The sequence below is a fragment of the Micromonospora sp. WMMD987 genome (assembly GCF_029581435.1).
Lineage (GTDB): Bacteria > Actinomycetota > Actinomycetes > Mycobacteriales > Micromonosporaceae > Micromonospora > Micromonospora rifamycinica.
Window position 1 is genome coordinate 4,200,648 of record NZ_CP120861.1, and the last position, 56,922, is coordinate 4,257,569.

Sequence of the window (56,922 nt, forward strand, 5' to 3'; positions counted from 1 at the left end):
TTCGGCCAGCGGGTCGGCGACGTGGCCGGTGCGGTGGCCGTAGGTCATCGCCCCGACGGTGCCGACGGCGATCGCCGGGGTACGGCTCTGCACCACCTCACCGACCTGCATGTAGCCGAGCCGGGTGACCGGGTACGGGGTGCTGGCCCCACCGGGCCGGAACAGGCCCAGGGTGGTGTCGAAGGTGACGTTGAGGAAGGGGTTGGTGCCCTTGACGAAGCTCAGCTCGGTGCCGGCGGAGACCCCGCTGTAGCGGGTCCGTACCCGGATCGCGCCGTCGCCCGGCTCACCGGCCTCCTGCTCGGCCAGCTCGACCTGCCCGGGGCCGCTGACCACCACCACCGTGTCACGCATCGAGGGCCACCCCCGCCGGCCCGTGCCCGCCGCCGGCCCGGACGTCAGCGGTCGCCGGGGCGAGCGCGGCCGGGCCGGTGGGCAGGGTGACGCTGCGGCCGGTCCGGGCGCTCTGCGCGACCGCGACCGCCAGCCGTTGGGTGCGCAGCGCCTCCGCGTACGGCACCCGGATGTCGTCGCCGGCCCCGGTGACCGCGTCGACGAAGGCCCGGTCCACGGCGACCCGGGCGCCGTCCGGGTCGGCCGGGAGGTGGCGTTCCCCGTCGGCGTCGCGCACGGTCAGGCCGTCCTCGGCCAGCGACAGGGCCAGCCCGTCGGCGAGGATCTCCAGACCGGCCCGGTGCTTCCAGCCGAGCACGCAGGCGGCGGCGAGGGTGCCCACCGCCCCGTTGGCGAAGCGCAGGGTGGCGGCGGTCACCGAGTCGATGTCGGCGCCGTCGACCGGGGGTGGGCTGCCGTCGCCGTACGCGGTGACCTCGACGGCTTCCCCGACCAGGGCGCGGATCAGGTCCAGCACGTGGGCGGCCTGCTCGACGACCGGGCCGCCGGAGCGGTCCCGCACCGCCCACCAGGCCACCGGGGGCACCTTGTCCAACCAGGCCCCGTTGACCATCCGTACCGGACGGTCGGCGAGCAGTTCCCGGGCCTGCTCGACCACGTGCAGGTACCGCCAGTGGTGCCCGACGGCGGTGCGCAGGCCCTGCTGCTCGACCAGGGCGGCCACCCGCTCGGCGGTGTCCAGATCGACCGCCACCGGCTTCTCCACGAACATCGGCACGCCGGCCGCGATCACCGCCTCCTCCACCGGCCCGTGCGCGAACGGAGGGACGCAGACGTACACCGCGTCCGGACCGGCGGCCAGCAGTTCGTCGACGTCGGCGAAGACCCGGGCGGAGTGCGCGTCGGCCAGTGCCGTCGCCGCCTCCCGGGCGACGTCGGTGACGCCGATCAGGTCGACGTCCGTGAAACCTCCCAGTACGCGGGCGTGGCGTTGCGCCACCCCGCCGGCCCCGACCAGCCCCACCCGGCACGTACGCATTCCCTCGGCCCTCTCGACGCGGTCACGACCCACGCCGTCAGCACTCCCCCCGACGGGGAGCGGCAAAACCCGGGGCGGGTCCGCAACACAGCGTTCACCTGCCGGGAACCGGGCGGTGGAGCGATGTGATCAAGCTGTTAGGGATTATCCGGTTAACGGCAATGCGGGGATGGGAAAACCACATACGGGTTTTCCGCCATGGATCTGGGGGTTTGCCAGTGCGGGACACAGAACCGGCCGTCTCACCTGTCGTGGAGGCATGGGCCACATATCGGACGACGTCGGCGCAGGACTGGCCCACGCGACGGCTGATGAGGGCGAAGGGGGAGAACCGGGTCAGCGTCGTGCTGCCCGCCCGCAACGAGGAGGCCACCGTCGGGGCGATCGTCTCGACGATCCGGGAACACCTGATGGACCGGGTGCCGCTGGTCGACGAACTGATCGTGGTGGACTCCCGGTCCACCGACCGGACGGCCCAGGTGGCCCGCGCGGCCGGCGCGGAGGTCGTCGGCCAGGACGAGATGACCCGGGGCCTGCCCCGGCTGACCGGCAAGGGTGACGCGCTCTGGGCCGGTCTCGCCGCCGCCGACGGTGACATCGTCGCGTTCGTCGACGCCGACCTGCGCGAGTTCCGGCCGCACTTCGTGACCGGTCTGATCGGCCCGTTGCTGGTCGACCCGTCCGTCGAGTTCGTGAAGGGCTTCTACCACCGGCCGCTGGTCGGGACGGCCGGCGTGGAGGCCGACGGGGGCGGCCGGGTGACCGAACTGATGGCCCGCCCGCTGCTGAACCTGTTCTGGCCGGAACTGGCCGGCTTCGTGCAGCCCCTGGCCGGCGAGTACGCCGGACGGCGCGCGGTGCTGGAGCGGGTGCCCTTCGTCACCGGTTACGGCGTCGAGACGGCCATGCTGATCGACCTGCTGGAGCTGGTCGGCCTGGACGCGCTCGCCCAGGTCGACCTGGGGGAGCGCAAACACCGGCACCAGGACACCGCGGCCCTGGGCCGGATGTCCGCCCAGATCATGCACACCGCCTGGGCGCGGTTGCAGCAGCGGGGCTGGGCCGCCCCGGGCACCAGCCCGGCGGGCACCCTGACCCAGTTCCGCCGGGGCGGCTCCGAGGCGCTGCCCAGCCTCGACCGGGAGATCGTCGTCAACGACGTCTCGGTGCAGGAACGTCCACCCCTCGCCGACCTGCGGCCCCGGGTGCCGCGCCGGCGGGTGGCCGCCGCGTGACCAGGTGGGCAAGGCCCGCCACGCGGATCCCCCGGCCGCGCCCGACCCGGCGTCGCCCTCAGATCGGGCGGTCACCGGCCCGAGACTCCGCCCGCTCCGAGAGGAAACCCCGACCATGAGCCTCACCGTGCTGATGAACGCCGGCCCGTGGCTGTCCGTCCCCCCTCCCGGGTACGGCGGCATCGAGAACGTCATCGCCACCCTGGTGCCGGAGCTGCGGCGGCTCGGGGTGAAGGTGGTGCTCGCCTCGGTGGGGTCGAGCACCCTGCCGGTGGACGAGAAGTTCTCGGTCTACGACGACGGGCAGTTCGCCGCCCTGCAACGGCCGTACAACCAGGTGTGCGGGGTGTCCCAGGCGCACCTGGCCGGGGTGGTCCGGCAGGTGCACGGCCGGGACGACGTCGACCTGGTGCACGACCACGTGGAGGCGGTGGGGCTGGCCACCCTCGCGGCAATGGGACCGGCCGCCCCGCCGGTGCTGCACACCCTGCACTGGGACCTGGCCAAACACCCCGAGTTGTACGGCAACCTCGACGCCGGGGCACGGGTCCGGGTCAACGGGGTCTCCGCCGCCCAACTGGCCCGCGCACCCCGCGCGCTGCGGGAGCACTCGGTCGGGCACGTGTACCTGTCGACCCCGTTGGCCGTGCACGCCGACCGGGCGCCCCGGCCGCCCAAGGGCGACTACGCGGTCATTCTCGGCCGGATCAACCCGGGCAAGGGCCAGGACGTCGGCGCCCGGCTGGCCCACCGGATCGGAGTGCCGTTGGTGCTCGCCGGTCCGGTCGGGCCGTACCACCGGCCGGCGGACCTGGCGGCGGCGGGCGACGAGGCCCGGCAGAACCCCGACGTGCGCTTCTTCCACGAGCAGGTCGCCCCGCACGTCGACGGTGACCTGGTGCGCTGGGTCGGCACGGTGGCCGGCCGGGAGCGCGACGATCTGCTGGCCGGGGCGCGGGCGTCGTTGTTCCCGCTGCGCTGGGAGGAGCCCGGCGGGACCGCCGTGGTGGAGTCGCTGGCGTTGGGCACGCCGGTGGTGGCGACCCGCCGCGGCTGCCTGCCGGAGCTGATCACGCACGGACGCACCGGCCTGCTCACCGACGACGAGGAGGAGCTGGGCGAGCTGCTGCTGGCGGCCCACCGGATCGACCCGGACGAGTGCCGGCGGGAGGCCGCCAGCCGGTTCAGCCCGGCGGTGATGGCCGAGAGCTACGTCACCCTCTACGAGACGGTCCGGGCGTCGGCCGCGCTGCCCCGGCTCCGGGCCGCCTGAGCCGCGGGTACCCGTCTGCGGGACGGAACCGGCCCCGGTTTCGTCCCGCCGGGCGGCGGGTACCTGGCGGTCTGCCGAGCACCACGAACGGAATCGAGGGCCGATGGTCAGCCGGATCACCTGCGAGGTCAACGACGAGTCACCGGTGACCGTCGTACGCCTGGCCGGCGCGCTCGACCTCGGGACCATGCGCGCCGTGCACACCGTGCTGGACCGCTGCCTGACCACCCTGCCGGACGCGCTGGTGGTCGACCTGGGCCGGGTGACCGTCGCCGACCGGCTGGCGCTGTCGGTGTTCGCCGCCGCCGCCCGGCAGGCCGCCGACTGGCCCGCCGTGCCGGTGGTGCTCTGCGCTCCCCCGCCGGACGCCGCGGCCTGGCTGGCCACCTCCACCACCTGTCGGGTGGTGCCGGTGCGGCAGGACTGCGCGGAGGCGACCCGGCTGGCCGGAGCAGTCGCCGCGCCCCGGCTGCGGGCCCGGCTGGAGCCGGTGGCGGGGGCCTGCCGACGCGCCCGGGAGCTGGTCGGGGACGCCTGTTCGCGGTGGAACGTGCCGCACCTGGTCGAGCCGGCGTCGCTGGTGCTCAGCGAGCTGGTCGGCAACGTGGTGCGTCACGCCCACACCCCGATGCGGATCACGTTGACCCTGCACCAGCCGTACCTGCGGGTGGCGGTCGCCGACGGCAGCCGGACGGCGGCCCGCGAGGCCAGCCCGAGCCTGTCCGCCGAGGGTGGCCGGGGGTTGCTGCTGATCCGGGAGATGGCGCAGCGCTGGGGCAGCTCGCCGCTGGCCGACGGCAAGGTGGTCTGGGCACTGCTGCCGGCGAATTGACCGAAATTCCCTCTCTCGCCTGGTTACATGGGCAGTGGGGCGGGTAGTCGCGCCCGTCCGTTCTGTCGTCACGACGGGGTGAGGGAACCATGCCCAGACGGGTAACCACGGAACCGGCCCGGGACCGGGGGCCGGCGATCCTCGCCCCGGCCCGGTTCGGCGGCTTCCCCGGCCCGGTCCGCCCGGCGCTGCCCGGCAACAAGCTGCTGCGGTTGCTCGGCACCACCGATGCCAAACAGATCGGGCTGCTCTACCTGGTCACGTCGTTCGTGTTCTTCCTGATCGGTGGGGTGCTGGCGCTGCTCATCCGGGCCGAACTGGCCCGGCCCGGGCTGCAGTTCCTCTCCCCCGAGCAGTACAACCAGGCCTTCACCATGCACGGCACGATCATGCTGCTGCTCTTCGCCACCCCGCTGGTGTTCGCCTTCGGCAACTACGTCGTCCCGTTGCAGATCGGCGCCCCGGACGTGGCGTTCCCCCGGCTCAACGCGTTCGCCTACTGGCTCTACCTGTTCGGCGGCACCATGGTCGTCGGCGGCTACCTCACCCCCGGCGGCGCGGCGGACTTCGGCTGGACGGCGTACAACCCGCTCAGCGACACCACGCACTCCCCGGGCGTCGGGGCGAACCTGTGGGTGGTCGGCCTGGTCGTCTCCGGGCTGGGCACCATCCTCGGCGCGGTCAACCTGATCACCACCACGCTGACCCTGCGCGCCCCCGGCATGACCATGTTCCGGATGCCGATCTTCACGTGGAACATGCTGCTCACCGCCGTCCTGGTGATCCTGGTCTTCCCGCTGCTGGCCGCGGCGCTGCTCGCCCTCGGCGCGGACCGGCTGCTCAACGCCCACGTCTACGACCCGGCGACCGGCGGGCCGATGCTGTGGCAGCACCTGTTCTGGTTCTTCGGCCATCCCGAGGTCTACATCGTGGCGCTGCCGTTCTTCGGCATCATCACCGAGATCATCCCGGTCTTCAGCCGCAAGCCGATCTTCGGCTACACCGGCCTGGTGCTGGCCACGGTCGCGATCACCGTGCTGTCGATGACCGTCTGGGCGCACCACATGTTCGCCACCGGCCAGGTGCTGCTGCCGTTCTTCAGCTTCCTCAGCTACCTGATCGCGGTGCCCACCGGGGTGAAGTTCTTCAACTGGATCGGCACCATGTGGAAGGGCCAGCTCACCTTCGAGACCCCGATGCTGTTCGCCGTCGGGTTCCTGGTGACCTTCCTGCTCGGCGGCCTGACCGGGGTGCTGCTGGCCAGCCCGCCGGTGGACTTCCACGTGACCGACTCGTACTTCGTGGTGGCGCACTTCCACTACGTGCTGTTCGGCACGATCGTCTTCGCCGCCTTCGGCGGGGTCTACTTCTGGTTCCCCAAGATGACCGGCCGACTGCTCGACGAACGGCTCGGCAAGCTGCACTTCTGGACCATGTTCGTCGGCTTCCACGCCACCTTCCTGGTCCAGCACTGGCTGGGCGACGAGGGCATGCCCCGGCGGTACGCCGACTACCTGCCCGGCGACGGCTTCACCACACTCAACATGATCTCCACCGTCGGGTCGTTCGTGCTCGGCGCGTCCACCCTGTTCTTCCTCTACAACGTCTGGAAGTCCTGGCGGTACGGCGCGCTGGTGACGGTGGACGACCCGTGGGGCTTCGGCAACTCGCTGGAATGGGCCACCTCCTGCCCGCCGCCGCTGCGCAACTTCGACCGGATGCCCCGGATCCGCTCCGAACGCCCCGCCTTCGACGCGAAGTACGGCCCGCTCGTCGCCGACCTCGGCCGGGACCTGCCGCAACGCACCACCCGGCCACCGCAGGAACTGCACGACGAGCTGCACCACGAACGGCACGTCCCCGAGTCACCGGCGGCCGAGGGCGCGCACGGGGCCCGGGAGGCGGTCGCCTACCAGCCCGCCCCGCAGTCCGGTGCCCGCCCGGTGGAGGTGCCCGAGCCGGAGGAGGTCCGCCGGCCCGGCTTCGCGCACTCCGACGCGCCCGACAGCGCACCGCCCGGCGGCACGGACGACACCCCCGAGCGGTGGCGTCACCCGCACGGCACCGACGACGACCCCGGGCGGCGCTGACCGCGCCGCCCACGGCCGCCGGGGGCGGCTCCCCCGGGTGGGGATCCGCCCCCGGCGGCCGTGCACCGGGTTCAGGCGTCCACGGAGGCGGGCAGGCCGGCCGCGGCCAGCGAGCGCCCCACCGCCGGCTGGACCCGGGTCAACCGCACCGGCACCCCGGTACGGATCGCCGCGTCCCGGCCCGCCACCAGGGCGGCGATGCCACCGGCGTCGACCCCGCCCGCGCCGTCCAGGTCCACCACCAGTTCGCGGGGCTGCCCGGCGACCGCCTCCAGCATCGTCCGGCGCAACTGGTCCGCGCCGTCCCGGTCGATCTCGCCCCCGACCTCCACCACGGTCCGCTCGGCGGTGCGCCTGACCACGATCCGGTTCCGGGCGGTCTCCGTCTCCGCGGTGCCGTTCTGCCACGGCGGCGGGGTGTCGGCGAGCATCGCCTGACGCAACCAGGTCAGCGCCCGGGACAGCAGCCGGGAGACGTGCATCTGGGAGATGCCGAACCGGGCGGCGATCTCCGCCTGGGTCTGGTTGCCGTAGAAGCGCATCGCCAGGATCCGCCGCTCCCGCCAGGGCAACCGGTGCAGCAGCCCGCTGATCGTCACCCGGTCGTCCACCGACTCCAGGTCACTGTCCGACTCCCCCACCAGGTCACCGAACTCGGCGGAACTCTCCCCGCCGACCGGCGCGTTGAGCGAGGCCGGACTGTACCCGGCCGCCGACTCCAGCGCGGCCAGGATCTCCTCCTCCGGCGTCTCCAGCCGGGCCGCCAGCTCGGCCACGCTCGGTGCCCGGGACAGCTCACTGGTCAACGCCGAGGTCGCCTGGCCGACCTCCAGGATCAGGTCACGCAGCCGGCGGGGCACGTGCACCCCCCAGGTCCGGTCCCGGAAGTGCCGCTTGATCTCCCCGACGATGGTGATCGCCGCGTACGCGGTGAACGAGCCCCGTTCGGGGTCGTACCGGTCGACGGCGTTGACCAGGCCGAGCCGGGCCACCTGTTCCAGGTCCTCCAGCGGCTCGCCCCGCCCCCGGTAGCGGCGGGCCAGCCGGCCGGCGAACGGCAGGGCGAACCGGACCAGGTCCTCGCGCGCCTCCCCCCGGCGCTCCGGTGGCAGGCCGGCGATCCGCGCCGCGTACGCCAGCGCGGCGGCATCCAGGTCCTCCAGACCGCGATCGGTCGGCGGTGGTGTGGTCGTGGTGGTCTGTCCGAACATCCGCGCCTCCCTCAGGAAGGTCCCCCGCCCGGATCGAGCCGGTCGTGCGCGTGGTGGGACCACGCACCGGGTCGGAAGTAGGTCACCTGCCGCGCCGGGATCACCGGACGCGTGGGAACGGCGACCGACCGTCACGCGACGTGGTCGAACCGTCGCGGCGGGCGGTCCTCCCGCTCCCCAGGTACTCAACCACGCAGCCCCGGGTTCGCGAGGATGTTTCGGTGCGCCGGGTCCGGCCGGGCGGCGCGGACACCCCGGGTGTCCCCTTTCCGGGCTACCCACCCCCCGTCGCCGGGCGGCACCGGCGCTCCCACCGGAGCCGGCCGGCGCCCCGGCCCGCCGGCCGTCAGGACACCGCCAGCCCCAGCGGGGCACCCGCCTCGCGCAGCCCCGCGAGCGCCTCGCCGACGCTCAGCGGCGGTGGCGTCGGTAGGTCGTACGGCTGACCGCGCAGCACCTCGGTGGCCCGCCGGGTGGCCACCGGCCCGACCGGGTAGCCCCGGGCGGCGGTGCGGTCCAGCGCCCGGCGACGACGCCCGAACGCCGCCACCGCCAGCCACTGCGGCAGCCCGGCCAACGCCGGGGACCGCATCCCCGGCGACTCGGGCAGCACGTCCACCGAGTTGAACGGTTCGCTGCCGGCCAGCCACCACTCCACGTCGTCCACGCTGCGCCGGGTCGCGTTCTCACACCAGTACGGCACCAGCCCCGCCCGCACCACCTGCCACGGGTCGAGCAACCGACCGCACTCGACCACCAACCGGTCACCGGTCTTGCCGGCCCGGCGCAGCCACCGCCGGTACAGGTCGGCGGTGGCCGCGCTGAGCGCCCCCGGGTGCGGCACCCCGACCTGCCGCAGCTCGTGCCCCCGGGCGCGGGTCCACTGGCCCAGGGCACGGGCGAAACCCGGCTCCACCCCGTGCTCGGCGGGGCCCCGGGCGGCGGAGACCGGCGGCGGCTCCCACCCGGCTCCCGCCCCACCGGCGGCCCGGAGCACCTGGCGCAGGGTCGGGGAGTCCGGATGGAAGTCCACCGGTTCCAGACCGCTGGCCGGGGAGCCGAGCTGGAAGCTGTGACCCGGCCCGGAGTCCGACACCGGCCAGCCGCGCCCGTCGCCGACCAGCAGCACCGCCGAGCGGCGCGTCAGCCGGTCGGCCAGGAACCGGGCGTACGCCACCGGCAGCGACCGCCACCGGGCCACCAGGCTGAGCGTGGTCCCGGCCAACGCTCCCCGGCTGGCCGGGCAGTGCACCTGACGGACGTGCAGATCGGAGTTGCCGGCGAGGACCCGGGCGGCGAACGCGGCGCCCTGGTCCAGGGCGGCCCCGGGCCGGTCCACCGCGCCGTGCGTCCACCGGGCGGTCATCTCGAACCCGGCGGGCAGCCAGGGCACCCCGAGCGCCACGGCCAGGTGGACGGCGGCGGCGTGCGGCGAGCCCAGCACCACCGCCGGATAGCGCTGCCGGGGGTACTGGCCGACGATCCACCGGGCCACCCGCTCCCCGTCCACCTCGGCGGCCTGCGCGGCGGTGAGCGCCACCGGGCCGGCGACCCGTCGGACCGGCTCCGCCGCGACGGTCGAACGGGACGGCGGGCCGGGGTGCCCCAGGTCGGTGCAGTCCAGTCCGCGCAGCGCCCGGGCGGCGGCGGCCACCAGCACCCGCGCGGTGCTGCCCGCGGCGACCACCCGGTCGCCGGGCAGCCCGGTGTCCGGTGCCGTCGTCGCCCACGGCACCGGTTCCGCCCTGCCCCGATCGCTCACCACGCGGGCCGGCTTCCCGTCCCGCTGGGGTCTAAACAGGGCATCCCGCGCCGAGGGGCGCAATCCTCGGCCTCCGGCCGGTAGGCCCCGGCGGCTCCGTCACGGCGGTCACCGCCCAGCCGGCCCCGGGTCGGGCCGGAGCCGCGGCCGGGTACCGGTCGGGGTGCACGGTCAGACGAGATCCTCCGCCTCGACGACCGACCGTTCGGCCGACATCATCCGGTCCCGGATCCGCCGGGCGGCGTCGCCGTCGGCGACGAGGTCCCGCAGGTCGGCCAGGGCCGGCTCCGGTACCCGCCGGGGCACCGTCGGGTCCACCACCGCCTCCAGCACGCACGGCCGGTCGGCGGCGAGCGCCTCGTCCCAGGCGGCCCCGACCAGTTCCGGCCGGTCCACCCGGACACCGTGCAGGCCGAGCAGCCGGGCCCAGCCGGCGTACGGCACGTCGGCCCGCCGGACGGCCACCGTCCCGGAGCGTGACCGGTCCGCCGCTGCCGGGGGCAACCACGGGCCGCCGCCCGGGACGTGGTGGTCACGGTCGTTGAGCACCAGCACCACCAGCCGGGGATCGGCCCACTCCGGCCACCGTTGCGCCACGGTGATCAGCTCGGCGAGCCCGGTGAGCTGCATCGCGTCGTCGCCCAGCAGGGCGACCACCGGCACGTCCGGGCGGTCCAGCTTCGCCGCGAACGCGTACGGCAGGGCACAACCCGGCGAGCCGAGGGAACCGCAGAGCTGGGCGTCGACCCCGGGAGGCAGCGTCAGGTGGCGCGCGTACCAGGGAAGCACCGCGCCGACGTCGACCGCGACCGCCCCGGTGCGGGGCAGCCGGGCGGACAGCTCGTGCAGCACCAGTTGCGGGTTGACCGGCTCGGCCGGTTCGGCGGCGCGGGCCGCGGCAGCGGCACGCCACCGGTCCACCGAGCCTTCGACGGTGGCCCGCCACTGCCGGTTCGGCCGGTCGGCGACCTGGCCCACCAGGGCACGTACCGTCTCGGCGGCGTCGCCGACCAGCGGCACGTCCACCGGGTAGCGGGTGCCGATCCGTCGCCCGTCGATGTCGATCTGGATGGTGCGGGTCTGGCCCGGCGGCGGGAAGTAGTCGGTCCACGGGTCGTTGGTGCCCACCAGCAGCAGGGTGTCGGCACCGCCCATCAGCTCCGCGGCGGCCGGGGTGCCGACCTCGCCGAGCACCCCGGTGTGGTACGGCAGCCGCTCGTCGAGCACCGGCTTGCCCAGCAGCGAGGTGGCCACCCCGGCACCCAGCCGGTCGGCCAGCGCGGTGATCGGTCCCGCCGCGCCCCGGGCACCCTGCCCGACCAGGATCGCCACCCGTCGCCCGACGGTGAGCAACGCCGCGGCGGCGTCCAGGTCGGCCCGGTGGGGCAGCACCCGGGCCAGCGGTTCACCCGGCGTCGCGGTGAGCACCCCCGCCGCGTGCGGTTGCAGGTCGGCCACGACGGCGACCTGCACCGCGCGGGGCAGCACCACACAGGTCGGGCTGCGGGTCGCCACGGCGGTGCGGAACGCCTGGTCGAGCAGCGCCGGCACCTGGGCCGGGGTACGGCCGTAGCGGACGAACTGGTGGCACACGTCGGCGAAGAGCCGGCTCAGCCCGATCTCCTCGTGCACCTCGCCCAGCGGTCCGCAGACGTCCTCGCCGATGATCGCCACCACCGGCCGGCTGTCCAGTTTCGCGTCGTACAGGCCGTTGAGCAGGTGTACCGCGCTCGGCCCCTGGGCGGCCAGGCAGACCCCCACGCCGCCGGTGAACCTGGCGTGCCCGGTCGCCATGAAGGCGGCGGTCTCCTCGTGCCGGGCGGGGACGAACTCCGGGTCGCCCCCGGCGGCGCCCAACGCCTCGACCACCGGGGCGATCGCGTCACCCGGGCAGCCGAAGGCGCGGGGCACCCGCCAGGCCCGTAACCGGTCCACCACCAGCTGGGCGACCGTACGGTCAGCCATGGTCCCGTCCCGGGGTGGCCGGGTCGGCGTACCGCAGCACGGCGCCGATGCCGTCGGCCAGCTCGGGGGCCTCGTCCGGCCCGAGGACGGTCAGGTCGGCGTCCGTGCCGACCAGCGCCCGGACCAGTGCCGCGTCGGCGCGTACCCGCTGCGGGTCGGTCACCGCGGCGAGCCCGCCGGGCGCGGTGGCCAGGTCGGTCGGTCGCGGGCCGATCCACAGCTGCCCGATGGCCGACGGGTCGTCGACGAGCAGCATGGTGTCGACCTGGTGGCGTTGCAGGGCGACCACCACCGCGTCCAGCCCCGCGCCGACGTCCTGCTGGGTGCCGAACCGGTCCAGGGCGGCGGTGACGTGCCGGTCGGCGGCCTCCGCGATGGTCTGCACGGTGACGTCGTCCATCGCGGTCGGGTCGGCCCCGCCGGCCCGGGAGCCGGCGTCGGTGCGGACCACCACGTCCTGCCAGCGCGACGGCAGCTGTGCGGCGATCATCCCGGTGGCCCGGATGTCCCCGGCGACCACCACCACGTCCGCGCCGACCCGGTCGGCCAGCTCGGCGGTGGCCGCGGCGGCGTCCCCGGCGTTGTGGTGCCAGGCCTCCATCGCGGCCCGCTGGTAGCGCGACTGGGACCAGCCGCCGGGTTGCCCCCGGCGCAGCGGGTAGGTCTGCGTGCCGGTGACGTGGGACCGCCGGGGCACCCCGCCGGCGCTGACCGCGACGGCGTCCGCGCCGGTCCGGTCGGCCAGCACCCGGACCCAGGCGACCTGTTCACCGCGCTGCGCGAGCAACGGCATGACGTGCGGCAGCGCGGTGTACGCGGCCAGGTCGCGCAGCGGCGGCGCGGCCAGGTACTCGGAGAGCACCACCCGGCCCCGGCTGGCGAACGCGGCCAGCCCGTAGTCACCCGGCATCGGGTCGTGGCCCCGGACCACCCGGTCCAGTGCCGCGATGGTGGGTTCGTCCGCGCCGTCGGCGGCGAGTTGCTCGGCCAGGGCACGCCAGCGCAGGTCCAGCGCCGGACGCGCGTCCTGGGTGTCCCGGGAGGCGTCCAGGTAGACCGAGCACCACGGCCCGGGACGGTCGTAGAGCGGGCGCAGGAAGGACAGCTGCATGCTCGACCCCTTTCCGGCTCGACCGCCCGCTTACCCGCGCGACCCGGGATGTCACCTCGCCGCGACGGGGTGGCCGGGGGTCGTGATCCCCCGGTTCATTCACGTCATTCGACCCAGAGGATGGATACCATCAGTGAACGGAACCGGACTCTCGGTGGTGAACATGGACAGCGATCTCCGAAATCGGGTGGTACGCCCTACGCAGCGGATACTCACCGGGCGGGTGGTCCGGTTCATGGACGGCTACTCCCGCGAGGTCAGGATCGGCCAGCCGGTGCTGGTGGCGGTGCTGACCGCGGCGAGCGTGGCGGGGCTGCTGGTGATGCTGGTGCGCACGGTGCTGTCCAGCCTCGGCGGCGCAGGTGCCCGCCGGAAGTGGAAGGACCTCAAGAAGGGGCCGGAGTTCCTGGTCACCCCGTTGCGGGTGCGCGACGACAACGGCCAGCTCTACGAGGTGGAGCTGCACGGGCACCTGCCCCAGAGCGCGGTGCACCCGTCCGACTGGGTGCAGTTGACCCTCCGCCCGCAGGACGTCGACCTGCCGCCGCGCATCGAACGGATCGTCAACCTGACCACCGGGCAGTTGCTGACCCCGCGTACCGCGACGGTGTGGAGCCACCTCGGCCCGCCGCTGCTCATCCAGGCGGCGCTGGGGGCGGCGCTGGTGCTGTTGGTCGCCGCCGCCGTGGTCCTCACCTGACGGCGGACCGCCCGGGTCCGTCCCCCGACGCGGGTCGGACCCACCGGTTCCGCCGCGACGCGGCCGGTCCGGTCCGTCGTGGCCCGGCCGGTCCGGTCCGCCGTGGCGGGTCAGCCGACCGGGGTCAGCGGGCGCGGTGCGGCGTCGGCCCGCAGCAGCCCTCGACGGGCGGCCCAGCGCTCGAACAACAGGGTGGCGAAGGGCGGCACCGCACAGACCAGCGCGACGACGGTGACCCCGAGGGACCATCGGTGCAGCCGGGCGACGGCGAGCACCAGGAGCCCGTACGCCACGAAGAGCGCGCCGTGGATCGGCCCGAAGACCTGCACCCCGATCTCGTTGCCCGGCGGGCCGTACTTCACCGCCATGCCGACCAGCAGGGCCAGCCAGGAGCACGCCTCGGCGATCGCCGCCGCCACGAACAGTCGGGTCGTCTTCTCGCGCATCGCGCCATGCTATCCAGCGGTCGTCGCCGACCGGTCCGCGACGGCCCGGGGCGCCAGGGGGATCACCCGGGTCGTCGGTGGGTACGTAGAGGGTCCTTCGGGCCCTTTCCGGTCGCCCGGGGGCGTGCAAGGTTGAGGGAACCAACGGTGACAGGGCGGTGGCCATGGGCGAGGAAGTCGGAGCGCGCACCTTCAGCCGGGAGGACCGGGCCCGTTACCGGGAGAAGGTACGCCGGTGTCTGGACGTCTTCGCCGAGATGCTGCGGGAGTCCCGGTTCGACGTCGAACGGCCGATGACCGGCCTGGAGATCGAGTTGAACCTGGTCGACGACGACTCCCGTCCGACGATGCGCAATGCCGACGTGCTCGCCGCCGTCGCCGATCCCAGCTTCCAGACCGAGCTGGGCCAGTTCAACGTGGAGATCAACGTGGCCCCCCGGCGGCTCGTCGGCACCGGCACCGCCGAGTTCGAGTCCCACGTACGGGCCAGCCTGAACGCCGCGGAGGAGAAGGCCCGGACGGTCGGCGCCCACATGGTGATGATCGGCATCCTGCCCACCCTGGAACCGGGGCACCTGACCGCCGGCGCGCTGTCGGCGAACCCGCGCTACGCACTGCTCAACGAGCAGATCTTCGCCGCCCGGGGGGAGGATCTGCGGATCGCCATCAGCGGGGTGGAGCGGCTGGCCACCACCGCCGACACCATCACCCCGGAGGCGGCCTGCACCAGCACCCAGTTCCACCTCCAGGTCAGCCCGGCCGATTTCGCCGGCTACTGGAACGCCGCCCAGGCGGTCGCCGGGGTCCAGCTCGCGCTGGGCGCGAACTCGCCGTTGTTCTTCGGCCGGGAGTTGTGGCGGGAGACCCGGGTGCCGTTGTTCCAGCAGGCCACCGACACCCGCCCCGAGGAGATCAAGGCCCAGGGGGTACGCCCGCGGGTCTGGTTCGGTGAGCGGTGGATCAACAGCGTCTTCGACCTGTTCGAGGAGAACGTGCGCTACTTCCCGGCGCTGTTGCCGGTCGGCGACCCGGAGGACCCGGCCGAGACGCTGGCCGCGGGCGGGGTGCCGAAGCTGGCCGAGCTGCGGTTGCACAACGGCACCATCTACCGCTGGAACCGGCCGGTCTACGACGTGTGGAAGGGTCGGCCGCACCTGCGGGTGGAGAACCGGGTGCTGCCGGCCGGGCCGACCGTGGTGGACACCATCGCCAACGGCGCGTTCTACTTCGGGCTGGTCCGGGCGCTGGCCGAATCCGACCGGCCGCTGTGGTCGCAGATGTCGTTCAGCGCGGCGGAGGAGAACTTCACCAGCGGCGCCCGGCACGGCATCGACGCGCAGGTCTACTGGCCGGGGTTGGGCTACCTGCCGGCGACCGAGCTGGTGCTGCGCCGGTTGCTGCCGCTGGCCCACCAGGGGTTGGACGGGTGGGGGGTGGATCCGGCGGAACGGGACCGGCTGCTCGGCATCATCGAGCAGCGCTGCCTGACCGGGCGCAACGGCGCGAGCTGGCAGGTGGCGGCGTTGCACCGGCTGGAGTCCGCCGACCACCTCGACCGCCCCGAGGCGCTGCGCGAGGTGGTCCGCCACTACGTCGAGCTGATGCACAGCAACCGTCCGGTCCACGAGTGGCCGGTCCCCTGACGGAGAGCTTCCTGGACCGTTGCGTGTCGCCGAGTCGATTGACTTTCGATAGGTTAAGAGCGATAGTCGATACATGACGACGGCACGTTGGGCGGTCACCGCCCTCAGAGGTTTTCTCGTGGTCCTGTTCGCGGTGCTGGTCCTGTTCCAGACCATGTCGCTGCCCGGGCAGTTCGCCCACCTGGCACGCGAGTCACCCGAGCAGGCCTACCTGCGCTGGCCCGCCACCGCCGTGACGGTGTTCTGGGTGCTCTGCGTCCAGGTGGTGATCGTGGCGACCTGGCGGCTGCTCACCCTGGTCAGGAAGGACCGGATCTTCAGCGAACCCGCGCTGGCCTGGGTGGACGCCATCGTCTGGGCCATCGCCGCCGGCTGGCTGACGCTGGTGGGGGTCTTCCTCTACGTCGGGTTCCACGCCGACGACCCCGGCCTGCCGATGCTGCTGTTCCTGCTGTCGGTCGGCGTCACCGTGCTCGGGCTGCTCATGGTGGTGATGCGGGCGCTGCTGCGGCAGGCCACCGCGCTGCGTACCGACATGGAGGCGGTGATCTGATGCCCATCGTCGTACGCATCGACGTCGAGCTGGCCAAACGCAAGATGAGCGTGGGCGAGTTCGCCGAACGGGTCGGGCTGACCCCGGCGAACGTGGCCGTGCTGAAGAACGGCCGCGCCAAGGCCGTGCGGTTCAGCACGCTGGAGGCCATCTGCCGGGTGCTCGACTGCCAGCCCGGCGACGTGCTCGAGTTCGTCGACGACGGGGAGCCGACACCGTGAAATATCTGCTCGCCCTCGCCGCGGTCGTGGTCCTGGCCGCCGGGGTGGCCGGCGTCGTGCTCGGCGAGTCCGACGACTCCCCGGGTCTCCAGTTCCTGGGCGGCCTGCTGGTCATCGGCGCGATCGCCATCGGCGTACGGATCGCCCGCCGCCCCCGCTGACGCCAGCGCGGACGGCCCCGGCGGGCGGGTCGGTGACGCCCCCGCCCACGGTGGGCAGGGCGGCGGCGGACACCCAGGGTGGGCGGGGCGGCGATGCACACGCCCCAGCCCCCGGGGGCCGAGCGGCGACCATGGCGGCCCGGCGGACGCGGCCAGGACGGCAGTCAGGGCGCGGGCCAGTTCCGCAGCAGGGCGTCCAGGACGTCGAGGACCCGGGTCCAGGTCTGCTCGGTGTCCGGGGCGCTGTGGCTGAACCCGCCGCCCAGTTCGAGGTTGACGTAACCGTTGAAGACGCTGCCCAGCAGCCGGACCGCATGGGTCTGGTCGGGCTCGCCGAGCTGGTAGCCGCGCAGGATGGCCCGGGTCAGCTCGGCGTGCCGGCCACCCGCGCTGGCGGCGGCCGCCTCCGGGTCGAGTCTGAGCTGGGCGGCGGCCCACCGCCCCGGATGCGTCCGGGCGTAGTCCCGGTAGACGCCGCCGAGGGCGGCCAACGCGTCCCGGCCGGCCCGCCCGGCGAGGGCGTCGGCGGCCCGGACGGCCAGCTCGTCGAGGGCGAGCAGGGCGATCCGGGTCCGCAGGTCGCCGGAGTTCCGCACGTGCGCGTAGAGGCTCGCGACCTGCACGTCGAAGCGCCGGGCGAGCGCCGAGAGGGTCACCTGGTCGAACCCGACCTCGTCGGCCAGCTCCGCGCCGGCCCGGGTGAGACGTCCGGTGGTCAAGCCCGCTCGTACCATAGCTCATTATGGGTTTGCCTAAAGGTTTTAGGCAAATTACCGTGGCCGTCATGGAACCACTGACCGAGCAGGAGATCCGGTCCGCGTTCGTCAACTGCACCAGGGGCGAGAGCAAGCGGCTGTACGTGCCCCGCGACCTGGCCGACCGGCCCTGGCCCGAGCTGGACTACCTCGGCTGGCGCGATCCCCGCGCCCCGGACCGGGCCTACCTGGTCACCGAGCTGGACGGCCGGCGGACCGCCCTGGTGCTGCGCTGCCCCACCCCCACCACCCGGCAGCCGCCGCGCGGCCTGTGTTCGCTCTGCCTGACCTCCCCCGCCGGTGGCGTCAGCCTGATGGTCGCGCCGAGAGCGGGCAAGGCCGGGCAGCAGGGAAACTCGGTGGGCACCTACCTCTGCACCGACCTCGCCTGCCCGCTCTACGTGCGCGGACGCAAGGACCCCGGGCCGGGAGCCCGGATGCAGGAGTCGCTCACCACTGAGGAGAAGGTCCAGCGGCTGACCACGAACGTCGCCGCGTTCGTCGCCCGGGTGACCGACTGACCCCGCCCGGGGCGGCGGGCGTCGGCGGGACCACGCGACACCGGGCGGCCCGTCGGCGGGATATGCCGCCCGGCCCGGTACGCACCGGGCCGGGCGGCGGGGCTCACTCCGGGGGTGGCACCGCCTCGTCGATCACCACTCCGGCGTGACACGCCACCTCGCCGAGCACCTCGCGCACGCTCCGCCGGCGGTCGAGCCGCGCCCCGGCGAAGCTGACCGGACCGTGGAACGACGCCCGCCCGTCGCCACCGAGCCGGAAGGCCGCTGCGGTGAAGACGCTCCCCGCGAACCCGGTGCCGCCGTGGAACTGGACGCCGGTGAAATCCGCGTGACCGACGTGGCAACCGCCGAGGTCGAGGTCGACCAGGGTGGCCCCACAGAGCATGAGGTCCGTCCCCGGCCAGTGCGGCGGCCCGCCCGACGCGTCCGTCGACGGGCGCAGCCGCGCCGCGAGCAGCCGCTGCGCGGAGCGCCGCAGCTCCAGCTCGATGGCCTGCGCGTCGGTGCGGGCTTCGGCCAGGCCGAACGACAGCGGCATCCGAAGATAGCCGCAGATCGTGTCCACCACCGGCTGCCGCAGCTCCGGCCGGGCGTCGCCGAGGGCGGCGAGGGTCCCCAGCCCGGCCCGGCGCACGTCCGGGTCGACGTCGGCGAGCTGGCCCGCGTACGGACCGACGGCGGCGTCGGGCACCAGTTCCACCCCGTCCGGCCCGGCCGGTGCCGGCGTCCAGCCGAGCGGCCAGCGCACCGGCTCGTCGGCGGTGGTACCGGCCCAGGTCGCGCCGGTAAGGTCCACGGTGGGCTGGTCGAGGTGGACCGGACCGGCGAACCGGGCCTGGTGGAACGGCGCGGCGGCGGCGAACCGCGCCTTGAAGAACCAGGCCGGGCCGGCGAACCGGGCCTGCCGGAACGACACCGGCCCGACGAACCGGGCGCCGTCGCCGCCCTCGCTCCACTCCTGGTAGTCACCCATCAGCACGGCGACCGGCCAGTGCGGGTCGTCCTCGTTCGGCTCGCCCCAGGGGGCCGGCGAGGTCTCCTCGATGGTCTCCCAGGCCGGGTCGTCCTCCCACAGCTCGTCCTCACCCCGGCCGAACCAGGCGAACGCGGCGAACCGCGCACCGGTGAAATCGGCGTCGGAGCGGAACCGTGCCCGACCGAAAGCGGCATGGTCGAGGAACCGGGCGCGGGTGAACCGGGCCGGGCCGGGCCAGACGGTACGGGCGAAGTCGGCAACACCGGTGAACCGGGCGTCGGCGAACGAGGTGGCCCCGAGGAACCGGGCGTCGGCGCACCGGACCGTGCCCAGCACCACATGGGAGAGGTCGAGGTCCACCAGGGTGGCCGCCCGCAGGTCGAGGTCGACGGCGGGCGGCTCCGGTTCGGCGGTCGGATCGACGGGCCCGGTCGGCGTTCCCGCCACCGCTGCGGGGCGCAGCAGCGCGGCCAGCACCCGGCCCGCCTCGCGCCGGGCGTCGACGTCCCACCCGTCGGCCTCCACCGGTGTCCGCAGGTGGTCGGCGAGCGCCGCGACCGCCGGTGCCCGTAGCCCGGGACGCCTGGCCACCAGCTCGCCGAGGCCGCGCAGGGCGGCGATCCGGCCCACGCCCGTCTCCTGCGCCACCGCCCGGACAGCGCTCTGGTACGCCACCGATGCCGACTCCCCGACCGTCACCCGACCTCCCACCGTGCCCCGCCGGGAACGCCCCGACGTCGGGGCAGGATAGTCGGGCGGGGTGTCGCGGTCGGCCACCCCCGGTGGTGCGCGCGGGCGACACCCGTCCGGTCGGTGATCGAGGGTCAGCCGCCCCGGGCGAACAGCGCCAGACGGACCCGGTTCGGGCTTTCCGTCTTGGTCATCAGGCTGGTGATGTGGGTCTTCACGGTGGTCACGCCGATGTGCAGCCGGTCGGCGATCTCGGTGTTCGACAGCCCCTCGGCCACCAGGTCGAGCACGTCCTGTTCCCGGGCGGTCAGCCCGGACACCGGCCGGGGCGGCTCGACGCGGGCGTGCACCGCCCGCCGGACCAGCCGCTGCAACACCTCCTCGCTGAACGGGCTGCCCCCGGCGGCGGCCCGGCGTACCCCGTCGACCAGGTCGCCGGGCGGGGCGTCCTTGAGCAGGAAGCCGCAGGCCCCGGCGGTGAGCGCGGGATAGAGGTGGTCGTCGTCGCCGAACGTGGTCAGCACCAGCACCCGGATGCCGGGCCGGTCGGCGAGGATGCGGCCGGTCGCGGTGATCCCGTCGACACCGGGCATCCGCAGATCCATCACCACCACGTCGGGGACGAGCCGGGCGGCCAGGGTGACCGCGTCGCGGCCGTTGTCGGCCTCCCCGACCACCTCGATGTCGGGCTGCGCGTCACAGAGCATGCGCAGCCCCGCGCGGATGAGATGCTGGTCGTCGACCAGCAGCACCCGGATCACGACCGCCACGCCCGGTACGGACCGCCCGAGCCGGGCGGCGGGGACGTCGGACCGTCACCCCCGAGCGGTGCGGGCGTCGGACCGCCCGACCCCGGCGGCGGGGTCGTCGGACCGTCGGCAGGTGGGGCGGTCGGGGACGGGCCGGCATCGGTCGACGCCACGGCGGGCAGCACCGTCCGGACCCGCCACCCGGTGCCGGCGGGACCGGCCTCCAGCCGGCCGCCGAGCACCTCGACGCGTTCCCGCATGCCGGTGAGGCCGTGCCCACCGCCAGGCGGCACCGCCGCCGGTGCCCAGCCCCGCCCGTCGTCGGCCACCTCCCAGTGGACGGCGTCGTCGATCACCGACACGGTCAGCCGCGCCCGCGCGGACGTTCCGGCGTGCTTCACCACGTTGGTCAGCGCCTCCTGGGTCAGTCGCAGCACCGCCAGCCCGCGTACCGCGTCGAGGGTGCCCACCGCCGGGGCGACGTCCGCCTCCACCGTCACCCCGGCCTGCCGTGCCCGGTCGACCGCCGCCCCGAGCGCGGCCGGCAGCGCCGACGGCTCGATCGCGGTCGACGTCGCGTCCCCGTGCGCCACGTCGGGATCCCGCAGCACCGCGACCAGTCCGCGCAGGTCCGCCAGCGCCGCCGTCCCGGTGGCGTGCACGTCGTCGAAGACGGCACCCACCCGGGGGTCGAGGTCGGTGAGGACGTGCCGGGCGACGCCGACACGCAGCACCATCGAGGCCACGTGGTGGGCCACCACGTCGTGCAGCTCCCGGGCGATGGCGCTACGTTCGTCGGCACGCGCCGCCCGCCCCTCGGACTCGCGGTGCAACTGCTCGGCCCGGGCCCGTTCGTCGGCCTGCCGGCCGAGTTCCCGGTTGGTCCGCACGACGGTGCCGATCAGCAGCGGCAGGCCGACGTCCACCAGCAGCCCGAAGACCGTGCCGGCGACCCCCCGGCCGGTGTGCCCGGACGGGTCGAACGCCGCGACCACGGTCAACCCCGCGGCCGCCCACCAGCCGGTCCGGGGACGCCGGGACCGCATGGTCAGCTCGAGCAGCGCCCAGCTCGCCCCGACCTGGTTGATCGTGGTGTCGTCGAGGACGACGATCGCGGCGACCAGGAGCGCCGTCTGCGCCGTCAGGTTGACCAGCGGCCGGCGGTGGGCCAGCAGCGCGACGGCGAAGGCGACCGCCGCGAGCGCCCACTGCCGGCCCGTCGGCGGCTGACCGGTCTTGCTGCCGAAGAGGAGGTAGCACAGGCCACTGAGGTCGAGCAGGACCATCCGGACCAGGGTGTCCCGCGTGTCGAACAGCCGTCCCAGCCAGGCCACGCCGATCAGCCTACGGAACGGGGGCCGGCGCGGGACCTGCCGGGTGGGTGGCGCTCACCCGGCCAGCGCCGGTTCCGGGCGACGCCGCAGCGCCACCACCGCCGTCGCGGCGAGCGCGGTCGCGGCCACCAGGGCGGCCAGCGCGGCCAGCGTGGTCAGGTCCGGTCGCAGCAGCGGCTGCCCGCGCAACGCCTGCCAGGTCAACAGCAGCGTGAGTACGCCGTACCCGGTGCCCGCGACGGCCAGCAGTCGGACCCGGTCCCGCTCGTCGAGCCACCGGCCCAGGTAGCGGTGCAGCAGGAAGGCCAGGATCGGCAGCGCCTGCATGGCGTGCAGCCCGACGAAGTGCCCGATCCGCAGGTCGCCCCCGGTGGTGCTCCAGCCGAGGATCGGCAGCCCCGGCCCGCCGTCGGGCACCCCGACGCTGTGCGCCCCGGTGATCCCCTCGGCGTCGGCCGGTGCCTGGCCGGACTGCGTCATCGGCACCGCCACCAGCATGCCCAGTGCGGACACGCCGAGCCCGAACCCCATCGCCCACCGGGTGGCCCGGTCCCCGGCCCGCCGTACCAGCAGGGTGACCGCGACGACGACGTGCGCGACGAACAGCACCATCACGGCCGCACCCATCACCTGCCAGAGCGCGGCGTTGAGCGGGCTGGTCTGGTTGTAGTGGCTGGTCGTGCCGCGCAGTACCTGCCCGACGATCACCACCATCTCGATCAGGGCGGTGGCCACCACCACGCTGGCCGCCCACTCCCCGACCCGGCTGCGACGGGGCAGTCGGGTCAGCATCCAGGCGAGGGTGGCCGCGTAGAGCACGAACGACACCGAGAACTTGAACGGCTTGAGCCAGATCGGCACGCCGGTGAGCACCCGTGGATCGGCGAGTACGCCGACGGCGGTGACCACGGCGAGCACCGCCATCGCGGCGGTGAGCAGAACCAGGGGGCGGTGCCGTCGGGCCGCCCGGGACGTCACGTCAGTCATGCCTGTAGACGTTCGTCGGCCGGCGGCCCCACCGCGTCCGACCGGGAGCCCCGGTCGCGGCCCCCGGTCGGAGACCGCCTCCTCCCCAGGGTGGAGGCGGGCCGCCACCCGACCGACGGCATCGGCGACGGTCAGTCTCGTCCGGCGGATCCCGTCCGGGCGGGCCGCCACTGGGAAAGGCCACGGTCACCGGGTAGTGAGGCCGACCAGCATGGCCAGTCGCGCGACGCCGGCCACCGCCGGCCGTCCCCGTGCCAGCTCGGCGATCACCGTCCGGGCCACCGGACGGCACCGTACCTCGGCCGGCGCGATGCCGTCCGCGTCCACCAGCACCCGACCGGCCCCGAAAAGGTCGCCGACCTGGAGGTACGCCCGCGCGGCGTCGACCAGGTAGGCGGCGCGGTACTCGGCCGGTAGGAGCCGCCAGCTTTCCCGACGGACCACCTGTTCGTGCCGGTGGACCGCCTCGTCGGCGTCGCCCGCCTCGATCGCCGCCACCACCCGGGCCAGCTCGACGGCGACCGGCCCGAAACCACAGTGGTACGGATCGTCGCCGGCCCCGACCCGGGTGGCGATACCGGCAGCCAGGTCGATCAACTCGTCGGCCCGACGGGGGTCACCGTGCTCGGCGGCGGCCAGGGCGGCCTGGAGCAGCAACGTCCCGCACAGCGCCTGCCGTGCGGCCGGGGCGTCGCGTACCGGCCTGGGGGCGACCCGGGCGCGCGGCCGTCACCGTCACCGCGAGCGCCAACCGCCCACGGCCCAGCGCACGTAACGCCTGCCCCACCGCCACCGCCGCTGTCCCCGCCAGCGCCGGGTCGTCGCCGGCCACGGCGACCGCCCGGTCGGCGGCCAACCACCCGAGGTCGGCCTCACCGAGTTTCACCAGCACCGCCGAGGTGATCCGGTACGCCTGCACCAGCGGTTCCACCGCTCCCTCCGGTGCTGTCGCGTGCCGGACGCGGGTGGCGTCGAGCAGCCCCGGCAGCGCCCGCACCACCTGCGCGTAGTGCCCGTGCTGGTAGGTCAGCCAGGCGTGGGCGACGTGCCGCTCCAGCGTCGCCGACGGCACCACGGCCGCCGGATGGTCGTAGCGGGCGAGGGCGGCCCGCAGCCCGTCCACCCCGTCCAGCTCAGCGAGTCGACCCCACGACGGCAGCCGGGTGCCGAGCAGCAGCGCCGGATCGACCCGCAGCACCTCGGCGATCTCCTGGATCACCGAGTACCGGTCCAGCGTGCGGACCCCGCGTTCGACCTTGTCCACCCAACTCTTCGACTTGCCGAGCCGGTCGGCGAAGACCTGTTGGCTCATCCGGCGGCGCACCCGCCAGCGCGCCACCCGCCGCCCGACCGGAAGGTCGTCACCGTCCACGCCGCCACCGCCGATCCGGCACGGCGCGGGTCGTGTCCGCCACGGGTATCCGCTCCGCCTCGGCCTGCGCGAGCAGTCGACGACGGGCCGCCTCCCGCTCGGCCGCATCGATCTGCTCGCCGCGATCCGCCCGGCTGGCGTCTTCCCCACCCGAATCCACCCGACGCTGGTACCACTTGCGTTTCGACATGACGCCCCACCTCCGCCGCTCGCCCGACGGAATGAACTCTACTAGCAGAGTAGTCAGTGTAAGCAGTGTTGAAACAACAGACATACTAGACACGGCTAACTACGCCAACTGATCTACTAGATTTCATGAGTGGCTACGTCCCAACCTTCCGGCTGGTCATTAATGACATCCGGAAGTCGATCGCCTCGGGACAGTTGAAGGAGGGGGACAAGCTCCCCTCGCTGCCTGAACTCGCCCAGCAGTACGACTGCTCCATCGGCACGGTGCGCCGGGCGATCGAGTATCTCCAGATCACCGGGGAGCTTCAGGGACGGCAGGGCAAGGGCACATACGTGACCGGGAAGTTGCCCGAAGGCTCCTGAGTGGCCCGCCGATACGGTGCTGCCGGTGCCTGCGCGCACACCGAGGGCGAGCCCGGGAGGTGCATGTGCACACTCGGGCTTATGACACCCAGGCATAATTATGCCGGCGAGGCATAAGGCACAACGCGCAACCTGCTTCAGCCGCGCCCGCCCCTTCTCCTGCCAGTGGCGCCAGCCAGGTATGCACCTGCCGCCCTCATCACGGTGCGCGCCCGTTACTCAGCGTGACGGCCGGTCGCGGGACAGGCACCGCCGTGGTCCCCGACGCCGCCGCAACCGGCAGCGACCCACCGCGGAGCCGGTCCAGGCACCCAGACACCAAGAGCCGGCCGGTAGCCACCCGGCATGAGGCACCGGGCACCGGGCACCGGCACCGCGAGGCACCCCGCCGACGACGCAGCACCCCCGCGACGACCAACGCCGCCACAGCCAGGCCCAGAGCACCCGGGGTGGAGTGTTGCCGGCCGCCGGGATCGCGCCGGCATGCCCGGAGTGAGGCAAGCGGGGAGCAGGCGAGCCGGGATCAGGTCGAGGGGCACCACGCGCGCCCGGCACGGGGCCGAGCCCACGGAACCGCGCCCACGGGGTCGGGCCGCGAGACGCCGCCCCGCTCAGAGGGCGACGATCGCCGCCGTCTCCGCCGGCAGCTCCACCCGGTCGCGCGTCACGGTGACGCCCTCGGCGGTGGTCAGCAGCACCCGGCGGGCCACCCCGGGCAGGGTGATCCGCTGACGGCGCCCGGCGAGGTTCGCCACCACCAGGCACCCACCCCGGCGTACCACCAGGAACTCGTCGCCGTGGCGGACCTCCACCTGGTGCAGGCGGGGGTCGGACAGGTCGGGCCGGCTCTTGCGCAGCGCGATCAGTCGCCGGTAGAAGTCGTACATTTCGCGGTGTTCGGGTTTGTCCAGCTCGGCCCAGTCGAGCCGGGAGCGCAGGAAGGTCTGCGGGTCCTGCGGGTCCGGCACCTCACCCGGCGGCCAGCCGTGCGCGGCGAACTCGCGCCGCCGGCCGGTGGCGACCGCCGCCGCCAGCTCCGGCTCGGGGTGGCTGGTGAAGAACTGCCACGGCGTGCTGGCCGCCCACTCCTCCCCCATGAACAGCATCGGGGTGAACGGCGCGGTCAGCAGCAGCATCGCCCCGACCCGCAGCAGCGCGGGCGACAGGCCGGCGGAGATCCGGTCGCCGGTGGCCCGGTTGCCGATCTGGTCGTGATTCTGCAGGTACGCCACGAAGCGGTGCCCGGGGGTGGCGTGCCGGTCCACCGGGCGGCCGTGGCTGCGGTTGCGGAAGCTGGACCAGGTGCCTGCGTGGAAGAACGCCCCGGTCAACACGTCGGTCAGGCACTCCAGCGAGCCGAAGTCGCCGTAGTAGCCCTGCCGCTCCCCGGTCAGCAGGGTGTGCAGGGCGTGGTGGGCGTCGTCGTTCCACTGCGCGTGCAGGCCGTAGCCGCCGGCCTCCCGGCGGGTGATCAGCCGGGGGTCGTTGAGGTCGGACTCGGCGATCAACGACAGCGGCCGGCCCAGGTGGGTGGCGAGCGCCTCCACCTCGACCGCCATCTGCTCCAGGACGTGCACCGCCCGGGAGTCGGGCATCGCGTGCACGGCGTCCAGCCGCAGGCCGTCGACGTGGTAGTCGCGCAGCCACATCAGCACCGAGTCGATGATGTAGCGGCGCACCCCGTCGGAGTGCGGGCCGTCCAGATTCACCGTGCGACCCCAGGGGTTGTCCTGCTCGCTCAGGTAGGGCGCGAACCTCGGCGCGTAGGCCCCGGAGGGCCCGAAATGGTTGTAGACGACGTCGAGGATCACCCCCAGTCCCCTGGCGTGGGCGGCGTCTACCAGGCGCTTCAGCCCGTCCGGCCCACCGTAGGGCTGGTGCGGGGCATACCAGCAGACCCCGTCGTACCCCCAGTTGTGTTCACCGTTGAAGGCGTTCACCGGGAGCAGCTCGATCAGGTCGACGCCGAGGTCGACCAGGTGGTCGAGCCGGCCGATCGCCGCGTCGAAGGTGCCCTCCGGGGTGAACGTGCCGACATGCAGCTCGTACAGGATGCTGCCCGGCAACGGACGGCCGGTCCAGCCCTGGTCGGTCCAGTCGAAGGCGGCGTGGTCGTAGCGGCGGCTCGGCCCGTGCACCCCGGCCGGCTGCCAGGCCGTACGCGGGTCGGGCAGCGGGGTGTCGTCGTCGTCGAGCAGGAACGCGTAGTCGGTGCCGGGGCCGGCGTCGGGCACCTCGACCCGCCACCACCCGTCCGGCCCGGCCCGCATGTCGTGGTCGGCGACACCGGGCAGGTGCAGCCGGACCCGGGCGACGTCCGGTGCCCACACGGTGAACTCGGTCATGCGGCAGCCTCCACGGCATCGGCGGTAGCCAGCAGGGCGGTCGGCGCGAGCAGCGCGACGGGATAGCTGCTCAGCAGATCATGGAGGAGCAGGTCAGACCCACTGTAGACCCGTCCGGTGAACACGTCGGTAACACTGTTGCCGGGGATCGACAGGCTGGTGCCGCGCCAGCCGCCGGCACGGGCCAGCCCCACCGGCAGCCGGGTGGCCACCGCGATCACGCCACCCCGGTCGAAGGCGACCACGTGGGCGGCGGCCGGCCCGTGCGCGGCCACCGGCCGGTAGCCGGCGAACAGCTCCGGGTGGTCCCGGCGCAGCCGCAGCGTGCGGGAGACCACCAGCAGCTTGGCCGCGCCGTCGGCGGCCACCGCCGGCTGCCAGCCGGCGTCGAGCCGGGCCAGCAGCTCCCGGCGTACGACGAAGTCGACCGGGCGACGGTTGTCCGGGTCGACCAGCGAGTTCTCCCACAACTCGGTGCCCTGGTAGGTGTCGGGCACCCCCGGCATGGCGAGCTGGACCAGCTTCTGGCCGAGCGCGTTGGACCAGCCCGCCGGGGTCAGCTCGGCGGCGAACGCGCTGATCTCGTCGTGCAGCCGCTGGTCGTCGAAAATCCGGTCGACCAGGGCGTGCAGGTCGTGTTCGAAGGTCGGGTCGGGGTCGGCCCAACTCGTCGCCACCGACGCCTCCCGGGCGGCCTTCTCGACGTAGGCGTGCAGGCGGTCCCGGTCGATCGGCCAGGCGCCCACGGCGGTCTGCCACAGCAGGTGGGCGAAGGCCGGATCGGCCAGCGGTGCGCGGGTCATCCAGTCCTCGACCTGCTCCGCCCAACGGTCCGGCAGCTCGGCGAGCACGGCCAGCCGGGCCCGGACGTCCTCGCCGCGCTTGGTGTCGTGGGTGGACAGCGTGGTCATGCTGGTCGGCCAGCGGACCTGCCGGGCGGCGGCGAACCGGTGGAACTCCGCCGGCGGCACCCCGAAGTGGGCCGGTGAGCCGCCGACCTCGTTCAGCGCGACGAACCGGCTCCACCGGTAGTAGGCGGTGTCCTCCACCCCCTTGGCCATCACCGCGCCGGTGAGCTGCGGGAACCGGGCGGCCAGCTCGTGCTCGGGACGCCGCAGCAGGGCGGTCACCGCGTCCAGGGTGGCGGTGAGGTCGGGCCGGCGGCGGCCCGCCTCGGCGCGGGCGGCGGCCAGGTGCCGGGCGCCGTGCGGCGGGTAGCCCCGGTAGACCGGGAAGCAGGCCGCCAGCTCGGCCAGCGCCGCCCGGGTGGCCGCCCGGTCGAGGTCGGGGGCGAGGGCGGCGAGCCGGCCCAGCTCGGCGGCGAGCAGCCGGGTGGCCGCCGCCAGCTTGGTGGCGTGGGTGAGGTCCTGCCAGGAGGTGTGCCGGCCGGTGAGCCGGGCGTCGAGGGCGGTGAAGTCGCCCTCCGCCCGCCCGTCGACGAACAGCCCGCAGACCGCGGCCAGCGCGTCGTAGCCGGTGGTGCCCTGCACCGGCCAGTCCGGCAGCTCCTCGCCGTACTCCAGGATCTTCTCCACCACCAGCCAGGCGTGCGGGGCGGCGGCGCGCAACCGGGCCAGGTAGCCGGCGGGGTCGCGCAGACCGTCGGGGTGGTCGACCCGGATGCCGTCGACCTCACCGGCGGCCACCCAGCGCAGCACCTCGGCGTGGGTGGCGTCGAAGACCGCCGGGTCCTCCACCCGCAGCCCGGCCAGGTCGGACACGGCGAAGAACCGGCGGTACGTCAGCTCGGCGTCGCCGCGTCGCCAGGAGACCAGCTCGTAGTGCTGCCGGTCGTGCACCGCGCGGGGGCTGCCGTCGGCGGTGCCGTCGGCGATCGGGAACCGGTGCTCGTGGTAGCGCAACTCCCCGTCGACGACCTTGAGGTCGTCGGTGGCGTCGGGGCTGTCGGCGAGCACCGGCAGCAGCAGCCGGCCCCGGTCCCAGTCGATGTCGAACCAGTCGGCGTACGCCGAGGCCCGGCCCCGGCGCAGCACGTCCCACCAGGCCGGGTTGGCCGCCGGCTGGGCGATGCCGGCGTGGTTGGGCACGATGTCGACGACCAGGCCCAGCCCGGCCGCCCGCAACGCCCGGACCAGCCGCTGCCGGCCGGCCTCCCCGCCCAGCTCCGGGTTGACCGCGCGGTGGTCGACCACGTCGTAGCCGTGCGCGGAGCCGGGGGTGGCGGTGAGCAGCGGCGCGCTGTAGAGGTGGGTGACCCCCAGCCCGGCCAGCCAGTCGGCCAGGCCGGCGGTGGTGTCGAGGTCGAAGCCGGGTCGGACCTGGACGCGGTACGTCGACCCGACCGTCGTCGAGTCGGGCCGGGGCTGTGCGGGCATGTCAGACCGTCCTCTCCAGGACCACCAGGGAGCGGTCCGGCACGCAGACCGCGCCGCCCGCGTCGACCACCGTCGGCTTCTCCGGGTCCGGTTCCGCCGTGCTGATCACCAGTTCCCACCGCTGGCCGAACTCCTCGCCGGGCAGGGTGAAGTCCAGCGGTGCGTCGTGGGCGTTGAAACAGAGCAGGAACGAGGAGTCCCGGTGCCGCTGGCCGTACTGGCCGCGTTCGGGGATGCCGTCGCCGTTGACGAACAGCGCCACCGACCGGCCGAAGTCGTTGCCCCAGTCCTCGCCGGTCATCTCCCGCCCGTCGGGGGTGTACCAGGCCAGGTCGGGCAGCCCCGCCTCGGTGTCGCGGCCCCCCACCGGCAGGCCGGTGAAGAACCGGCGGCGACGGAACACCTGGTGCCGGTTGCGGAAGTCGGTGAGCCGCCGGACGAAGGTCAGCAGCTCGTCGTCGGCGTGCGCCCAGTCCACCCAGGCCAGTTCGCTGTCCTGGCAGTAGGCGTTGTTGTTGCCGTGCTGGGTGCGGCCCAGCTCGTCGCCGTGGCCGAGCATCGGCACGCCCTGGGAGAGCATCAGGGTGGCGAGGAAGTTGCGGCGCTGCCGGGCTCGCAGGGCCTTGACGCCGGGATCGTCGGTCTCCCCCTCGACGCCGCAGTTCCAGGACCGGTTGTGCCCCTCGCCGTCGCGGTTCTCCTCACCGTTGGCCTCGTTGTGCTTGTCGTTGTACGACACCAGGTCGTTGAGGGTGAACCCGTCGTGGCAGGTGACGAAGTTGATGCTGTGGAAGGGGCGGCGGCCGTCGTCCTGGTAGAGGTCGGCCGAGCCGGAGATGCGGGAGGCGAACTCGGCCAGGGTGGCCGGCTCCCCGCGCCAGAAGTCGCGCACCGTGTCGCGGTACTTGCCGTTCCATTCCGTCCACAGGGGTGGGAAGTTGCCGACCTGGTAGCCGCCGGGGCCGACGTCCCACGGCTCGGCGATCAGCTTGACCTGGCTGACCACCGGGTCCTGCTGCACCACCTCGAAGAACGTGGACAGCCGGTCGACCTCGTAGAACTCGCGGGCCAGGGTGGCCGCCAGGTCGAACCGGAAGCCGTCGACGTGCATCTCGGTCACCCAGTAGCGCAGCGAATCCATGATCAGCTGAAGCGAGTGCGGGCTGCGCACGTTGAGGCTGTTGCCGGTGCCGGTGTAGTCGACGAAGTACCGTCTGTCCTCTTCGGACAGCCGGTAGTAGCTGGGGGCGTCGACGCCCTTGAAGCTCAGCGTCGGACCCAGGTGGTTGCCCTCGGCGGTGTGGTTGTAGACCACGTCGAGGATGACCTCGATGCCGGCGGCGTGCAGCGCCTTGACCATGCCCCGGAACTCCTGCACCTGCTGGCCCAGGCGGCCCAGTGCCGAGTAGCCGTGGTGCGGGGCGAAGAAGCCGATGCTGTTGTAACCCCAGTAGTTGCGCAGGCCCAGGTCGGCCAGCCGGTGGTCGTGCACGAACTCGTGCACCGGCATCAGCTCGATCGCGGTCACCCCGAGCTGCCGGAAGTAGTCGATCATCACCGGGGAGGCGATGGCCGCGTAGGTGCCGCGCAGTTCCTCCGGGATGCCGGGGTGGCGCATGGTCAGCCCGCGCACGTGCGCCTCGTAGATCACCGAATGGTGGTACGGGGTGCGCGGCGGCCGGTCGTTGCCCCAGTCGAAGTACGGGTTCACCACCACCGACTTGGGCATGAACGGGGCCGAGTCGGTCTCCGACATCCGGTCCGGGTCGCCACCCAGCTCGTAGTCGTAGACCGCCGGGTTCCAGGTGACCTCCCCGTCGACAGCCTTGGCGTACGGGTCGAGCAGCAGCTTGTGCGGGTTGCAGCGCAGCCCCTCGGCCGGGTTCCACGGCCCGTACACCCGGAAGCCGTAGCGCTGGCCGGGTTCGACGCCGGGGATGTAGGCGTGCCAGACGTAGGCGTCGACCTCGCGCAGCTCCACCCGGCGTTCGGTGCCGATGTCCCACTCGTCGAACAGGCACAGCTCGATCTTCTCGGCGACCTCCGAGAAGATCGCGAAGTTGGTGCCCATCCCGTCATAGGTGGCGCCCAGGGGGTAACGCTCACCCGGCCAGACCTGCATCTCGCTCCTTAGGCCATGATCATGAGCGCACCGGCCGGGTCGGTGACCGCCGGAGCGCACGCCGCTAATGCCCTGCGGCCGCCCCCGCCAATCCACCCGTTCGGGCAACTCCCGACTTCCACCCGTCCGGGGTGTACCGGACCGTCGGGTGTCGTCCGTCACGATAGGCCGTTTCAAGATGCGCCGGGCCGCGCGATGGCCTTTGCTGGACGCGGACACGCGCCCGTGCGGGTCCGCCCTCGGCCCCCGGCCATCCCCAGCCACCACCTTCCGCCGTCGTCGTTGCCGGCGCGACCCCTCGTGTGTACGGACGGAGATCGATGTGACCACCCTGCGGGTCAGCGAACACCTCGCGACCGCTGTGGACCGGACCTGCCGGCCCACCCCCACCTTCCGGCCCCAGCTCCCCCAGCAGGGTGGCGGCTCCGGCGTGCCCCCGCGCACCCGGCGCATCCTGATGCTCTCCTGGGAGTACCCGCCGGTGCTGGTCGGTGGGCTCGGCCGACACGTGCACGCCCTGTCGGTGGCCCTGGCCGCCGCCGGGCACGAGGTCACCGTGGTCACCCGGCACACCGACGGCGCCCCGCTGGAGGAGTACGCCGACGGGGTACGGATCGTCCGGGCCGCCGAGGATCCGGTGACCTTCCCGCTGGCCACCGACTCCCTGCTGGCCTGGACGATGGCGTTCAACCACAGCCTCACCCGGGCCGCCCTGCGGGCCGCCGAGTCCGGCACGTACGACGTGATCCACGCGCACGACTGGCTGGTCGCGCACACCGCCATGACGCTGCGCGCCCACCTGGACGTGCCGCTGGTCAGCACCATCCACGCCACCGAGGCCGGGCGGCACCAGGGCTGGCTGCCGGGCGAGATGAACCGCACCATCCACGGCGTCGAGCAGTGGCTGGCCGCCGAGTCCGGCCGGGTCATCGTCTGCTCCCGGTACATGCGCGACGAGGTGGGCGCGCTGTTCGACGTGCCGACGGCCCGGGTCGACGTGGTCCCCAACGGCGTCGAGCCGCACCGCTGGAAGGTGCCGACCTCGGCGGTCACCGCGGCCCGCACCCGGTTCGCCGGGGACGGTCCGCTGGTCACCTTCGCCGGCCGGCTGGTCTACGAGAAGGGCGTCCAGCACCTGATCGCCGGCCTGCCCCGGCTGCGGGACCGGCACCCCGGCCTACGGGCGGTGATCGTCGGCGACGGGCCGTACCGGGCCGAACTGGAGGCCGAGGTGCACCGGCTCGGGTTGGCCGGCACGGTCGCCATGCCCGGCTTCCTCGGCGGCACCGACCTGCCGGCCGTGATGGCCGCCTCGGACTGCTTCGCGGTGCCCAGCATCTACGAGCCGTTCGGCATGGTCGCCCTGGAGGGGGCGGCGGCCGGGGCGCCGCTCGCGGTCGCCGAGACCGGCGGGCTGGCCGAGATCGTCGAGCCCGGGGTGACCGGGATGACCTTCGCCCCGGAGGACCCGGCCGACCTCACCGAGGCCGTCCACGCGGTGCTGTCGGACCGGGAGCGCGCCCGGGTGCTCGCCCGCCGGGCCCGCGCCATGGTGCACGAGCAGTACGGCTGGTCGGCGATCGCCCAGCGCACCGCGACGGCGTACGCCTCGGCGATCGCCGGGGACGCCGTGTTCACCGCGCAGCGCGCCGAGCAGCGGATGGCGACCGGCCGGGTCACCGCCCCGATCCCGACGGGCAACCTGCTCGTCGCCGCCGGGCTGCGCTGACCGGCGGGCCGTCCTGGCCGTCGGCTGTGCTCTACCGGCCTGCGCTGACCGGCGGGCCGTCGTAGACCGTCCGGCCTGCGTGACCGTCGGCCTGCGCTGACCGGCCCCGCGTACGCGGGAAGGCCGCCGACCCTCAAGCGGGGTCGGCGGCCTTCGTCGGTCACCGGGGGTCAGCGCTGCGAGATCGCGGTGAACTCCCGCTCCGGGGCACCGGTGTAGATCTGCCGGGGCCGGCCGATCTTCGTCTCCGGATCGCTGATCATCTCGCGCCACTGGGCGATCCAGCCGGGCAGCCGGCCCAGTGCGAACAGCACCGTGAACATCTTGGTCGGGAAGCCCATGGCCTTGTAGATCAGGCCGGTGTAGAAGTCCACGTTGGGGTAGAGCCGGCGGGACACGAAGAAGTCGTCGGCGAGGGCGATCTCCTCCAACTGCATCGCGAGGTCCAGCAGCGGGTCCGGCTTGGCCATCCGGTTGAGCACGTCCTGGGCGGCCTTCTTGACGATGGCGGCCCGCGGGTCGTAGTTCTTGTAGACCCGGTGCCCGAAGCCCATCAGCTTCACACCGTCCTGCTTGTCCTTCACCTTGCGGACGAAGGACGCGACGTCACCGCCCTCGGCGTCGATCTTCTCGAGCATCTCCAGCACCGCCTGGTTCGCCCCGCCGTGCAGCGGGCCGAACAGGGCGTTCACGCCGGCCGAGACCGAGGCGAACAGGTTGGCGTTGCTGGAGCCGACCAGCCGGACGGTGGAGGTCGAGCAGTTCTGCTCGTGGTCGGCGTGCAGGACGAAGAGCATGTCCAGCACCCGGGCGACCACCGGGTCGACCTCGTACGGCTCGGCGGGCACCCCGAACGTCATCCGGAGGAAGTTGTCCACGTAGCCCAGGGAGTTGTCCGGGTACAGCAGCGGCTGACCGATGGACTTCTTGTAGGCGTACGAGGCGATGGTGGGGACCTTCGCCATCAGCCGGACCGTCGACATCTCCACGTGCTCGGAGTCGAACGGGTCCAGGCTGTCCTGGTAGAAGGTGGAGATGGCGCTGACCGCCGAGGACAGCACGGCCATCGGGTGGGCGTCCCGGGGGAACCCGTCGAAGAACCGGCGCATCTCCTCGTGCAGCAGGGAGTGCCGCCGGATCCGCTCGCTGAACTCGGTCAGCTGCTGCTGGGTCGGCAGCTCGCCGTAGATGAGCAGGTAGGAGACCTCCAGGAAGGAGGACTTCTCGGCCAGTTGGTCGATCGGGTAGCCGCGATACCGCAGGATGCCCGCGTCACCGTCGATGTAGGTGATCGCGGAAGAACAGGACGCGGTATTGACGAACCCGGGATCGTATGTTGTCATCCCGGTTTCCTTGAGCAGCTTGGTGACCCCGATGCCCGCGGGGCCCTCGACCGCGCCCTGCACCGGCATGGAAAGCTGCCCACCGGGGTGGTCGAGCTTGACTTCCGTCATGTGGTTCCTCGCTTCGCCGGCGAATCTTCGTTGAATTGCCTTCGCTTTTACCGTAATCGCGGTCGCGGGGATACCGCCCGCCGTGGTTCGGCGGTGAGGTATGCGTCACCCGTTTCCCGGCCCGGCGGTCCGGAAACCCCGGCCGGCGTGAACCGGCCGCGACCGGCCGGACACCGGGGACGCGACGGCAGAAAGCGGCGAAAGCCGACGAAAGGTCAGGATAGGGTCAGCCGACGCAGCGCGCCGTCGGTGCCCACCCGGTAGAGGTCCAACCGGTTCGCACCGGCCCGGAAGAGGTGGTCGTCGGCCAGCAGGGCGGCGAACCGACGGCCACCCCGGTCCGGCGGCACGACCGGCACCACCGCGCCGACCCGCCCGTTGACGGCGACCGCGAGCAGCGTGCCGTCGGGCACCTGCCGGGACACGCTGCCCCAGACCAGGGCCGGCAGGTCACCCGCCGCCGGGTCGACGTGGTCGAACGCGCTCAGGTGCGCCACGGTGGCGGTGCCGCCGACCGGCCTCTCCCCCACCGTCGTGCCGACCAGCGGGTGCACGGCGGGCGGCGCGGGGCGGCCCGGCACCCCGCCGGCCAGGACGATCCGCTCACCCGGCCGGTCGTAGAAGTACTTCTCGGTACGCTCGCGCGGCGGCAGCGCCGCCGACCGCCCGTCCAGCCGCCACGGAACCCGGACGTGCACCGCGTCGACGACGGTGGGCAGCAGGTCGACGTGCTCCCAGTTGCGGTCGTCGACCCGACCGACCCGCTGACCCGGTTCCTTGACGAACATCGGCACCCAGGCGACCTCGCCGGCCGCGTGGTCGATCGCGTCCTGCCCCCGGCCCTGCCAGTCCGGGGTGAAACTCACCCCGTGGTCGGCGGTGAGCACGACCAGCGACCGGTCGTACAGCCCACCGGCGCGCAACGTCCGCAGCGTCTCGCCCAGCAGCCGGTCGGTGTACCGCAGCTGGGCCAGGTGCCGCGCACGGGCCAGCTCCACCCAGCCCGTACCGTCGTTGGGCAGGTCGTCCGGGGCGTCGTACCGCGCCCCGGACGGCAGGTACGTCCACGGCGGGTGCGGCATCAGCAGGTGCAGGAAGTGCAGGGTCGGCCGGTCGGACGGACGCAGGCCGGCGAGGAAGCTGGTGAACCGGGCCGGCTGGTTGTCGTTCAGGCTGTCCCAGCGGAACTTCGGGTCGACCGGGACCGGTTCGGCGGCGTCCAGGCCCACCTCGGCGGCGGTCTGCTCCCGGTACGACTCCTGCGGGTCGATACGGCTGTCCACCGGGGCGGCGATCCGGCGCAGCAGCGTGCCGCTCTCCCGGACCAGCACCCCGAGCCCCTGCTCCGGGGCGACCGGCTGGTCACAGCGGCTGGGTGGGCAGAGCCGGGTGATGCTCTCCTGCGCGCGGATGTCGTACAGGCCGCCGAGGGCGGTGAAGAGGTTGTCCGGGTACTGCGAGTAGTGCGGGGCGGACGGGGCGGACGGGTACCGACCGGTCAGCATCGCCGGCAGCGCGTACGGCGTCCAGCCGCTGACGCCGGTGGCGTTGCGGTACCAGGTCGAGCCCCCGGCCAGCTCGGCGAAGTTGGGGTAGCGGGTGGCGTCGATCCGCCCGTCCGGGCCGAGCAGCGAGACCAGCGGCAACTCGTCCAGGACGATCATGACGACCGGGGGGTGCGATCCCGGACCGGCCACCCCGGCGGCACCCTGGTGCGCCCGGGGCAGCACCACCGCCGAGGCCGGCGAGACGAACAGGAACAACCCGACGAAGACCAGCGGGCCGAGGGCCGCCACCCGCAGCACCCGGCCGGGCGTCGACCACCGCCGGTGCGCCGCCGCCCCGGCCGCCCCGGCCAGCGCCGCCACCAGCAGCAGCGGCACCCCCCGCAGCGGCGTGAGCTGCCGACCCACCTGCACGGCCAACGCGGCCAGCAGCAGCCCCACGACGACGGTGTGGACACCGGCCCGGACCCGGTCGCCGGCCAGCCGGGTCAGCGCCCCGAACAGCACCACGACCACACCGGGCAGCAGCGCGACCAGCGCCACCAGGGCGAGGACGTCACGACCGGTGGCCCGGTGGAACAGGAAGAAGTCGGGGCTGCGTCCGAGCACGTCGAGCAGGGGCTGGGTGACCACCAGGCCGACCAGGGCGACCACCTCGCAGGCCCGGCGCAGCTCGACCCGCCGGGCCGACGGGGTAGGTCCGGCGTCCGCCCCGGCGGACGGAGTGTGTCCAGCGTCCGCCCCGGCGGGCGGGACGGATCCGGTCCGCCGGTCCGGCGCGTTGGTGAGGGTCGGTTCAGCCACCCACCACCGCCTGGTAGAGCGTCCGGGTTCCGCAGGGCAGGTCCTGCTGGCGTTCGATCCGGCAGCGGGCGGCGAGCAGCCGGGCGAACTCGTCGCGCCGGTAGTCGGGGAAGATCCCGGCCGGCTTGTTGGCGAACAGCCGCAGCGCCATCGGATCCCGCGGGTGGACGAACTCCACCACCAGCCGGCCGCCCGGCCGGACGTACCGGACCAACTGGTCGACCACCTCGGGCAGCGGCACGTTACGACCGATCGCCAGGTGGTGCACCACGGCGAGGGCGAGCACCAGGTCGGCGTGGGTCCGGGCGGCGAACCCGGCCCGCTCCACGCCCGCCCAGCCGCCACCGGGCGACGGGTCGGCCAGGTCCATCACCAGCGGCAGGATCCGCCGGTCGCCCTGGGCCCGCAGCGCCCGGTAGAGGGTGTCGACCACGGCCGGGTCCTGCTCCACGGCGACCACCTGGTCGGCGTGCCGGGCGACGATCCGGGCGTACCGACCGTCGTTGGCGCCGAGGTCGAGCGCCAACCGGGCGGTGCCGCCCGTCGCCGCCGCCGCGACGAAGCTCTCCTTGGCCGTCCGGTCCCGCGCGCTGTAGCCGCAGGTGCGCTGGTAGTCGACCCAGTGGCCGCCGTCGACCCGACGGTCCAGCCGACGGACCAACCGGGTCAGCCGGCGTACGGTGGCCAGCGCCAACTGGCGGGAGTAGCCAGCGTCGCGCAGCTGGGCGGTGACGGCACTGCTGCTGGCCGTGGCGTGCCGGGCCTGCATCGCGCCGTGCAGGTGCACGTGCGTCGGCACCCCGGGCAGCAACCGTCGGACCCCCCGGAACAGCGGCCGTAGCTGGTCCGGCTCGATGCCGTCGACCCGGGCCCGCAGCCAGGGCTGGAAGTCCACCCCGAGGTGCGCCTGGAGCAGCAGCGGATAGAGCAGGGTCTGGCAGAACTGCCGGTAGCCGGCCCACGGCTCGCCCTCGACCAGCGGCGCGAACGAGCCGATGTCGATGAACACCGGTGTCGCCCCCCGCCACTGGAGGTTGTAGGCCGACCCGTCCTTGACGGTGAACCCCGCCTCCAGCGCCCGGCGCAGGATCTCCAGGTGCAGCAGGGCGGCGTCGCGCAGCATGCCGAACGACCACTCGTACGGGTGGGACACGAACGGGATGCGCTCGTGCCGCAGGACCGTCGTCCAGCCGGTGTCCGGCAGCGTCGTCGGGTCGACCGCCGTGGTGCCGCAGACCTTGCCCTCGGCGAGCAGCGCGGCGAAGAAGTCGCTGGCCGCGAGGGACCGCCAGTCGGCGGCGGCCTGCGGGCCGAGGCCACGCAACACCTGGTCACCGAGGTGGAAGACGCGGTTGGCGGGGTCGCGGAAGGACCCGGGTTCGGCCCGGATCCGCAGGTCGGCGGTGGTCATCGGGACGCCCGCCCGTCAGTTGTCGGCCGACTGGCGCGGCTGCCGTTCGGTCGGCACGATCTCGGCGGGGCCGGTGGGCCGCCGGTCGGCTCCGGACTCGACCTCGGCGGGGCCGTGCCCGTTGTGTCCGGCGGTGGGTCCGGTGTCGGTGCGTCCGGAGTCGGCGGGCCGGCGGCCGAACCGGGCGGCGAGCCGCCGCCAGTAGAGCTTCGCGGCGACCGCCGCGCCCGCGGTCCCACCGACCACCGCCTGCACGATCAGGCTGCCGGACCCCGCGTCCAGGTAGGCCAGGTGCATCATCGGCCGCTCCCTTCCCTCACCGTCATCGCCCCGTCAGACATGCCCCCATGAGGCTTTTATGCCTGAAAGCCGGTTTGCTCCCCTGACACCGTACGTCGTCCGGTGCCGCCGCGAGGGAAACCTGGATCCCTGCGCCCGGTCCGTTCCGTTCAAGACCGCGCGACGGCGGTCTGCCTACGCTGCCCGCATGACACCTCGGTTCGACCTCGTCGGGTGCGCGGTCAGCGACATGGCCCGCACCCTGGACTTCTACCGTCGGCTCGGATTGGACATCCCGGCCGACGCCGACCACCAGGACCACGTCGAGGTCACCCTGCCGGGTGGTCTGCGGCTGGCCTGGGACACCGTGGCGATGTTGCGCGGGTTCCACCCCGACTGGACGCCACCCGGCGGCAGCCCGCGCACCAGCCTGGCCTTCCGGTGCGCCGACCCGGCCGAGGTGGACCGCTACTGGACCGCGCTGACCGACGCGGGCTTCCACGGCGAGATCGCCCCCTGGGACGCCTTCTGGGGCCAGCGGTACGCCATCCTGCACGATCCGGACGGCAACGGCGTCGACCTCTTCGCCCCCCTCGACCCGGGCTGAGCCAAGCCGCCCCTCAACCCGGGCTGAGCCAAGCCGCCCCTCAACCCGGGCTGAGCCGAGCCGCCCCTCAACCCGGGCTGAGCCGAGCCGCCCCTCGACCCGGGCTGAGCCGAGCCGCCCCTCGACCCGGGCTGAGCCGAGCCGCCCCTCGACCCGGGCGGGACCGCCGGCCCCGAACCGCACCGCGCGGAGCGCACCCCGCGCCGACGCCGGACGCGGCGGTGGCACCCTGGCCAGGGACGCCCGGTGCCGGCGGGCCGCCGGACGGGGCGACGGTCACCGGGCGAACAGGGTGGTCGGCGGGACGCCGGTCAGGTCCCGCACGTCGCGGGTGAGGTGGGCCTGGTCGGCGTAGCCGGCGCGGGCGGCCACCTCGGCCAGCCCGGTCCCGCGCCCGGCCAGCACGAGGGCGCGGCGTAGCCGCAGGATGCGGGCCAACGTCTTCGGGCCGTACCCGAAGAGGGCCTGGCTGCGTCGGTGCAGGGCGCGCGGGCCGAGGCCGACCTCGGCGGCGGTCGCGGCGACCGTGGCACCGGCGGCGAGCAGGGCGGCCACCCGGGGGCCGAGCGGGTCCGCGCCGCCGACCCGGGCGAGCCGGTCGGCCGCCGCCCCGGCCAGGTCGGCGGCGGTGGGCGCGTCCCCCAGCCGCCCGGCCAGCCTGCCGGCCTCCCGGCCCCAGAGCGCGTCGAGCGGTATCCGCTGGTCACGCAGGTCGGCAGCGGGGACACCGAAGACCGCCGGCCCCACTCCGGGAGGTAGCCGGACCCCGCGCCACCGCTCCCCCGGCGTCGACACGCTCCACTGCGCGGTGCGGTCCGGCCCGGCGACCACCAGGCCCGACCGGCTGGACCAGAGCAGGTCCAGGCAGCCGTCGGGCAGCACCCGCGTCGGCGACGCGTCCGGTCCGCTCTCGCTGGCCCAGAGCACCGCGCCGACGATCACCTCGGCAGGTCGTTCCCGGTACACCGGCCAAGCCTGCCACGCCGCCGGCCGGCGACCGCGCCAGCACCCGCCACCGGTCCGGACCCGGACGAAGCGGGACACGGCAACAGGCCGGACACCGGCCTGTCACCTGGCAGGTCACCATCGCACAACTTCCTCGTTTTGACGTTCCCGCAGCTCTTGTGCAGGGCGAACGTTTGTGCAACCGTCATCACTCAATTGAGCAATCGTTTGCGCAAGGGGGTGTGGCTGGTGCGGATCGCGGTTCTGGCAACCGGTGGGACGATCGCGTCGCGGTGGAACCCCGACGAGGGCCTGGCCGTGACCGACTCCGTCACGGACCTGCTGAAGAACGTCGCCGGCACGGCCGACGTGGAGATCCACGGCTTCGACCTGTCCTGCCGCCCGAGCTTCACGCTCTCCCTGGACGACATGCTCGCCACCGTGCGGGCCGTCCGGGCCAAGCTGGCCGAGGGGTTCACCGGTGTGGTCGTCACCCACGGCACCGACACCCTGGAGGAGGCCGCCTACCTGACCGGGCAGTTCACCGGCCCCGACGCCCGCGTCGTGCTGACCGGCGCGCAGCGCGGAGCCGACGAACCCGACTCGGACGCCGGGCGCAACCTCGCCGACGCGCTTCGGGTGGTCGCCGCACCACAGCCGCTCGGCGCGGCGACGGTGATGGGCGGCGTCGCCTACGCCGCGGTGGAGAGCCGCAAGGTGCACACCTCGGCGGTGTCGGCGTTCTCCGGCGGCACCGCCGGGGTCCTCGCCCTGGTCGACCCGGACGGCGTGCTGCGGGTCTCCACCGCGGCCAGGGGCAGCCACTACGCCCACCGCCCGGTGCCCACCGCGCTTCCCCGGGTGGACCTGGTCAAGCTCGTCGCCGGTGCGGACGGCACCCACCTGCGCGCGTCGCTGCACGCCGGGGCCGCCGGGATCGTGGTCGAGGCGTTCGGCGCCGGCAACGCCCCGCCCGCGGTCGCCGAGGCCGTCGGGGAGGCCCACCGCCGCGGCGTACCGGTGGTCATCACCAGCCGGACCGGGGCCGGTCGGGTCCGCCCCGTGTACGCCGGCGGCGGCGCCACCCTCGCCCGGGCCGGCGCGCTGTTCGCCGGTGACCTCACCGGCGCCCAGGCCCGGGTGGCGCTGGCCCTGGCCCTGGCCGTCGAAGAACCCGGCGTCGTGCCGGCAGCCCTGCACGCCATGGTGGAAGGACGTCACGCGTGAAGACCGAAGCAGTGACCATGAACGGGTACGGCGGCCCCGAGATCCTCACCCCCGCCGAGGTCGACCTGCCCGACCCCGGACCGGACGAGGTCGTGCTGCGGGTACTCGCCGTCGCCGTCAACCACCTCGACGCCGACCTGCGCAGCGGGGTGTCCCGGATGCCGCTGCGGCTGCCGCACGTGCTCGGCCGCGAGGTCGTCGGCGTGGTGGAACGGCTCGGCTCCCGGGTCACCGGCCGGACGCCCGGCGACCGCGTGCTGGTGCTGCCCAACACGCCCTGCGGCACCTGCCCCCGGTGTCTCACCGGCCGGGCCAACCTCTGCCCGTACGCCGACATGCCCGGCATCACCCGGTGGGGCGGCTACGCCCGGCACGCGGTGGCCCCGGCGCGCGGCCTGCTGGACATCGGTGACCTCGACCCGGTGGTCGCCGCGGCCACCCCGATCTCCTTCGGCACCGCCTGGCGCACCCTGTACTCGATCGGCCGGCTCGCCCCCGGCGAGTGGGTGCTCGCCCCGGGTGCGGCCGGCGGACTCGGGCATGCCGTGGTCCAGCTCGCCAAGCTGGGCGGCGCCCGGGTGGTCGGCCTGATCGGCGACCCGGCGAAGGCCGACTTCGTCTCCTCGCTCGGCGCGGACGCGGTGCTGAGCACCCGGGATCCGGACTGGGCCACCGAGGCCCGGAAGATCACCGGGGACGCGGGCTTCGACGTGATCGTCGAGCACATCGGCGGCGACGTCTTCGAGGCGGCGCTGGGCACCCTGGCCCCCACCGGTCGACTGGTCGTCGGCGGTGGCCACGCCGGGGAGCACCCGCACCTCGACCTCATCGAGACCTTCCGCAACGAGTACGAGCTGCGCGGGTCGCGCAGTCAGCGCCCCGACGAGATCGCCCGGGTGCTGGGCCTGGTCGCGGCGGGACAGCTCACCCCCCGGGTCGACGCGGTCCTGTCGCTGGCCGACGCCGGGCGGGCCCACCAGGCGCTCGCCGACCGGCGGGTGCTCGGCAAGCAGGTGATCACGCCGTGACCGGACACCGGCGGGGGGAGGCCCGCGGCGACGTGCTGGCCACGCTCGTCGCCGGTGCCGTCGAGGCCGCCGACACGCTGCTGGCCACGGGTCCGGGACAGGTGCTGGTCCGGCAGGTGGCGGCCCGGCTGACCGCCAACGCCGTCGCGGCCCGCGGGCACCTGCCCGCCGGGCTCGACAGCGCCGGCGACCCGGACGGCCGGTGCACCCTGCTGGCCGCCCCCGGCGGCACGGACCAGCCGGAGCGGGCCGCCGCGGTGACGGCGGCGGCGATCACCGTCAGCCAGTGCGACGAGGGGCTGCGCGAGTCCCGGGGGCACCCGGGGCTGCACGCGTACGCCGCCGCGCTGGCCGCCACCGAGGCCGACGACCGGAGCCTGCGGGTGTTCCTGCGGGCGCTGGCGGTCGGCTGGGAGGTCGGCGCCCGGCTCGGGCTGCTGCTCGGCCCGCCCCGCCCCGGGGTGCACCCGCACGGTGGGTGGGGCACCGGCGCGGCGGCGGCCGCCGCCGGGGTGGTCGCCGGGCAGGACACCGCCGGGGTGACCGACACGGTGAACCTGGCGCTGACCGTGGCGCTGGCCGGGCCGGAGGCCGACACCCGGCGCGGACACCCCGCCCACTACCTGCTGCCCGCCCTGGGCACCGCCAACGGACTGGTCGTCGCCCGGCTCGCCGCCGGCGGCTTCCCGGCCGCCGCTGCGGCACTGCCCCACCTCGGCCGGACCGTCCACCAGGGCGTCGCCGACCGGCCGGTGGACGCCGCGCTGCTGTCCCGACCGCTGCTGCCGGACGCCTACTTCAAGCCGGTGGGGGTGTGCGCGCACGCCCTGACCGGCTGGACAGTGGCCCGGGCGATGGCCCGGGACCTGCCGGCCGACGAGGTGGCGACGGTGACCGTGGACACCTACGCGGGCGCGTCCCTGCTGGCGCAGCGCCGGCCGGTCGGCCGGCTGGCCCGCCAGTTCAGCCTCCCGTGGGTGGTGGCCTGCGGACTGCTCGGCACCGACCCGGGCGCACCGGCCGGGCCGGCGGACGACCGGTGGACCCGCGCGTTCCGGCTCGCCGAGCGGGTGACCGTACGCCACGACCCCGGTCTGGACCCGGGGTATCCGGCGGGCCGACCGGCGGTGGTGGAGGTGACCACGCGCAGCGGCGCCCGGCTGTCCGGGCGGGCGCGATTCCACCACGGCGACCGGGAGGACCCGATGACGGCCGACGAGCTGGCCGCCGTGGACGCCGCGCTGCTGGGCACGCCGGGGACACCCGCCGGGGCCGCCGAGCTGCTGCACGGGCTGACCCGGGCCCCCGGGGCGACCCGACTGCGAGACCTCACCGCGCTGGTCCGGGGTGGGGCACCGAATCCGAACGGCGGCCCGCCGCCGGTTCCCGCTGGGCCCGGCCCATCCGGCAGAAAGGACATGACGTCATGGTGATCAGAGTCGAACCCGGCACCGAGCGGGACTTCATCGGCTACGGCGCGGACCTGCCCCGCGTCGAGTGGCCCGGTGGCGCCCGGGTGGCGGTGAGCCTGTGCCTCAACTACGAGGAGGGGGCCGAGCACAGCCTCCTCGACGGCGACAGCGTCAACGAGTGGGTCGGCGAGATCTCGTACACGCCGACCAGCGCCGAGCACCGTGACCTGTCCCAGGAGTCGGTCTACGAGTACGGCAGCCGGGCCGGGGCGTGGCGGCTGCTGCGGTTGTTCGACCGGACGCAGACCCCGGTGACCGTGTACGGCTGCGCCGAGGCGCTGGCCCGTAACCGACCGCTGACCAGGGCTTTCGTCGACGCCGGGCACGAGATCTGCTCGCACGGCCTGCGCTGGCGGGAGCCGTCGGGGATGACCGAGGACGAGGAACGCGCCGAGATCCGGCAGGCGGTGGCGACGATCACCGAGCTGTGCGGGGAACGCCCGGTCGGCTGGTACTCCCGGTACGCCCCGTCGGACCGGACCCGGCGGCTGCTGGTCGAGGAGGGCGGCTTCCGCTACGACTCCAACGCCTACAACGACGACCTGCCGTACTGGGTGCAGGTGGCCGGGCAGCGGCACCTGGTGGTGCCGTACACGCACACCTACAACGACGGCCGGTTCGCCTTCAGCCCCGGCTACGGCAACCCGACGGACTTCTTCGAGAACTGCCGGCGGGGCATCCAGTACCTGTGGGAGGAGGGCGAGACCTCCCCCAAGATGATCTCGATCGGGCTGCATGCCCGGCTGATCGGCCAGGCCGGCCGGGCCTCCGCGCTGCGTGACCTGATCGCCTGGGCGCAGGACCTGCCCGGGGTCTGGTTCGCCCGGCGGCGGGACATCGCCGACTGGTGGCACCACCACTACTCCGACCTGCCGGCCCACGGAGGGCAGTGACCATGCGCATCGAGATCGACAACGTGGCCAAGGGCTATCCCCGGGCCGACGGGAGCCGGCTGTCGGTGGTCGGCAGCCTCAGCACCACCATCGAGGCGCAGGAGTTCGTCTGCGTCATCGGGCCGAGCGGGTGCGGCAAGTCCACGCTGCTCGGCCTGCTCGGCGGGCTGCGCCGGCCGGACGACGGGGAGATCCGGTTCGTCGGCGACCGCACCGCCGCCGGCCCGCTCACCTCGATCGTCTGGCAGGACTACGCGCTGATCCCGTGGCGCTCCATCGCCGACAACGTGGCGTTCGGGCTGGAGCTGCGGGGGGTGCCCGCCGCCCGGCGGCGGGAGGTGGCCCGGGAGCACCTGACGATGATGGGCATCGAGGCGTTCGCCGACAACAAGCCGCACGAGTTGTCCGGCGGGATGCGCCAGCGGGCCGGGATCGCCCGCGCGCTGGCCAGCGACCCCGAGGTCCTGCTGATGGACGAGCCGTTCGCGGCGGTGGACGCCCAGACCCGCACGCTGCTGCAGGACGAGCTGCTCCAGGTCTGGTCGAGACACCGCAAGACGGTCCTGTTCATCACGCACAGCATCGAGGAGGCGCTGCTGCTGGCGGACCGGATCATCGTGCTCGGGCCCCGGCCGACCCGGGTGGTCGAGGAGATCCGGGTGCCGTTCCCCCGGCCGCGTACCCGCGACGTCGAGTTGGACCCGCGGTTCACCGAGTTGAAGCGCCACCTGTGGGCGCAGTTGCGGGACGCCACCCTGGCGGCCGAGTGGGCGGAAGCGAAGGGGGACCGATGAGCGAGCAGAGCGTGCCGACCCGGGAGCGGGCCACCGACGAACCCGTGGTCCGCTACGCGGTCGACCCCCGCGCGGAACGCCCGCCGGGTCGCGGGTTCAGGTTGCTCAGCAGCGGGCTGGGCAGCATGGTCCCGGTGGTCGTGGTGCTGGCGCTGTGGCAGGGCGGCAGCATGGCCGGGCTGATCGACAAGACCTTCTTCCCGGCCCCGTCGGAGTGCGTGCAGGCGCTGGTCGACCTGTTCTCCTCCGGGGAGCTGCTGCCGAACATCGGGATCACCGCCCAGCGGATCCTGCTCGGCTTCCTGCTCGGCGTGATCCCGGCGACGCTGCTGGGCATCGCGATGGGACGGTCGAAGTGGGTGCGGGTGCTGATCGACCCGCTGATCGCCATCACGTACCCGATCCCGGTGGTGGCGATCCTGCCGCTGCTGCTGGTCATCTTCGGCACCGGCGGACGGCCGATCGTGGTGCTCGCCGGCATCATCTCGTTCTTCCCGGCCGTGGTGAACGCGATGTCCGGGGTGCTCCAGGTCGACGAGCGGCTGATCCTGATGGCCCGCAACCTGGGCGCCGGCCGGCAGCAGATCCTGTGGAAGATCGTGCTGCCGGGCGCGCTGCCGTCCATCTTCGCCGGTATCCGGCTGGCCGCCGGGCTGGCCCTGCTGGGCACGATCGCCGGTGAGTTCCTCGCCGCCAGCGACGGCGTCGGGTCGATGACCTGGCGGTACTGGCAGATCTATCAGATCGACAACATGTACGCCACGCTCGCGGTGATCGCGGCGATGGGCTTTTTCCTCACCACGGTGACGCTGCGGGTGCAGCGGCGCTTCTTCAGCTGGACGGAGGGCCAATCATGACCATCAAGAACAAGGGTGTCATCGCCGCGCTGTTGGGGGCGAGCCTGCTGCTCGGCACCGCGGCCTGCGGTGACGACGCCGAGTCGACGGGTGCCGGCGGCACCGACAAGGTGACGGTCAACTCGCTGGAGATCCTCTCGCTGGCCCCGATGATGGTGGCCGACGCGAAGGGCTTCTTCGGCAAGCACCAGGTCGAGGTGGAGTTCAGCAACGCCGACATCTACTCCCGGCTGGCGGTGCAGGGTCAGGGCAAGCTGGACGTGAACATCCCGGGCACCGGTGGCGCGCTGTTCAACGCGGTCAACCAGGGCCTGCGGGTGCGGGCGGTGGCCGACCGGCAGCAGTACCGGTGCGCGTCGGACAACCTCCTGCTGGCCCGCACCCAGGCCTTCGACGGCGGGCTCAAGAGCGTCGCCGACCTCAAGGGCAAGAAGGTCGCCATCCTGGCCAAGGGTTCGACCACCGAGTACTGGCTGGACCGGGCGCTGGGTGAGGTCGGGCTCAAGCAGTCCGACCTGGGGCAGATCGTGACCCTGAGCTACCCGGACACGGCGAACGCGCTCAAGAGCGGTGCGGTGGACGCCGGCTTCGTGGTACAGCCGCTGGCGTACCAGCTCATCACCGACGGGCAGGCCAAGCGGGTGCTGGCGATGAACGAGGTCGCGCCCAACCAGGAGCAGGGCCTGATCACCATGTCGCAGGACTTCATCAGCAAGCGGCCCGAGGTCGCGGCCCGGTGGATGGCCGGCTGGCTGGAGGGCGTGCGCTACTACCAGGACCCGGCCAACAAGGACGACGTGATCTCCATCGTGGCCGAGCGGACCAAGGTGCCGGCGGCGACGATCACCAAGCTGTACGGGACCGACCAGTGGCCGTACATGGACCCGAACGGTCGGGTGGACACCGCCACGGTGGCCGCCGAGGACGGCAAGTGGCTGCTCGACAACAAGATCATCGAGAAGCTGCCGGAGGTCGGCGAGTGGCACGACGGTTCCGTCGTCGACGCCGCCCTGAAGATCGTCGGTGAGGTGCCGGCCAACCGCGACTGCGGCGGCGTGCAGAAGCTGGAGTCCTGATGTTTCCCCGTCCGAGCCGGCTGGCCGAGGTGCTGCGCGACGGTGGCGTCGCCCTCGGCAGCCTGACCCTGCTCCAGGAACCGGCGATCGGCGAGATCCTCGGTGCCCTCGGCTACGACTTCCTCGTCGTGGACACCGAGCACGCCGCCGCCGACGAACAGAGCGTGCTGGCGATGGTCCGGGCGGCCGGCTCGGCGGGGACCACCCCGCTGGTCCGGCTGCGCCGGATCGAGGAGAAGGACCTGCTCTGGTCCCTGGACAGCGGCGCCGGTGGGGTGGTGCTGCCGCTGGTCGAGACCGGCGCGCAGGCCGTCGAGGCGGCCCGGCTCACCCACTACCCGCCGGTCGGTGACCGGACGCTGTGCTCGGCGGCGCGGGCCGCCGGGCACGGCACCGCCCGGGGCGACTTCGACCGCTACCTGACCTGGGCCGGGCGGAACACCACCGTCGTCGCCCTGGTGGAGACCCCGGCCGGACTGGCCAACCTGGACGACATCCTCGCCGCCGACCTCGACGTGCTGATGCTCGGCCGGGCCGACCTGTCGGTCAAGCTGGGCCTGGGCTACCAGCCCACCCACCCGGAGGTCGAGAAGCACGCGATCGCGTTCGTCGAGCGGGTCGTCGCCGCCGGTCGGGTCGCCGGCATGCTGGCCTACTCGGCCGAGGAGGCCCGCCGCTGGATCGACCGGGGGGTGCGCTTCGTCGTCTACTCCCAGCCGGAGATGCTGCTCTCCGACGCCTACCGGCGGGCCCGCGACGAGATCCTCGGCGGTGCGTCGTGAGCCTGCTGGTGACCGGCGGGGCCAGCGGCATCGGCGCGGCCGTGGTCGCCGCCGCCCGCGCCCGGGGCGAGACGGTGCACGTGCTGGACGTCGCCACCGGCGTGGACGCCGCCGATCCGGTCGCGGTGGGCGCGTTCGTGGACGCCATCGGCACCCCGCAGCGGGTGGCCCACCTGGCCGGGGTGGTCAGCGCCGGTGGCATCGAACAGACCAGCCTCGCCGAGTGGGACCGCACCCTGCGCAACAACCTGACCGCCGCGTTCGTCGTCAGCCAGGCCGTGGTGCCCCGGATGGCGGCGGCCGGTGGCGGGTCGCTGGTGCTGATGAGCAGCCTCAACGCCCGTGACGGCGGCACCCGGCTGTCGGGTACCGCGTACGCGGCGGCGAAGGCCGGGGTGCTCGGCCTGATGCGGCACCTCGCGGTCGACTTCGGACCCCGCGGGGTACGGGTGAACGCCGTCGCGCCCGGCCCGGTGGCCACCCCGATGCACGACCGGCTCACCGCCGACCAGAAGGCGGGGTTGCGGGCCCGGATGCCGCTGGGCCGGGTCTCCTCGGCGCGGGAGATCGCCGACATCGTACTGTTCCTGCTCTCCGACTCCTGCGCCACGGTCACCGGCATGACCTTCGATGTGAACGGGGGCAGTCATCTCAGCTAGGTTGCCGGGTACGGGCACGGGAGCGGCACGGGAGGCACAGTGAACAAACGGGTGACGTTGCGCGATGTCGCCGGCCTCACCGGCGTACACGTCTCCACGGTCTCCCGGGTGCTGCGCGGCGACGACGTCCGGGTCAGTCCGGCGACCGCGACCCGGATCGTGGACGCCGCCAAGCAGCTCGGCTTCCACCGGGACCGCTGGGCGGCGAGCCTGCGCAGCGGCAAGACCGGGGTGATCGGCGTGCTGGTCCCCCGGATCACCGACATCGTGCTGGCCACCGTCTTCGAGGGCATCGACGCCGCCGCTGCCGCCGCCGGCTACCAGGCGGTGGTGAGCAGCAGCTGGGACGACGACGAGGCGCGGGCGCTGCGCATCCAGCGGCTGATCGGGGAACGGGTGGACGGGCTGATCATCGGTGACGCCCGACGCCACGACCCGATGCTGGCCCGGCTGACCGCCGACGGGGTGCCGTTCGTACTGGTCAGCCGGGCCTCGCGCGGCTTCCCGTCGGTGACCGGCCGGGACCGCCTCGGCGGTCGGCTCGCCGCCGAGCACCTGATCGACGTCGGGTGCCGGCGGCTGGCGGTGATCGCCGGTCCGGGGCACGCCAGCACCTCCGCCGACCGGGTCGCGGGCTTCCTCGCCGCGGCGAAGGCCCGGGGCGTGCCGGTCGACCCCCGCCGGGTGGCCCCGTCCACCTTCGACGTCGCCGGTGGAGCCTCGGCGATGGCCGAACTGCTGGCCGGCGGTCAGCCGGACGGTGTCTTCGCGGTCAACGACTTCGCCGCGATCGGGGCGATGGGCACCCTGCGCGACCACGGCCTGCGGGTGGGCCGGCAGGTGGCGGTGGTCGGCTACAACGACATCGACGTGGACGCCCAACTCCTGGTCCCGCTCACCTCGATCCGCACCCCGCTGCGGGACATGGGCTCGCAGGCCCTGCACGCCCTGCTCACCCTGCTCGACTCGGGCCGTACCACGTCGGTGCGGCTGGCCCCGGAACTGGTCGTCCGCGCGACCACCGCCGACTTCTCCCCCGACACCACCGAGGCGGTGGCGGGTACCGTCGCGCTGCCGACGGTGTCCCGGGCGCGCACGCCGGTGAACTGACGGCCGCCCGGCGGACCCGGTCCGCCGCGCCCCGGTCCGCCGCGCCGCCCGGACCGGTGCCGGGTGCCCGGCCGGGCGGGGCACGGCGGCCACCACGCGCCACCGCCCGACCGGTCAGCTCCGACGGTGGTGCATCGCCAGGCGCAGCAGCAGGAACCGCAGCGCCGTGGCGGCCAGGTTCGCCACCACCAGCACCCCCAGCTCCACCGGCCGCGACGGGGTGCCGACGGCGTGCAGGGCGGCGAGCGCGCCACTGGTCAACGCCAGGCCGAGGGCGAAGGCGAGCAGCCCCTGGACGTGGTGCCGCCCGGCGGCCCGACGCCCGGTGATGCCGAAGGTGAGCCGCCGGTTCGCCGCGGTGTTGCCCACCGCGGTCACCAGCAACGCCACCAGGTTCGCCGGTTGCGCGCCGAGCACCCCCCGGGTCGCCACGAACAGCACCAGGTACGCCACGGTGCTGACCACCCCTACCAGGGCGAACCGGGCCAACTGGCCGGCCAGCCCGACCGGCACCCGGGCCGGCTCGGCGGCCAGCGGTGCCCGGCCCCACTGGGCACGTAGCGCGGCCAGCGGCAACGCGCCGGTGAGCAACGCCCGTCCCAGCCGGCCGATGCCCCGCAGGTCGGCCAGGGCGGTGGCCACGATGTCCACCCGGCTGTCCGGGTCGTCGACCCAGTCCACCGGCACCTCGTGGATCCGCAGCCCGGCCCGCTGGGCGAGCACCAGCAGCTCGGTGTCGAAGAACCAGCCGGTGTCCTGCACCAACGGCAGCAGCTCCCGGGCCACGTCGGCCCGGATCGCCTTGAACCCGCACTGCGCGTCGGAGAACCGGGCCGCGAGGGCGCCCCGCAGCAACAGGTTGTAGGCCCGGGAGATCACCTCCCGCTTCGCGCCCCGGACCACCCGGGAGGTACGGGCCAGCCGGGTGCCGATGGCCAGGTCCGAGTGACCGGAGATCAGCGGTGCGACCAGCGGCAGCAACGCGGCCAGGTCGGTGGACAGGTCCACGTCCATGTACGCCAGCACCGGGGCGTCCGACGCCGACCAGGCGGCCCGCAGCGCCCGCCCCCGACCCTTGGCGCCCAGGTGCCGCACCTCGACGTGCGGCAGTTCGGCGGCGAGCGCCTCGGCCACCGCGAGGGTGCCGTCGACGCTGGCGTTGTCCGCCACGGTGATCCGGAACGGGTAGGGGAAGTGCGTGCTGAGGTGCCGGTGCAGCCGGCGGACACAGGGGCCGAGGTCGGCCTCCTCGTTGTAGACCGGGACCACCACGTCGAGCACGGCGGTGGGGGTGCTGGTCCGGGTGCCGACGGCGGGCCGGGGAACACCGGTGTGGGTCATCACTGGTCCTCCTGTCCCGCGCCGCTCAGGTCGTAGACGGTGACCCCGTCCACGGTCTGAGCGGTGAACGTCTCGGTGACCCAGGCGGCGATCTCCTGGGAGGCGGAGCTGCCCCCGTTGGCCCGGAAGCCGCCCCCGCCGACGAAGTAGTGGATCCTCTTCTCGGCCACGTACGCCTGGAACTGGGCCAGGGTGGGCGACGGGTCGCTGCCGTTGAAGCCACCGATCGCCATCACCGGTTCGCCGGTGGCGAGCTGGTAGCCGGAGGCGTTGTTGGAGCCGACTGTCGCCGCGACCCAGGTGTAGTCGTCGGCGTCGGCCGCCAGCAGCGCCTTCAGCGCGGCGCTCGGCTCCCGGGAGTCGAGCAGGCCGCCCATCCCACCGCCGGTACGCCCCTGACCGCCGCCGGTACGCCCGCCGTCCTGGCCGGTACCGCCGTCGGGAACCATGCCGCCGTTCGGGAGCGTGCCGCCATCAGGACCCGTGCCGCCGTTCTGGCCGGTACCGCCGTTCTGGCCGGTACCGCCGTTCTGGCCGGTACCGCCGTTCTGCCCCGTGCCGCCGTCCTGGCCGGTGCCGTCGGGGCGGGTGGGGAACTGGCCCGGGCCGCCTTCGGCGGTGCCACCGGGGAAGCCGGGGAACTGGCCGGTGCCGCCGTCCCGGTCGCCGCCCGGGCCGCCGCCACCGGGGAACGCCATGCCCCCGTCCATCCGGCCGCCGGGTCCGCCGCGACCCGGGCCGAAGCCGCCCTGCACGGCCGGGCCGGCGCTCGGGATGGACCCGGTGTGCGCGGTGGCGGCGGTCTCTGCCGCGTATGCCGCCGGGCCGGCCAGCGCGGCCGACGCGCCGAGCACCAACACCACCGGCACCAGACGCCGGGGCAACCGGCGGGCGAGCACGATCAGCACCGCCACGGCGAGGCCGGTGACCAGCACCGTCGTGCCCAGCCAGGGGTGGAAGTCGGGGCTACGGTCGAGCAACCGCCAGGACCACCAGGCGGTCACCGCGAGGGTGGCGGCCAGGGTGACGGTGGCGAACGGCCCCCGCCACCGGCCGGGCCGCCGATCACCGGTCGCCGACCCGGTGCCGGCGTCGGCACCCGGTCCGGTCACGTCGTCGGCACCCGACCCGGCCCGGGCGTCCGTGCCCGGGGCCGATGCGGTGTCGACACCCGGGGCGGTCACCGGGGCGGCGGGCACCGCCGTGCCGGTGACCGGGAGGGCGGGTCGGGTGGCGGCCCGGCGTTCCCGCCAGAGCAGGACCGTGCCGATGCCGACCAGCGCGCCGACCGCCGGAGCCAGGGCCACCGTGTAGTACGCGTGGAAGATGCCGGACATGAAGCTGAAGATCAACCCGGTGACCAGCAGCCAACCGCCCCACAGCAGCAGCCCGGCCCGACGGCGGTCGGTGCGGGCCGCCCGGCCCGCCAGCACCAGGCCGGCGACGAGCAGGATCAGCGCGGCCGGCAGCAGCCAGGAGATCTGGCCGCCGACCTCGGTGTCGAACATCCGCGACCAACCGGTCTGCCCGGAGAACGGGCCACCGCCGCCACCCGGCCGGGCACCGCCGCCGACGCTGCCCTCCTCGTCACCGGTGATCCGGCCGAGACCGTTGTAGCCGAGGGTCAACTCCAGGATGCTGTTGTGCTGCGAACCGCCGATGTAGGGCCGGGCGCTGGCCGGGACCAGTTCCACCGTCGCCACCCACCAGCCGGCCGCCACGACCAGCCCGAGACCGGCCAGCAGGAGCTGCCGGATCCGCCGCCAGAAGCCGGTCGGCGCGGCCAGCAGGTAGACCCCGGCGAAGACCGGGACCACCAGGAACGCCTGGAGCATCTTGGTGAGGAAGCCGAAGCCGACCAGCACCCCGACCAGCACGATCCACCGGGTGCCGGCCGTCTCCACCGCCCGCACCGTGGCGTACGCGCCGAGCACCAGCAACAGGACCAGTAGCGCGTCCGGGTTGTTGAACCGGAACATCAGGGCGGCGACCGGGGTGGTCGCCAGGACCGTACCGGCGATCAGGCCGGCGGCCGGGCCGTACCAGCGGCGGACGGTGGCGAACAGCACGCCGACCGAGGCCACCCCCAGCAGCGCCTGCGGCACCAGGATGGCCCAGCTGTTGAGCCCGAAGATGCGTACCGACAGGGCCATCAGCCACAGCGCGGCCGGTGTCTTGTCGACGGTGATCGAGTTGGCCGCGTCGGAGGAGCCGTAGAAGAACGCCTTCCAGCTCTCCGAGCCGGCCTGCACGGCCGCCGAGTAGAACGAGTTCGCCCAGCCGGACGCGCCCAGACCCCACAGGTAGAGCAGGCCGGTGCCGAGCAGCAGCACCGCCAGCGCGGGTCTGACCCAGCGCGGGTCACGTCGTGGTGGGGTGTCACCCGGCCGGGCCGTCGGCGCGGTCCCGGCGTCGGAGGAGGTCGACGGCAGTGGGGGCGCGGCGTCCGGCGGGCTGGCCGGCGCCCTCAGCAGGCTCTGGATTCTGTCCATGCGGCCAGCCTGGGCGTCCCGGTTGGGCCGCCCCCGTGACCCGGCTATGCGTGGGCTGTGGAATCCGGCGGCGCGGGCAGCCCACGACCCGACGGACCGGACACGGTGGAATCCGGCGGCGCGGGCACGTCGGAATCCGGCGGCGCGGGCACGGTGGCCGCCGGCAGCCGTACCGTGAAGACGGTACGGCCCGGCCGGCTCTCCAGGGTGACGGTGCCGCGGTGGGCCTCCACCACGGCGGCCACGATGGCCAGGCCGAGGCCGGTGCTGCCGTGCTCCCGGGAGCGGGAGCTGTCCCCCCGGGCGAACCGTTCGAAGACCTCGTCGCGCAGCTCCACCGGCACCCCCGGGCCGTCGTCGGTGACACTGATCTCCACCGCGCCGGCCACCGCGGCGAGCCGGGTGGTGACGGTGCTGCCGGGCGGGGTGTGTACCCGCGCGTTGGTCAGCAGGTTCGCCACCACCTGGTGGAGCCGGACACCGTCGCCCGGCACCTCCAGCGCCTCGTCGGGCAGGTCGAGCTGCCAGCGGTGGTCGGGACCGGCCACGTGGGCGTCGCTGACCGCGTCCACCACCAGGACGGTCAGGTCGACCGGGCCGGTGGCCAGCGGACGACCCGAGTCCAACCGGGCCAGCAGCAGCAGGTCGTCGACGAGGCTGGTCATCCGGGTGCTGGCGGATTCGACCCGGCGCAACGCGTGGGCCACGTCCGGCGGGACGCGGTCCCGGCCCCGGCGGGCCACCTCGGCGTAGCCCCGGATCGCGGCCAGCGGGGTGCGCAGCTCGTGCGAGGCGTCGGCGACGAACTGGCGTACCCGCGTCTCGCTGGCCTGCCGGGCGGCGAGGGCGGCGGCGACGTGGCCCAGCATCCGGTTCAACGCCGCGCCCACCTGCCCCACCTCGGTACGCGGGTCGGTGTCGGCGGCGGGCACCCGTTCCGACAGCGCCACCTCGCCCCGGTCCAGCGGCAGCTCGGCGACCCGCCCGGCGGTCGCCGCCACCCGGTGCAACGGGCGCAGCGTGGCCCGGACGATCAACGCGCCCAGGCTGCCGGCGACGAGCAGGCCGGCGGTGGCGACGCCCACCTGGGCGACGACCATCCACCACACCGTCTCCTGCACCAGGTTCAGCGGGATGGCGAAGACCACGACCGCGCCGTCGGGGAGCTGGCGGGCCACCGCCCGGTAGTCCCCCCGCTCGCCCAGCTCGACGGTGTGCGGGACGCGGTCGCTGGGCAGCCTGGTCAGCGGGGTCACCTCGGCGGCCGTGAGCGCGGTGGTCGCCCCGGAACCGGTCCGGATCCGGGCCGACGGCTGCCCCTGCGGGGTGACCCGCATCCCGATCGACCCGACCGGGAACGTCGGCGGCGGGTCGGGCGGGGTCTGCCGGCCGGTGGTCTGGTCGAGGGGGCGTTGCGGGTCACCGGGCCGTTCCCAGGGCAGCCGACCGTCGTAGCGGCGGTTGTCCCCGGCGAGCTGGCTGTCGACCTGGTAGATCAGGAAGTGCCGCAGCGCGACCGTGGTCAGCCCCCCGATGCCCACGCTGACCAGGGCGAGGAGCCCGACCACCGCGAGCACCAGCCGACGGCGCAGCGACCAGCCGGCCAGCCGCCTGCGCGGCGACCAGCCGGCCAGCCGGCGCGGTCGGCCCGGACGGTCACGACGCGGGCTTGAGGACATAGCCGGCGCCGCGCAGGGTGTGGATCATCGGCGCCCGGCCCGCGTCGATCTTCTTGCGCAGGTAGGAGATGTACAACTCGACCACGTTGGCCTGCCCGCCGAAGTCGTAGTTCCACACCCGGTCCAGGATCTGCGCCTTGCTGAGCACCCGGCGCGGGTTGCGCATCAGGTAGCGCAGCAGCTCGAACTCGGTGGCGGTCAGCGTGATCAGGTCGTCGCCCCGACGCACCTCGTGGCTGTCCTCGTCGAGGGTGAGGTCGCCGACGGTGAGCACCGCCTCCTCCCGGGCGGTCACCGCGAAGCCGGTGCGCCGCAGCAGGGCGCGCAGCCGGGCGATGACCTCCTCCAGGCTGAACGGCTTGGTGACGTAGTCGTCGCCGCCGACGGTGAGCCCGGCGATCCGTTCCTCGACCGCGTCCCGGGCGGTCAGGAAGAGCACCGGCACGGTCGGGGTCTGCTCGCGCAGCCGGCGCAGCACCTGGAAGCCGTCCAGGTCGGGCAGCATCACGTCGAGCACCACCGCGTCGGGCTGGAACTGCCGGGCCGCGCTCAGCGCCGCCATGCCGTTACCGGCGCTGCGGACCTGCCAACCCTCGTAGCGCAACGCCATCGAGAGCAGGTCGGTCAGGGTGGGTTCGTCGTCGACCACCAGCACCCGGACCGGCTCGCCGTCGGGGCGGCGCAGCTCGATCCGGCTCGGTGCGGTCTGCCCTTCGGTCACCATGTCCCCCATCGTGGGACCGGTTACTGGCCCGGCCCTGTGCGGGTCCTGTGCGCCCGCTGTGCGCGTGGACGGCAGCCCCGCTCGACCGTACCGGGCCGGCCGACGCCGGGGTGCCCGATCCGGCAACCGGGGCGGTACGGGTGCGTTTGCCCTGCGCAGCCGCCGGGTACCGGCTCGGGAGCGCCATCGCCATCCCGGCGGCGCGATCGGCATGGACAGGAGCGGGTCGATGAGGACGCTGGCCGGGCGGTACCAGCTCGAACAGCGCATCGGTCTGGGTGGCATGTCCGAGGTGTGGCGGGCGCACGACGTGGTCCTGGACCGGCCGGTCGCGGTGAAGCTGATGTCGCCCGCGCACCGGGGCGAGGAGACCTCGGTGGAGCGGATCAGGACCGAGGCCCGGTCCGCCGCCCGCCTGGTGCACCCCAACGTCGCCAGCGTCCACGACTTCGGCACCTCCACCACGTTGCCGGGGCGGGAGATGCCGTACATCGTGATGGAGCTGGTGGAGGGGGAGACCCTGGCCGCGCACCTGCGGGCCGGGCCGCTGGACTGGCGGATCGCCGTCCGGGTCTGCGCCGAGGTGGCCGCCGCGCTCGCCGCGGCACACGCGCACGGCATCGTCCACCGGGACGTCAAACCGGCCAACGTGATGCTCACCCCGTCGGGGGCGAAGGTGCTGGACTTCGGCATCGCCACGCCGGCCGGCTCACCCGACC

51 protein-coding genes (2 of these 51 running past the window's edge) are annotated in these 56,922 nt (G+C 74.0%); 24 read left to right on the top strand and 27 right to left on the bottom strand.

Translation table 11 applies throughout. The annotated features are described in order from the left end of the window. Window positions 1–354, bottom strand: the start of a protein-coding gene (locus tag O7612_RS17755) for a zinc-binding dehydrogenase (protein ID WP_282265695.1). Its footprint begins 735 nt before the window's first position; 354 of the gene's 1,089 nt are visible here — the first part of the coding sequence; it begins with the start codon at window positions 352–354; its stop codon lies off the left edge, out of view. Further along, window positions 347–1,393: a Gfo/Idh/MocA family oxidoreductase gene (locus tag O7612_RS17760; protein ID WP_282265696.1), complete on the bottom strand. Its 1,047-nt coding sequence runs from the start codon at window positions 1,391–1,393 to the stop codon at window positions 347–349. The genes O7612_RS17755 and O7612_RS17760 overlap by 8 nt, the downstream gene beginning before the upstream one ends. Window positions 1,394–1,611: 218 nt before the next feature. On the opposite strand from O7612_RS17760, the gene O7612_RS17765 reads away from it, so the two are divergent. The 4 genes from O7612_RS17765 (at window position 1,612) to ctaD (ending at window position 6,823) form a co-directional block, all read left to right on the top strand. Continuing rightward, complete coding sequence (locus tag O7612_RS17765; RefSeq protein WP_282265697.1) at window positions 1,612–2,628, top strand: glucosyl-3-phosphoglycerate synthase; 1,017 nt, start codon at window positions 1,612–1,614, stop codon at window positions 2,626–2,628. A gap of 115 nt (window positions 2,629–2,743) precedes the next feature. Further along, window positions 2,744–3,901 carry a glycosyltransferase gene (locus O7612_RS17770; protein WP_282265698.1) on the top strand — a complete coding sequence of 386 codons (1,158 nt, stop codon included), beginning with the start codon at window positions 2,744–2,746 and terminating at the stop codon, window positions 3,899–3,901. A 103-nt stretch (window positions 3,902–4,004) separates the two neighbouring features. Then, window positions 4,005–4,733, top strand: a complete 729-nt coding sequence (locus tag O7612_RS17775) for an ATP-binding protein (RefSeq protein ID WP_282265699.1) — start codon at window positions 4,005–4,007, stop codon at window positions 4,731–4,733. Window positions 4,734–4,822: 89 nt separating this feature from the next. Then, on the top strand, window positions 4,823–6,823 hold the full coding sequence (ctaD, locus tag O7612_RS17780) for a cytochrome c oxidase subunit I (protein WP_282265700.1): 2,001 nt from the start codon (window positions 4,823–4,825) through the stop codon (window positions 6,821–6,823). Between the two features lie 71 nt (window positions 6,824–6,894). On the opposite strand, the gene O7612_RS17785 is transcribed toward ctaD, so the two are convergent. The 4 genes from O7612_RS17785 to O7612_RS17800 all read right to left on the bottom strand — a co-directional run bounded on the left by O7612_RS17785 (window position 6,895) and on the right by O7612_RS17800 (window position 12,872). Next, window positions 6,895–8,034 carry a SigB/SigF/SigG family RNA polymerase sigma factor gene (locus O7612_RS17785; protein ID WP_282265701.1) on the bottom strand — a complete coding sequence of 380 codons (1,140 nt, stop codon included), beginning with the start codon at window positions 8,032–8,034 and terminating at the stop codon, window positions 6,895–6,897. A 346-nt stretch (window positions 8,035–8,380) separates the two neighbouring features. Further along, window positions 8,381–9,769 (bottom strand): hypothetical protein, encoded by a 1,389-nt coding sequence (locus O7612_RS17790; RefSeq protein ID WP_282265702.1) that lies wholly within the window; start codon window positions 9,767–9,769, stop codon window positions 8,381–8,383. Window positions 9,770–9,967: 198 nt separating this feature from the next. Then, the gene (locus O7612_RS17795; RefSeq protein ID WP_282265703.1) at window positions 9,968–11,761 is read right to left on the bottom strand and encodes a thiamine pyrophosphate-binding protein; all 1,794 of its coding nucleotides are present in this window, start codon (window positions 11,759–11,761) and stop codon (window positions 9,968–9,970) included. Next, window positions 11,754–12,872: a Vms1/Ankzf1 family peptidyl-tRNA hydrolase gene (locus O7612_RS17800; protein ID WP_282265704.1), complete on the bottom strand. Its 1,119-nt coding sequence runs from the start codon at window positions 12,870–12,872 to the stop codon at window positions 11,754–11,756. Before O7612_RS17800 ends, O7612_RS17795 begins: the two co-directional genes overlap by 8 nt. Before the next feature lie 154 nt (window positions 12,873–13,026). On the opposite strand from O7612_RS17800, the gene O7612_RS17805 reads away from it, so the two are divergent. Further along, window positions 13,027–13,572, top strand: coding sequence for a hypothetical protein (locus tag O7612_RS17805; protein ID WP_282273949.1), 546 nt, complete (start codon window positions 13,027–13,029; stop codon window positions 13,570–13,572). A 110-nt stretch (window positions 13,573–13,682) separates the two neighbouring features. On the opposite strand, the gene O7612_RS17810 is transcribed toward O7612_RS17805, so the two are convergent. Further along, window positions 13,683–14,018 carry a DUF3817 domain-containing protein gene (locus O7612_RS17810; RefSeq protein WP_282265705.1) on the bottom strand — a complete coding sequence of 112 codons (336 nt, stop codon included), beginning with the start codon at window positions 14,016–14,018 and terminating at the stop codon, window positions 13,683–13,685. A 164-nt stretch (window positions 14,019–14,182) separates the two neighbouring features. Between O7612_RS17810 and O7612_RS17815 the strand changes: the two genes are divergently transcribed. The 4 genes from O7612_RS17815 (at window position 14,183) to O7612_RS17830 (ending at window position 16,596) form a co-directional block, all read left to right on the top strand. Beyond that, window positions 14,183–15,661 (top strand): glutamate-cysteine ligase family protein, encoded by a 1,479-nt coding sequence (locus tag O7612_RS17815; protein ID WP_282265706.1) that lies wholly within the window; start codon window positions 14,183–14,185, stop codon window positions 15,659–15,661. Between the two features lie 73 nt (window positions 15,662–15,734). After that, a complete protein-coding gene (locus O7612_RS17820; protein WP_067310950.1) occupies window positions 15,735–16,214 on the top strand; it encodes a DUF2975 domain-containing protein in 480 nt (159 codons plus the stop codon). Beyond that, complete coding sequence (locus O7612_RS17825) at window positions 16,214–16,435, top strand: helix-turn-helix transcriptional regulator (RefSeq protein WP_067310947.1); 222 nt, start codon at window positions 16,214–16,216, stop codon at window positions 16,433–16,435. Before O7612_RS17820 ends, O7612_RS17825 begins: the two co-directional genes overlap by 1 nt. Further along, entirely contained in the window at window positions 16,432–16,596 is a 165-nt protein-coding gene (locus O7612_RS17830; protein WP_282265707.1) for a hypothetical protein, read from the top strand. The genes O7612_RS17825 and O7612_RS17830 overlap by 4 nt, the downstream gene beginning before the upstream one ends. Before the next feature lie 164 nt (window positions 16,597–16,760). Here the strand turns inward: O7612_RS17830 and O7612_RS17835 are convergent, their stop codons facing one another. Next, the gene (locus O7612_RS17835; RefSeq protein ID WP_282265708.1) at window positions 16,761–17,315 is read right to left on the bottom strand and encodes a TetR-like C-terminal domain-containing protein; all 555 of its coding nucleotides are present in this window, start codon (window positions 17,313–17,315) and stop codon (window positions 16,761–16,763) included. Between the two features lie 65 nt (window positions 17,316–17,380). Here O7612_RS17835 and O7612_RS17840 point away from each other — a divergent pair, with 65 nt between their 5' ends. Further along, on the top strand, window positions 17,381–17,872 hold the full coding sequence (locus tag O7612_RS17840; RefSeq protein WP_282265709.1) for an FBP domain-containing protein: 492 nt from the start codon (window positions 17,381–17,383) through the stop codon (window positions 17,870–17,872). Between the two features lie 103 nt (window positions 17,873–17,975). On the opposite strand, the gene O7612_RS17845 is transcribed toward O7612_RS17840, so the two are convergent. The 7 genes from O7612_RS17845 to O7612_RS17875 all read right to left on the bottom strand — a co-directional run bounded on the left by O7612_RS17845 (window position 17,976) and on the right by O7612_RS17875 (window position 24,170). Further along, window positions 17,976–19,547 carry a pentapeptide repeat-containing protein gene (locus tag O7612_RS17845; RefSeq protein WP_282265710.1) on the bottom strand — a complete coding sequence of 524 codons (1,572 nt, stop codon included), beginning with the start codon at window positions 19,545–19,547 and terminating at the stop codon, window positions 17,976–17,978. Between the two features lie 125 nt (window positions 19,548–19,672). Beyond that, window positions 19,673–20,299: a response regulator transcription factor gene (locus tag O7612_RS17850; RefSeq protein WP_282273950.1), complete on the bottom strand. Its 627-nt coding sequence runs from the start codon at window positions 20,297–20,299 to the stop codon at window positions 19,673–19,675. After that, a complete protein-coding gene (locus O7612_RS17855; RefSeq protein ID WP_282265711.1) occupies window positions 20,296–21,621 on the bottom strand; it encodes a histidine kinase in 1,326 nt (441 codons plus the stop codon). The genes O7612_RS17850 and O7612_RS17855 overlap by 4 nt, the downstream gene beginning before the upstream one ends. Window positions 21,622–21,675: 54 nt before the next feature. Beyond that, entirely contained in the window at window positions 21,676–22,608 is a 933-nt protein-coding gene (locus O7612_RS17860; RefSeq protein ID WP_282265712.1) for a hypothetical protein, read from the bottom strand. Window positions 22,609–22,794: 186 nt separating this feature from the next. Beyond that, window positions 22,795–23,265, bottom strand: coding sequence for a hypothetical protein (locus O7612_RS17865; RefSeq protein WP_282265713.1), 471 nt, complete (start codon window positions 23,263–23,265; stop codon window positions 22,795–22,797). Further along, window positions 23,225–23,980: a helix-turn-helix domain-containing protein gene (locus O7612_RS17870; RefSeq protein ID WP_282265714.1), complete on the bottom strand. Its 756-nt coding sequence runs from the start codon at window positions 23,978–23,980 to the stop codon at window positions 23,225–23,227. The genes O7612_RS17865 and O7612_RS17870 overlap by 41 nt, the downstream gene beginning before the upstream one ends. Next, window positions 23,970–24,170 carry a hypothetical protein gene (locus tag O7612_RS17875; RefSeq protein ID WP_282265715.1) on the bottom strand — a complete coding sequence of 67 codons (201 nt, stop codon included), beginning with the start codon at window positions 24,168–24,170 and terminating at the stop codon, window positions 23,970–23,972. The genes O7612_RS17870 and O7612_RS17875 overlap by 11 nt, the downstream gene beginning before the upstream one ends. Window positions 24,171–24,295: 125 nt before the next feature. On the opposite strand from O7612_RS17875, the gene O7612_RS17880 reads away from it, so the two are divergent. Next, on the top strand, window positions 24,296–24,532 hold the full coding sequence (locus O7612_RS17880) for a GntR family transcriptional regulator (protein ID WP_282265716.1): 237 nt from the start codon (window positions 24,296–24,298) through the stop codon (window positions 24,530–24,532). A gap of 611 nt (window positions 24,533–25,143) precedes the next feature. Here O7612_RS17880 and treZ read toward each other — a convergent pair. From treZ to glgX, 3 genes are read right to left on the bottom strand one after another with little or no spacing between them, the layout of a single operon-like run. Beyond that, window positions 25,144–26,877, bottom strand: coding sequence for a malto-oligosyltrehalose trehalohydrolase (treZ, locus tag O7612_RS17885; protein ID WP_282265717.1), 1,734 nt, complete (start codon window positions 26,875–26,877; stop codon window positions 25,144–25,146). Then, window positions 26,874–29,213, bottom strand: coding sequence for a malto-oligosyltrehalose synthase (treY, locus tag O7612_RS17890; RefSeq protein ID WP_282265718.1), 2,340 nt, complete (start codon window positions 29,211–29,213; stop codon window positions 26,874–26,876). Before treY ends, treZ begins: the two co-directional genes overlap by 4 nt. Window position 29,214: 1 nt before the next feature. Further along, window positions 29,215–31,335 (bottom strand): glycogen debranching protein GlgX, encoded by a 2,121-nt coding sequence (gene glgX, locus O7612_RS17895; protein WP_282265719.1) that lies wholly within the window; start codon window positions 31,333–31,335, stop codon window positions 29,215–29,217. A gap of 322 nt (window positions 31,336–31,657) precedes the next feature. Between glgX and O7612_RS17900 the strand changes: the two genes are divergently transcribed. Continuing rightward, on the top strand, window positions 31,658–33,064 hold the full coding sequence (locus tag O7612_RS17900; RefSeq protein ID WP_282265720.1) for a glycosyltransferase family 4 protein: 1,407 nt from the start codon (window positions 31,658–31,660) through the stop codon (window positions 33,062–33,064). A 170-nt stretch (window positions 33,065–33,234) separates the two neighbouring features. Here O7612_RS17900 and O7612_RS17905 read toward each other — a convergent pair whose 3' ends face one another. The 4 genes from O7612_RS17905 to O7612_RS17920 all read right to left on the bottom strand — a co-directional run bounded on the left by O7612_RS17905 (window position 33,235) and on the right by O7612_RS17920 (window position 38,538). Beyond that, window positions 33,235–34,518: a citrate synthase gene (locus O7612_RS17905; RefSeq protein WP_282265721.1), complete on the bottom strand. Its 1,284-nt coding sequence runs from the start codon at window positions 34,516–34,518 to the stop codon at window positions 33,235–33,237. Window positions 34,519–34,733: 215 nt separating this feature from the next. Next, entirely contained in the window at window positions 34,734–36,827 is a 2,094-nt protein-coding gene (locus O7612_RS17910) for a sulfatase-like hydrolase/transferase (RefSeq protein ID WP_282265722.1), read from the bottom strand. After that, window positions 36,820–38,238, bottom strand: coding sequence for a methyltransferase (locus tag O7612_RS17915; protein ID WP_282265723.1), 1,419 nt, complete (start codon window positions 38,236–38,238; stop codon window positions 36,820–36,822). The genes O7612_RS17910 and O7612_RS17915 overlap by 8 nt, the downstream gene beginning before the upstream one ends. A 15-nt stretch (window positions 38,239–38,253) precedes the next feature. Next, window positions 38,254–38,538 carry a hypothetical protein gene (locus O7612_RS17920; RefSeq protein ID WP_282274114.1) on the bottom strand — a complete coding sequence of 95 codons (285 nt, stop codon included), beginning with the start codon at window positions 38,536–38,538 and terminating at the stop codon, window positions 38,254–38,256. Between the two features lie 187 nt (window positions 38,539–38,725). On the opposite strand from O7612_RS17920, the gene O7612_RS17925 reads away from it, so the two are divergent. Beyond that, on the top strand, window positions 38,726–39,124 hold the full coding sequence (locus O7612_RS17925; RefSeq protein WP_282265724.1) for a VOC family protein: 399 nt from the start codon (window positions 38,726–38,728) through the stop codon (window positions 39,122–39,124). A gap of 276 nt (window positions 39,125–39,400) precedes the next feature. On the opposite strand, the gene O7612_RS17930 is transcribed toward O7612_RS17925, so the two are convergent. Further along, window positions 39,401–40,090: a helix-turn-helix domain-containing protein gene (locus O7612_RS17930; RefSeq protein ID WP_282265725.1), complete on the bottom strand. Its 690-nt coding sequence runs from the start codon at window positions 40,088–40,090 to the stop codon at window positions 39,401–39,403. Window positions 40,091–40,318: 228 nt separating this feature from the next. Here O7612_RS17930 and O7612_RS17935 point away from each other — a divergent pair, with 228 nt between their 5' ends. From O7612_RS17935 to O7612_RS17980, 10 genes are read left to right on the top strand one after another with little or no spacing between them, the layout of a single operon-like run. Continuing rightward, entirely contained in the window at window positions 40,319–41,296 is a 978-nt protein-coding gene (locus O7612_RS17935; protein WP_282265726.1) for an asparaginase, read from the top strand. Continuing rightward, window positions 41,293–42,324, top strand: a complete 1,032-nt coding sequence (locus O7612_RS17940; protein ID WP_282265727.1) for a zinc-binding dehydrogenase — start codon at window positions 41,293–41,295, stop codon at window positions 42,322–42,324. Before O7612_RS17935 ends, O7612_RS17940 begins: the two co-directional genes overlap by 4 nt. Then, on the top strand, window positions 42,321–43,757 hold the full coding sequence (locus tag O7612_RS17945) for an MmgE/PrpD family protein (RefSeq protein ID WP_282265728.1): 1,437 nt from the start codon (window positions 42,321–42,323) through the stop codon (window positions 43,755–43,757). The genes O7612_RS17940 and O7612_RS17945 overlap by 4 nt, the downstream gene beginning before the upstream one ends. Beyond that, window positions 43,751–44,689 carry a polysaccharide deacetylase family protein gene (locus O7612_RS17950; protein ID WP_067314771.1) on the top strand — a complete coding sequence of 313 codons (939 nt, stop codon included), beginning with the start codon at window positions 43,751–43,753 and terminating at the stop codon, window positions 44,687–44,689. Before O7612_RS17945 ends, O7612_RS17950 begins: the two co-directional genes overlap by 7 nt. A gap of 2 nt (window positions 44,690–44,691) precedes the next feature. Next, window positions 44,692–45,483, top strand: a complete 792-nt coding sequence (locus tag O7612_RS17955; RefSeq protein WP_282265729.1) for an ABC transporter ATP-binding protein — start codon at window positions 44,692–44,694, stop codon at window positions 45,481–45,483. Continuing rightward, window positions 45,480–46,340 carry an ABC transporter permease gene (locus O7612_RS17960; RefSeq protein WP_282265730.1) on the top strand — a complete coding sequence of 287 codons (861 nt, stop codon included), beginning with the start codon at window positions 45,480–45,482 and terminating at the stop codon, window positions 46,338–46,340. The genes O7612_RS17955 and O7612_RS17960 overlap by 4 nt, the downstream gene beginning before the upstream one ends. Beyond that, entirely contained in the window at window positions 46,337–47,416 is a 1,080-nt protein-coding gene (locus tag O7612_RS17965; RefSeq protein ID WP_282265731.1) for an ABC transporter substrate-binding protein, read from the top strand. The genes O7612_RS17960 and O7612_RS17965 overlap by 4 nt, the downstream gene beginning before the upstream one ends. Further along, window positions 47,416–48,198 carry an aldolase/citrate lyase family protein gene (locus O7612_RS17970; protein WP_282265732.1) on the top strand — a complete coding sequence of 261 codons (783 nt, stop codon included), beginning with the start codon at window positions 47,416–47,418 and terminating at the stop codon, window positions 48,196–48,198. Before O7612_RS17965 ends, O7612_RS17970 begins: the two co-directional genes overlap by 1 nt. Next, the gene (locus O7612_RS17975; protein ID WP_282265733.1) at window positions 48,195–48,857 is read left to right on the top strand and encodes an SDR family oxidoreductase; all 663 of its coding nucleotides are present in this window, start codon (window positions 48,195–48,197) and stop codon (window positions 48,855–48,857) included. Before O7612_RS17970 ends, O7612_RS17975 begins: the two co-directional genes overlap by 4 nt. A 39-nt stretch (window positions 48,858–48,896) precedes the next feature. Next, window positions 48,897–49,967 (top strand): LacI family DNA-binding transcriptional regulator, encoded by a 1,071-nt coding sequence (locus tag O7612_RS17980; RefSeq protein ID WP_282265734.1) that lies wholly within the window; start codon window positions 48,897–48,899, stop codon window positions 49,965–49,967. A gap of 114 nt (window positions 49,968–50,081) precedes the next feature. On the opposite strand, the gene O7612_RS17985 is transcribed toward O7612_RS17980, so the two are convergent. Genes O7612_RS17985 through O7612_RS18000 form a run of 4 tightly spaced genes read right to left on the bottom strand, consistent with a single transcriptional unit; the run spans window position 50,082 to window position 56,203 of the window. Beyond that, window positions 50,082–51,308, bottom strand: coding sequence for a glycosyltransferase (locus tag O7612_RS17985; protein ID WP_282265735.1), 1,227 nt, complete (start codon window positions 51,306–51,308; stop codon window positions 50,082–50,084). Further along, entirely contained in the window at window positions 51,308–53,800 is a 2,493-nt protein-coding gene (locus O7612_RS17990) for a glycosyltransferase family 39 protein (RefSeq protein WP_282265736.1), read from the bottom strand. Before O7612_RS17990 ends, O7612_RS17985 begins: the two co-directional genes overlap by 1 nt. Before the next feature lie 44 nt (window positions 53,801–53,844). After that, complete coding sequence (locus tag O7612_RS17995; RefSeq protein ID WP_282265737.1) at window positions 53,845–55,479, bottom strand: HAMP domain-containing sensor histidine kinase; 1,635 nt, start codon at window positions 55,477–55,479, stop codon at window positions 53,845–53,847. After that, the gene (locus O7612_RS18000) at window positions 55,457–56,203 is read right to left on the bottom strand and encodes a response regulator transcription factor (RefSeq protein WP_282265738.1); all 747 of its coding nucleotides are present in this window, start codon (window positions 56,201–56,203) and stop codon (window positions 55,457–55,459) included. Before O7612_RS18000 ends, O7612_RS17995 begins: the two co-directional genes overlap by 23 nt. 229 nt (window positions 56,204–56,432) lie before the next feature. Between O7612_RS18000 and O7612_RS18005 the strand changes: the two genes are divergently transcribed. Next, a protein-coding gene (locus tag O7612_RS18005) for a serine/threonine-protein kinase (RefSeq protein WP_282265739.1) crosses the window boundary here: on the top strand, window positions 56,433–56,922 show its 5' portion. The gene runs 461 nt beyond the window's last position; the window shows 490 of its 951 coding nt (coding positions 1–490); it begins with the start codon at window positions 56,433–56,435; the stop codon falls past the right edge of the window.

Bases quoted from the DNA above. Each gene is read 5' to 3' on its own strand.
- O7612_RS17760 (WP_282265696.1), bottom strand. From the start codon at position 1,393: ATGCGTACGTGCCGGGTGGGGCTGGTCGGGGCCGGCGGGGTGGCGCAA.
- O7612_RS17770 (WP_282265698.1), top strand. From the start codon at position 2,744: ATGAGCCTCACCGTGCTGATGAACGCCGGCCCGTGGCTGTCCGTCCCC.
- O7612_RS17775 (WP_282265699.1), top strand. From the start codon at position 4,005: ATGGTCAGCCGGATCACCTGCGAGGTCAACGACGAGTCACCGGTGACC.
- ctaD (WP_282265700.1), top strand. From the start codon at position 4,823: ATGCCCAGACGGGTAACCACGGAACCGGCCCGGGACCGGGGGCCGGCG.
- O7612_RS17785 (WP_282265701.1), bottom strand. From the start codon at position 8,034: ATGTTCGGACAGACCACCACGACCACACCACCGCCGACCGATCGCGGT.
- O7612_RS17795 (WP_282265703.1), bottom strand. From the start codon at position 11,761: ATGGCTGACCGTACGGTCGCCCAGCTGGTGGTGGACCGGTTACGGGCC.
- O7612_RS17800 (WP_282265704.1), bottom strand. From the start codon at position 12,872: ATGCAGCTGTCCTTCCTGCGCCCGCTCTACGACCGTCCCGGGCCGTGG.
- O7612_RS17810 (WP_282265705.1), bottom strand. From the start codon at position 14,018: ATGCGCGAGAAGACGACCCGACTGTTCGTGGCGGCGGCGATCGCCGAG.
- O7612_RS17815 (WP_282265706.1), top strand. From the start codon at position 14,183: ATGGGCGAGGAAGTCGGAGCGCGCACCTTCAGCCGGGAGGACCGGGCC.
- O7612_RS17820 (WP_067310950.1), top strand. From the start codon at position 15,735: ATGACGACGGCACGTTGGGCGGTCACCGCCCTCAGAGGTTTTCTCGTG.
- O7612_RS17825 (WP_067310947.1), top strand. From the start codon at position 16,214: ATGCCCATCGTCGTACGCATCGACGTCGAGCTGGCCAAACGCAAGATG.
- O7612_RS17840 (WP_282265709.1), top strand. From the start codon at position 17,381: ATGGAACCACTGACCGAGCAGGAGATCCGGTCCGCGTTCGTCAACTGC.
- O7612_RS17860 (WP_282265712.1), bottom strand. From the start codon at position 22,608: ATGACTGACGTGACGTCCCGGGCGGCCCGACGGCACCGCCCCCTGGTT.
- O7612_RS17875 (WP_282265715.1), bottom strand. From the start codon at position 24,170: ATGTCGAAACGCAAGTGGTACCAGCGTCGGGTGGATTCGGGTGGGGAA.
- O7612_RS17880 (WP_282265716.1), top strand. From the start codon at position 24,296: ATGAGTGGCTACGTCCCAACCTTCCGGCTGGTCATTAATGACATCCGG.
- treZ (WP_282265717.1), bottom strand. From the start codon at position 26,877: ATGACCGAGTTCACCGTGTGGGCACCGGACGTCGCCCGGGTCCGGCTG.
- treY (WP_282265718.1), bottom strand. From the start codon at position 29,213: ATGCCCGCACAGCCCCGGCCCGACTCGACGACGGTCGGGTCGACGTAC.
- glgX (WP_282265719.1), bottom strand. From the start codon at position 31,335: ATGCAGGTCTGGCCGGGTGAGCGTTACCCCCTGGGCGCCACCTATGAC.
- O7612_RS17905 (WP_282265721.1), bottom strand. From the start codon at position 34,518: ATGACGGAAGTCAAGCTCGACCACCCCGGTGGGCAGCTTTCCATGCCG.
- O7612_RS17915 (WP_282265723.1), bottom strand. From the start codon at position 38,238: ATGACCACCGCCGACCTGCGGATCCGGGCCGAACCCGGGTCCTTCCGC.
- O7612_RS17920 (WP_282274114.1), bottom strand. From the start codon at position 38,538: ATGATGCACCTGGCCTACCTGGACGCGGGGTCCGGCAGCCTGATCGTG.
- O7612_RS17925 (WP_282265724.1), top strand. From the start codon at position 38,726: ATGACACCTCGGTTCGACCTCGTCGGGTGCGCGGTCAGCGACATGGCC.
- O7612_RS17950 (WP_067314771.1), top strand. From the start codon at position 43,751: ATGGTGATCAGAGTCGAACCCGGCACCGAGCGGGACTTCATCGGCTAC.
- O7612_RS17955 (WP_282265729.1), top strand. From the start codon at position 44,692: ATGCGCATCGAGATCGACAACGTGGCCAAGGGCTATCCCCGGGCCGAC.
- O7612_RS17960 (WP_282265730.1), top strand. From the start codon at position 45,480: ATGAGCGAGCAGAGCGTGCCGACCCGGGAGCGGGCCACCGACGAACCC.
- O7612_RS17965 (WP_282265731.1), top strand. From the start codon at position 46,337: ATGACCATCAAGAACAAGGGTGTCATCGCCGCGCTGTTGGGGGCGAGC.
- O7612_RS17970 (WP_282265732.1), top strand. From the start codon at position 47,416: ATGTTTCCCCGTCCGAGCCGGCTGGCCGAGGTGCTGCGCGACGGTGGC.
- O7612_RS17985 (WP_282265735.1), bottom strand. From the start codon at position 51,308: ATGACCCACACCGGTGTTCCCCGGCCCGCCGTCGGCACCCGGACCAGC.
- O7612_RS17990 (WP_282265736.1), bottom strand. From the start codon at position 53,800: ATGGACAGAATCCAGAGCCTGCTGAGGGCGCCGGCCAGCCCGCCGGAC.
- O7612_RS17995 (WP_282265737.1), bottom strand. From the start codon at position 55,479: ATGTCCTCAAGCCCGCGTCGTGACCGTCCGGGCCGACCGCGCCGGCTG.
- O7612_RS18000 (WP_282265738.1), bottom strand. From the start codon at position 56,203: ATGGTGACCGAAGGGCAGACCGCACCGAGCCGGATCGAGCTGCGCCGC.